The sequence below is a fragment of the Pseudomonas sp. TNT3 genome (assembly GCF_010095445.2).
Lineage (GTDB): Bacteria > Pseudomonadota > Gammaproteobacteria > Pseudomonadales > Pseudomonadaceae > Aquipseudomonas.
In genome coordinates this window covers 113874-157166 of the sequence record NZ_WFGV02000008.1, presented here as the reverse complement: position 1 = coordinate 157166, position 43293 = coordinate 113874, and the positions used below count along the sequence as shown (strand labels likewise).

Below are 43293 nucleotides of genomic sequence, written 5' to 3'. Positions count from 1 at the left end.
GGTTGCCACCTTATCCGTCACGGCGGCCCACGCCGAGCCCGTCCAGCGCTTCGGGGTGTTCGCTCCGCCGGTGATGTCGATCCACAGGTTTTGCGCCAGTTGATCGGCCACCGCCGGCGCTGCGGTCTGCACGATCACCTTGCCCTTACCGCCGGCCAAGGTGTTCGCCGCGTTCGCTGCCGTTTGTGCAGCGGTCACGTTGGTGTTGGTGGTCGTCAGGCTGTTGTTCAGCCCGGTGATCGCTGTGCCCTGGCTGGTGTTGACCCCTTCAATGCTGGTGATCTTGGTTTCGGTGGTGCTGACACGCGAGGCCAGACCGTTGGAATCCGTGAGGACTTGGCCAACGTCCAACCAGTAGGTGGTGTTGGGTGGCGACTTCGCGCCGGTTACGTCTACCGGTACCGCGATCTTTGCTTGGTACAGGCGGTCGTTCAGGCGCGTGGATGCGCCGACCGCGTAAGCCTTGTCCTTCTGATACTCGCCCGATTTGGCGATGGTGCTGACCTGATTGAGCTGCAGCTGCATCGCCGCTTGAGTCTCGGTTAGCGTCTCTTGGGCTTCGGTTAGCGTCCCCTGAGCTTCGGTAAAAGCCTCCTGAGCTTCGGCAAGTGCTTGCTGCCCCTCGGTGACACGCTCCTGCAGATGGTCGGTAACTTCGCTGATCTGTTCGTCCAGCTCTTTAATTCGCCCGCTGACCGAACCCGGCAAGGAAGGCGGGCCATCGATCAAGTCGATACGGTCCAGCAAACCTTTACCGAGTTCTGTTTCGCTAATCTCACCGGCGATTTGATCAAGGATCGGTCCAGCGTCAGAGCTGGCTTGTCCCATCACCCCGGTACCTACCGGAAAGAAAGGACCAACGTTGCCGGAACGATCAACCAGGCGAGCCCAGAAGAATAACCGCGCGCCCGCCAGCAAGCTCTGCATGCTGTAATCGCTTTGGGGATACGCCAGATCAGCCAGTTTGGTCGCGTCTTCAACACGGATGGTCGTGCCGTACCAGATTTCCGTTCGCTGGGTGTCCTCTGCACCAGCGGGAAAACCCCATTTGAGGCCAATACCGAAAAGTAGGCTTTCGGCATTCAGGAATGAGACCGCGGGCGGTAGACCTTCCTTCCCAGAGAGCACAACCTCGTTACTGGTGCCCCAGATGGAAGCAATATCCATCGCGTTGATCGAACTGACGCGCGCGACATAGCGACCGCTGTAGATGCCTTCAACTTCCGCGCCGAGGTTGCCGGTACGCGGTAGACGAATCCAGCTCCCGTTGTCCTTTCGCCATTCAACGTTGTACGCAATTGCGCCCGGTACCGACAACCAACTGATACGCATCGTGCTTATCGCGATGCCTTGCGATACTCGAGTGCGAGACTCGATGGCTATCCCGGTCGGAGCAGGCATGACGCCTGGGGGAATAATGCTCGTGGGTTGCGGATCAATGCGTGCCCCGTTGTCGATCGCTGGGTACTTTAGAGGCTCATGTTGAGTTGCGGCGATCTTGAACTGATGCAACCCTTGGGGATCGATGGTCTGCACGCGGAAACGCATTACAGCCAAATCAGCGCTCTCTACAGACCAACTGCATTCAGCTTCTGGCAATTCCGAATAGTCGGCCATGACGGTGACCAACCGACCAGAGACGGATTTTACGATCCGGCCCTCGGATTTACCGCTTGGCAGGTTGAGAATCAGTCGATCGTCCTGGTGCACCTCTGCATCGATGTCCAGTGTAATCACGCGCTTGGTGGCCGCGCTGATGCGCCCACCATTTGGGCGGCCCGAAAACAGTTCATCCGCCACGCAGATGATCTGCCCCGGTTCAACGTTCCGGCCCTCCATGCCCGTCGTAAAACTGACCGACCATTCTTCGTACTGCTCGGACTTCAGTGCCCAAATACCATGGCGGATAGCCTCGCCTTCGACGGTGCAGCCAAAACGAGAAATATCGAGCATCCGATGGCCAAGGGCACCGATCAGCTCATCATTGGTTACCGGCGCCGGCTGGGTCTTGAACTCATTGTCAGGGTTATCCCACGCCACTTTTGCCCGGGTGTGACGGTCAGGAAAGGCTGCGGCGGCGTATTCAAACTCACCAATGATGTTCGACCGAGAGAAAACGTAGCCGTCTTCGTTACCTGGAATGTCAGCCACCATAGTGACCTGCGAGCCGTTCCAGCAGCTGCTGCCACGGAACACGCTGGCCAAATCAGAGAGCAATGCGTAGCCCTCAATCGAATCCTGGATGTAGACGTTTGTGGTCATGCGCGGCTGCAAGCCGCCCTTACCGTCACTCACCATTACGTCGCAGTAGCGACCGATCTCATAAAGTGTCCAGTGGTCGACCATATCGGCAGTGATACGGCGACCCAAACCATACCGGCGATGCAGCAGCAGATCTCGCCATACCCAAACTGGGTTGTTGGTGTAGGCGAGCTTGAACGTGCCGTTCCAGTCACCGGAATATGTCCGGGTTTGCGGATCGTAATTGCTGGGAACCTGAACAATCCGGCCGCGCATCAGAAAGCTGGCTTTGGGCGTGTCCTGAAACTGCTTGGCGTCAAACTGCAGACCACCCAAGGCCAGGTTCGGATACCTCAATTTTTTGTCGATGACTTCGGTCAGTCCCTTGATCCGCATCAAGTCGGCAAAGTTTGAGTCATTCCGATTTGGAGTGAGCCGGCGAACGCGCACCAGCGCACTGGTGAAGCCTTCCGGTAGGTCAATTCGGTGAGTTCGCTCGTACTCAGTGGTTCCTTTGTCGTCCAGCGTTGCTGAAAGGACGGTTTGATAGCTGCCACCGTCGACCGAGAGATCGATTGCGTAATCAATGCGATACCCGATCTGGTCGCCATTGGTTTTAACCTGCCAGATCTGCGGCCAAGATAAGCGGATGCGGACTGCCGACAGTTGCTGGTCAGTGATGGCATGCGTCCAGGCATTGTCGGACTTCAGCTCAATCGGCAAACCCTGTGAGGCTTCGTTCTCAATTGCTGGAAAACCTGCGATGTGCTCCTGATCGACGGTGCCCGGGCGAAAGTCCCAAACCGTGCCCGGGAAGTTCTCGCTACCGTCCGGAGAGATCAACGGAGTGCCATTGAGCTTTACCGACTGTTTGTCGTTTACCGGCCCAACAATCGGTCCCTCGCTCAGCGCGAAAAGCAATTTGACCGTGGCGATCGAAAGCGCACTATCAGGAGCCTTGTACGGAGTGTAGGGCTTTGTCTCACCACCCTTGGCACCTGAAACGCGGGCAGCAGCAGTCCGGCACCGGCGCTTTTCAGCGGGCGCGGTCATGGTCTTGGACATATCTTTTTCCTTACTGCTGATCTTCCGAGAAGACGCCGGCCGAGATTAGAGCGCCGCCGATGTCGCGTTCGCCGTAGAGCAGAGGCTTGCAACGGCCCTGAGCCATAGTGGTGACAGCTCCGCCGAAGGCGTACGACGGCTTATTGCCGTCACCCTCCTTGTCCAGCACGCCAACTGGTGAGGGCGACATGCTCATGGCGATACCACCAATCATCAAACCGGCGCCTGCTGCCACCAGGTAGTACTGCTGCGTGATTGCGCCGACGACGACCAGCGCTAGACCTGCAATAGTGGCGAACAGGCCACCGCCCTTGCTTCCAATCACTATTGGCGCGATTCGGATAGGCTCGACGGTGTCCTGCCGCATCTCTATTTCATTTTCACTGAGGTTTTTCTTCCCGCGGAACACCGCGTAGGTCAGCCCACGCTCTTCCGAAAATCTCAGGAAGCGCTTGAAGCCAGGGACCTTTACACAGAGGGCGTGGACCGCTTCGGCACACGATGCAACCGCCAGATGATGAACTCGGCCAAACCTTGCGCCCAGCACGCCGTAAAGCATCACCAGCACCACCAAGGGTTGCGGGCGAATCTCTGTTCTCATTGCCATCAGTCGACCTCAGGAACTCGTTGGTGCCGGAGAATCAGCACGGTGTAATCAGCCCACATGCCGCCGTACACATCGCGCGTGGACTTTTTGTTGTAGCGGTGATGGAGGAATGTTCCGGGAGCCTCGTGAAGATCCGGAACACTGGTTAGCAAGCCATCGTCCAGATAGATGCCCGCGTGGTTCGGAGCATCAGCGTTGATCTGCATGATGATCATGTCGCCCTTGCGTGGCACCGAAACCGGATAGAAGCCAGCTTCTTCGTAGTACTTTTCGTAGAGGCTTTCACCATCGTTCCACCAGCCATCGCGGCGTGGATAGTTCGGTAGTTCGATCCCATGTTCGCGCTCGAAGTAATCGCGACACAGCGCATAGCAGTCGAGCAGGCCGTGGCCGAACTCGCGGCCAATCAGCGGTGCCTGGTAGCCCTCGGGCTTAAATTCGAAGTACTCCCCAGATGGCCAGCTGATAATCCCCCAAGGCTTTTCATGCAGCTCGCAGCTCACCCGATCGGTCATGCTCGGCACCGGCGGCACATCTGGGTGACTGTGAATAATCATGGTCACCTCGCCACGGTCCTCCGCATGACACTTGTCGACGGGATTAATCATGAAGTGCTCACTCGGCGTTTTTGCGTCGTTGCCGCATGGCACATACTTCAGGCGGCCGGACTCGCGAATTACCAGGCCGCAGCTTTCCTTGGGGTATTCACTGGCAGCATGGGCCTGAATCTGTTTCAACATCGTTTTGTTCATGGCTTACCTATCCAATGAGCGCAGCGCCTGGTGCGCCACCGAATGGCAGCGGGTTACCCTTGCCATGCCGTATCTCACAATCACTTGGCCGGCCGCCGCAGCGGTCCAACGCTGGGTCGTCCACAGGGTTGCCGTCGAGATCGAACATCTTGATGCCTGTGTAGTTGCAGTCAGGCCCGCGATACTCGCCCCACAAACACCACTCGCACCTGTTCATGATCAGGCCGGCTGGAAGCATCTGCCCCTTCACCGCCGTCGGCGGCGCTAGAGAGAACACGACTTCCTCGCGCCCCAGGCTGGTGACCTGATTGATGTAGGAAATATCCATCTTTTCCATGGTGCTGGCTCCCGGGTTACCCCCGGGAAAATTCACCGCATCCAGGTACTTGGCATAGGTCTGACGGACAGTGAGTTTCACACCGCTCAAACCCTGAAACTGCCGACACAGCGCCGTAATCAACCCGTCGATATTGCTGATCTTCAGCATTGGAGTTGAGTTGTTGCCTTCAACACTGCGACCGAAACCACCAGTCTCGTAGGGTCTGGGCACATATGAATCACCCTTCCAGATGATCGGCGTCGACTGCTGGTGCGCGTGGTACCGCAACGTGCCCATGCCCCGGGCCTCGCCGTCCAACTCAATCAGCTGGATCAGCGCGCCAGGTTCAAGCTTCTGGTTGTCCAAGGTGATCATGGGTTGAATACCTGCTGAAAGGTGGTGCTCAGGGTGTACTTCTTTTTGCCGTGGGTTTGCAGCTGCCAGCCACCAGTGGTGATGTACTTGCCCTGATCCTCAAGCGGCGGAGTCCACAGGAAGTGATTCGCCCCCTTATGCCGGATAAAAAACTGCTTGATCGGCTTGATGTACGCCTCACCGCCGGTGAAAGAAACGGCGTAAGCCCCAGCTATATTGTTGATTCCGACCGACAGACGCTGGCTGTACCCGTTGCCAAACTTCGATTCGAGGGTGTCGGCCTGGTCATCTCCAGACGCACCAACCCGTGGCGACCAGGTGAATTCCTCAGTCATCAGCTGTTCCTCCGATTGTTGGGGTCAAGGAGGCCGTTCTGACCTTTCTCCTGCTGTATTACCTGCCGGGCGATCTTCGGCATCTCCGAACGGGCGGTAGCCAACAGCGCCAGTCCCATCTGCTCGTAACCTTCCGGTGCGTTGACGGCGCCGCCGGAACCATCGCCATTGATATGCAGATGGATCTCCGGCGCGCCGCCATAACCAACGCCAGCGGTAACACTCGGCGCGCTGAATGCTGGTGAAACCCCAGTACCGACAAAACCTCCGGCGGAATACCCAGGTTTTCCGGTGCGATTCAAGCCAATCAAGTAATCCTTCATGCCTGGCTGGTCGACCACTTCCTTGCGGATCACAACCTCACCACCGTGCACGACACCTTTGGGCTCGAACTTGCCGCCCGGGCCGGTATATCCGCCGTCGGAGAAGCCAGCCAACGCCATGCCGGCCACCATGCCAGCGTTCGCGTAACCAGCAGCAAGAAGCGCGGCGCCGACTGGGATGCCGCCGAGAATGGTCAGTTCAGCCGGTGCTTTCGCCGCAGCGATCTGGGCGTTCATGATGATCGAAGCCACAGCGAATGCTTTCTGTGCCACGAAAAGCGCCTTGTACGCGCCGGACTGCTCACCCGCGATTTTCCCGACCATGTCAGCAGCCTGGCCGGACAGCTCGCTGAAGGTGCCCATCACCGCGACCTTATATGCCCCTTGGATATCGGATAGGCGCGACTGATTGGTCTGGTTGATTTCAACTACTCTATCCAGGTACTGCTGCTCGGCTGCCAACTTCTGCTCATTCGTGCTTTGCTGATCAGCCAGAATCTGATCACGCAACTCGCTTTGCATAGACAGCTGCTTGTCGTGCCACTTTTTCAGCGCTGACTCGGCCTCGGCAATTTTGACCAGCTCGCCAGATGGACCACCAACAGACGAATCGATACCGCCAAACTCCGGCGCCTCAGTGACTGTGGCCTTCGAGATCGCATCCGCGCCAATGCGGTAATCGTCGGAACTCAGCTTCCCAGATCGGTTGGCAGTTTCCAGTACCTGCATGCGCTCTTTAGTGGTTGCGAGTAGCGCCTGCTCTTTCGTCTGCAGGCCGGACATCAGACCGTCGTAAGCCTTCCTGGCATTGAGCGCATCCAACTCAATTGCCTTGCCTTCAAGCAATACCTTGTTCTTGTCGGTCAGCTTGGATAACTCACCAACAGTAAGTTCGTACCGAAGACGCCCCAGCTCAGTGGTTTCACCATAAAGCGCAACCTGCTGAGTGAGGTTGGCCAGTGTTTGAATGTAAGCATTGTTGAGTTGTTCAGCCTGGCGCTGGATATCTTCAGAAGCTTTTTTCGCCTTCTGCTGCGCTTCTTCTGATGCCTTTGCTGCTACCTCTGATCCCTTGATTGCGCCTGCGAGGATGCGCCAGCCTTCTGCAGTAGAGGGGTCAACGCCTTCCCTTTCGATTCGCCGATTGACCTCGCCAACCAGATCACCGCCATCTCGAACAGAGTTAAGTCGTTCGACAAGGGTCTTGGAATAACTTGTCCAGCCATCGATGGTTTTCTGGTCCGGCCCTTCAATTGTTTTGAGACCTGCGCCGGCCTGGCCCGCTGCTTCCGCAACGTCATTCAGGCGCGCGGTAAGCATGTTGGCGACGTCACCGTAGTCACCAGATGCCTTTATTGCCTCCCCGTAAGCAGCCGACGACGCATTGATGGCCTTTGTCATTTCCTCATTGGGACCAATTGCTGCAACGAGTTCCTGGCTTGCTGAATCGATATCCTGGCCGCCGGCAATTCGCCGATTGAAGTCTGTTACTGCTCGATCACGTTTGAAAGGATTCGCGGTGTAGGTATCACCCCACTTATCGTTACCCTGGGCAGCCGCGCGAATTTCGCGAAGCGCTTTTTGCGCAGCAACTTGGGCATCGGCTTGCTGCTGGATCACACCGTCGAGCTTGTACCGAGCCTGCTCCCGGCCCAATTCGGCAAACTCTTTTCGCAGTTCTTCGACCGGGCGCTTGAGGTCAACAGTCGCTTGCCGAACCTTATCGCTATTATCTCGAAAAAGAAGGTAGCTAGCGGCTACGGCGCCGGCAGTCACTGCAAGTCCTACAGGCCCACCCATCACTCCTAGCAGTGCGGAGCCAGCACGTCCCGCCAATGACGTCGCGGCCGTTTGAGCAGCCTGTGCTGTAGTTTGCGCGGCGGTTGCCTGGGCATCGGCAAGCCTGGCCAAACGCAATCGGCTAATTGCAGCCGTGTGCGCGTCAGTAAATCTGGTCGCAGTTACTTGAGATTCGGCTGCGATTACCTCAGCGGCGGCACGACGCGCAGCCGCAGTCGCAGCATCAAGCTGTGCGGTGGTCCTGCCGATTTCTGCGGAGCGAGCCTCGCGTAAGGCGCTGACCTGGTCCCGCAGCCCCTTGATCAATTCGCCGGATTTCAAGCCCACATACGCTGCCCCCGCAGTCAACGCTGATGCAGCAAGGACATCCATATTCTTCGCGACGAGATCAATCGCGCCCGAAAGAACCGCAGTACTGCCGGTTGCTGTGTCAGCCCCCCCGATCCACGCTTGAAATGCATTTGTAAGAGAGGTAGTCGACCTGCTGACAGATGGTGGCATCTTGTTGAACTCATCGTTCAACACACCCAGCTGGCTGATCAAAGCAGGGACGAGCTTGTCGATCGTAATCAGCCCGTCATCAGCCATGGCTTTGAGATCTTTACGAGCGACGCCCATGCCTGCAGCGAGCGCCCGTAAAACCCTATCTCCACTGTCAGCGATGGAGTTGAACTCCTCCCCTCGCAGCACCCCTTGCGCGAGGGCTTGGGAAAACTGAGTGATGGCTGCAGAGGCTCCCTCGGAACTCGCGCCAGAGACCTGCAAACCCACGGAAAGCGCCTCGGTTACCCCTAGCACTTCGGAGGTTGAGTAACCAAATTCCCGCATCGAGGAGGCTGATCTGCTGAACAGTCCCGCGTTATCCGAATAAGACGTTCCGGTCCGCTGGCTCAGTTCAAATAATGACTTTTGGCTGACGGCGAAATCTTCGGTGCTGGTGGTGGCCTGCTTTAGGCGGGCGTTGACCTGGTTCCAAGCATCAGCCTGATGGATGACATTACCGACTGCCAGCGCGCCAGCCATCGCAGCTGCGTAACCACCAACCGTTGAGGTCAGAGACTGCATCGCCGTGCCCTGAGCACGCACTGCTGCCTCCTGTGACCTCCATGAACTTGCTGCGTCGCGATTACCAGAAGTAATAGTACGTAAATAACTTTGTCCCATTCGGCCGGCACGGGCCATTTCCCTCTGATAGGCACTTGTCTCGGCTGAGACACTGACGATCAGAGAGCGTAGAGTCTGCCCTGCCATACTTATCTCCAGGCAATAAAAAACCCGCTCGAGGCGGGTCAGTTGGTCGTCTTGAAACTAACGAAAAAGGAACAACAGTAGCAGCACACCAATCACTCCAAAAATGAGATAACAGACGATCTTCGACCCATTTTCAGCCTCGCGCACGTCCTGGTCTTGCCGGCCTTGTAAAGCGATCTGAGCTTCTCGGCTCTCGTGACGCGCAATGATCAAAGCTTCCCTGGCCTTTTGTTCATCGACTCGCATTTCAGAATCAAGAAATTCATCAAAGGAACGTCTTTCTGACTCACTCATTATTTCGCGAAGTCGGTCAATTTCCTGATTGTTTCTCGCGATAGCTGCGTGTGGATTACCTAAGAGCCTCTCGTCCCGTTTAACTGCAGCTGCGTGTTCATCCAAAAGATCTCTGACCTTTTGACGATCGAACTCCGTGTATTTGAGCACTTGCTCACCTATCCGACGTAAAAACTCCAGACTCTACCATCGCTACCGCACCACTTTGAACCCAGAGTTTTCGCGCCCTTACTAATTAGTTTCCACGCTGGCCATCAAGAAGGCCTTGAGCAGCTCCGCCCCCTCCTCAGCCTGAGCGACCTCATCAACAATTTGTTCAGGCTCAATTTTCCACTTCGGAAGCAGGTCCACGGCAGATACCTTCGCGCCCTGCGCCTGAAAAATCGAAGCGGCGATAATCGAAGCCTGAATGTCGCCTCGCGTGTCGCTCAGTGGTGACTCCTGGTTGTAGGCCATCCAAAGGAACAGCTCCTCCGCGCTCATCCGATCGCGTAAGTCTTGGAGCGTCATGCCGAGCCGGAGGGCAAGAGTCAGCATGAATGCCAACTCCGGCTCCTCCGTCAGTCGTTTCCCGCTGCGTCCACCGGATCTTCCGCGCCAGCACCGGCCGCAACACCACTCAACTCGAAAACTTTTCCGACGAGTCGGTCATGGACAGGACTGAAGGCTTCAGCCACCGCAGGCACATCCCCATCGGCAAACACCCTTGCGTTGTTCTCGTCGAGCAACGCCCGAACCAGAACAAACGCATAGAGCGGGGAAGAATGGATTTCTACCCGTGATTCCGACAAAGCTGCATCACCCTCTTCCCCCGCTGGCTGGTCGACTGGCGGAGCAACCTCCCGCCGGGCCTCCGACACCGCAAGTGCGGCGCGGCGGCGGTACTCGACCCAATCACCAGCACTCAATGCCCTGACCACAACCTGAGCGCCATCCCACTCCTCGATGGTCAGGCGCTCATGCTTAAAATTGCGCATTGGGTCCAATGCCATGGCCCGCAGATCCGGAGCAACACTATTCTTCGTGCGAGCCATTACGGCGCTACCGGCAAGTCGAAGGACACGGCGCCGGTGATGCGCACGTTAAACGTTCCGTTTACCGTGCCGTTCGGTGCGGCATCCCAAGTGAACTGGGTGACCAGCCCCAGGAAGCTCGAGCTCGAGCCGTCCTTGAATGCCGACTTGAAGGCGCGAGGTTCGCCATCGGCGCGAGCGGTACGCAACACAGTCTGCGCTTCGTCGTCCGCCTTCCAGTTTCCGGACATGCTGAATGTTCCGTTGTCGGCCAGTCCAACGGTGAACTCTTTGGCCTCACTGGCCAGTACGGTGACGTCGATCTCATCAGACTGGCCGCCCTGAAACTGTGGCTGTTTGATCGTGACGGACAGATCCGCCCAGGTCAGATCGGGATCTTTCGGGTTGACGGTGGTGAGCCTGGAAACGCTGAGAGCGGTGCCCTGCGTTTTGACGAACTTGGCTTTCGTTGGGTTTTGAACGGCCATGTGGCCTCCTATGGTTGCAGGGTGTATTCCCAGCTCACGCTGTGAAGTTTGGTGTCGCTTTCAAATGCATCCGGAAGACGGTCAGCGCTACCGGTGGTGAAGTCTTCGCCGAGCGCGGTCATGGCGGAGAAAGCCTGACCGGCCAGCGTTATCGCTTGGAGGTAACTTTCGCCCCAGGCATCGAGCTGGATCGTCAGATCGCTGGAGCCGTCCCAGCCTGCAAGTGTGAACCCTGCGGCGCCGCTGACCGTTTGAATGATGAGCCGGGGCTGGGCGGCGTCCTCCGGGGCAACACCGAAGTACACTCGCCCGTCGACCAGAGGCGAAAGCCTGTCGATGAGGGATTTCTCGATCATTGGGGTTTACCCGGTGATTGCGTTGTCGATGCCTTCGGCGAGCTTGTCAGCGACCGCCTTTTCGATTTGAGGCAGGCTACCGTCCCAAGCTGGCCGAATGAACGGATGGGCTTGCATCTTGGAGGTGCCCAACTCCAGAAACTTCCAGTAGAAAGGGGCATCGTAATCGGCCTGTGTGACCTGGCCTTTCTTACCTGCAGGACTGCGCGATTTGACGGATTTGCCGGTGGGTTTTCTCACCCGGATACCGGCAGTAGCACCACCGGGTGTATCCGACTGCTTCAGGCGAACGGCAACGATGTTCTTCTTCAGTTTGCCGGTACGCACCGGCACCTTGCTCTGAGCTTCATCTCTGGCCACTCGTGCACCAGCAATCACGGCATCCCGCACTATTTTGTTCCCGACAGACTTGGCCAGCCTTTCAAAATCAGCCTGAAGCTCGCCGAACCCTTGCACAGTTAACGATCCGTTGCTCATTTGGGCTTCACCGTTTTGCACATGAGCTTGAGCATGTCTCGCTGGTTGGTGGCCAGCGGGGCAATGATTTCGTAAGAGATGCCGTCGTGCACCAGGTGCTGACCCGCTACCACGTCCTTGCGGTAGCGGATGTTTATTTCTGCAGTGACCGTGACCTGCATCTGTGACGCGGCCTCGTACATTCGGCCGGAAGGGATGTTGATCTCCGCCCAAATTTTTCCGAGATCGCTCCACACTTTGGAGGGCTGGCCTAGATCATCTTTGCCTTCGATGTAGCCGCGGCGCATGCACGGGTGACGCAGGGGACCTGCTCTCATTACACCCCCCAGCCAATGCGATATGGCGTTAGCAAAGTTCGCGACCCCATTGGGAGATCGGACGAAATCGTACCCACGACGACATCTTCTCTATTCGCGTATAGGTTGCCGGTGATCAGCAGGCATGCCGCTCGAATGGATGAATTTATGAGAATTGGTTTACTTCCGGCAGAGCCATCCGATACGGCCGCAGCAAGTGAAAGTTCATCCGCATAAAAGCGCCGGTTCAGAAACTGCGCAGCGCTGTCTTCAGCCGCTGCCAATAGGAGTTCGACATGCGCACGATCATCAACTTCGGCGCGCAGGTGCTGCATCACTTCATCAGTCGAAATAGCGTTCATATCAAGCCCTGGGGTCGGTATCAGTCGCCAACCCCTTTGCAATCAACAAAAGTGCTTCGTGTTTGGGTGAGGCATATCCCACGCCGCCTGCTTGTCGAATTTCTTTTCCGTCCAAGTAGCTGCGGACTGGATAGATCACAATCTGATTACCCGAATTAACGTCAGCATCAGCATCAAATGCCGGGGGGGTTATTGGTGGCGAATCAACTACTGGCGAAACACTCGTCGAAGCCAGAGAATCCGAATCGGTAGAAGTGACATTCTGATCTTGCGAGGTAATGGCATTGTCGCCATCGGCAACATGGGTTTTCTCCGACTTTACCTGGTTCACGCGAGACATTTTCGAACCTCCAAATGAGGAAGAGCCGCCTGATGGCGACTCCCGTCAAAGTGGTGAAATTAAGGTGCCGCGATCAGCGGGCCAGTTACGAATGCTTCAGGTCGATACACCGCGAACGCCAGGCGTTCCTCGGCGCGGATGGTGACCATGTTGTTCTCGAAGTCTTTGTCGTTCTCTGTCGAGACAAGTACTTCGATGCCCATGCGATCAAAGATTTGCGCAGCCAGGCTGAATGCACCTGTAAGGAATTGGTTTTGGACAATCGCCTGTGTTTCAACCACTGGCAGATTCCACAGTCGCGGCGAAGTGCCTTCTTGGGGCTTGCCGATGATGTAACGGTTTTCGCCGTCTTTAAGCAGCTCGATTGCGGCCCAGTCAATCGGGTTGAGCACGATGCCTGTGGATGGAAATTCAGCCAGTGTTGCCTGGAGCAACGCCAGTCGAATGCGATCGATGCGTTGCTCTGCTTCGACGATGATGCCGGCCGGCGATACATATGCTTGAGCCTGCGGGATGATGCCGTGCAGGTTGTTCCCGGTACCATTACCGTAAAGAAGCTGCGCTTCCTCAGCGAGCAGCAAACCGTATCGAGCCCGGGCATCGATGTAGCTTTGCAAAGCGGCAGCATCATCGAGGATCTGGCGACTGCCTTTAAACAGGTGCGCGATCGTGCGAACGTTGGCGTTTTCCAATCCGAAGGTCAGTTCGCTGTAAGGCTTGGCCAACCCCTCACCGACAATCGCGGCGTTGTTGGTAAAACCGGTCTCGCGCACGTACTCCACCGCGTTAGAGCCAGTGGTACCCGGGGCAACCAAATCGCGAATAGTCAATCGGCGTTGGGGAGTGAGAATGACACCGAGGCGTTCAGCTGGCACCAGTGCGCCACCCGACGCAGGGGCCGAGGTCAGCGCAGCCCGAGGGACCTCGACGCGGCGAGAACCACGGAACGAGCTGCTAACTCCCTCCTCCTGCATTTTGGCTGACACCAGCTGACCAGCCGATTGCTGAATCTCAGGATCATGTTGCTTGCCTGCGTTGACCAGCTTCTGTTCGGCCTCCTGCACACGGGCCTGCAGCTCGCCTTGTTTGAGCAGAAGTTCGTCCACCTTACCGCGGGTTTCTGCCTGCATTTCACCGGAAGCTTTGATTTCCTTCTCGGTGCGCTCGGCATACGTTTTGATCTGATCGCCAACGGCTTTCAGATCATCCTGAGTTTTCTTCTGGGAAGCTTCAATTTGGGAAAGATCGACTGGCATGATTTTGTTTCCTTCAGAAATGAAAAAACCGCCACTTGGGCGGTTACTAATTGGTTTGCTGATTCAGTCGTTTAGCGAATAGGAATGAGGTTCCGTAATGCAGACGCCTGGGTTGCGGTTTCTTCAAACGCGGATACATCAAGGGCAGCGCAAGGCATACCCGGCACGACAGCGCGAAGCGTGTCGCCGCCGGCAGCGCTAGGCGTACCGGTCTTGATTTCGGAAAGTAGTTTGCGTCTTTCGGTGCGGGGCATTCCGGACTTGGCGAGGGCCGCATCCAGACGACGGGCAGAATGCGCTTGGCTCTGCTCCTGGTCGGCGGCTTCCTTCACCTCATCGGCGGAAATAAGCCCGGTGGCGAAACCTTTGTCCATGGCAGTGGCGCCGCCCATATAGGTTTCCGCATCCAGCATCGTCTCGACGGTCTTCTCATCCTGACCGCTTGTGTCTGCATAAAGACCAATCATCGCGCGGTCGAACTCTTCCATGGTGTCGGCCAGCTCACGGATGGCGTGTCGATTCCCGGCAAAATAGGTCCAGCAGTTGTGAATCATCAGGAAGGCAGTTTTTGCTACCTCACGCTTTTCGCCGGCCATTGCAATGACGGACGCAGCTGAGGCGGCCAGGCCCAATACCTTAGTGGTGACCTCTTGAGAATGTTCACGCAAACGGTTGTAGATCGCGATGCCTTCAAACATGTCCCCGCCGGGCGAGTTGATGTACACGGTGACGGGCTTGTCGCCGATGGCACGTAGTGCCGCGTCCACCCGCTTCACCGTCACGCCCTCGCCCCACCAGTCCTCACCGATGATCCCGTACATGGTGATGGTGTCCGTTCCGGTTTCCATGGCCGCACGGATATCCGGATTCCACATCTCGAGCGCACGAGGGCTCAGCTCGCAGCGGAAGCCGCTGGCTTTGATATTCAGCGCCATTGCTTACTCCTGGTTCTGGCCGAGCCAGTTTTTCAACGCGGCCTGCGCAGCCTGCCCGTCGGTTGTCTGTCCCAATTGATCAATCGGGGTGAGGTTGGTTTGTACGGTGAGTACGGCAGCGTTGCCGCCCTTACGAGGAAGGTTCTCTTTAACGCGGCAATCGTCCCGGGTGTAGATACCGTTCTGCACCATGGTGCTGTACAGCGAAGCCCGGGCCGCACTGTCCGCTTTGAGAAACGCTTCCAGAGAGTACTCCGCGTAAAAAGTGCGGCGCTCAACTGCAGTCAAAAGACGTTTGTTCACACACTGCTGTATCTGATTGGTGATCGAGCTGATGCTGAAGGTGAGGAAAGCGATCATTTGCTGTTCGAGGCCAGTCCCCCAATTGCTACCGGCATCGGTCTTGCCGACCATCCAAGGAGGAACCCCGAACCAACGACAGACCTCCTCAATGCTATAACCCCTGGACTCCAACAATTGAGCGTCAACAGGGTTTATCCCGATCGACTCTGGGGTAATGCCCTGCTCCAGCACAGGCGAGCGACCAGCGTTCAGCGCACCCGACACTTGTTTCACGTAGTCCCGGAATTCTTCCCGCTGCTCGGGCTTGAGTACACGGTCGACTTTGAAAGCCACCGCAGGCAGAAGCCCGTTTTTGAAGGTGCCGTTAGCAGCGTCATCCGCTGACATCGCAGCGCCGAATACATCCGCGCCATAGCGGATGGCTGACAGCCCTACTCGACCATCCAGGCTGAAGGCCGGGATGTGCAGCATATCTTCGCGCTCGATTTTACGTCTGGCGCCTTTTCTCGGTCGAAACCAATACGCAACACGGCCATCGGCATCAAGCTCGAGGTCGACCCTTGATGGCAAAAGGAAATCCAATGCAACGATCCGTCCTCCAATCCGCATGATCTCGGCGAAAGCGTTGCCCCGCAGTAACATGGCAGAGACCATCGCCTGCCAGAACTGAAAGGCGGTCATGTCTTCGTTGGGACTGGTGTGGATGACGTCGTAGATCGGGAAATCGCGGGCATCGCTCCTGCCGCCATCCAACTCTCGGCGGTAAACGCCGAGGGGCAATCCTGCCACCGAGGTAGAGATGATCCGTACACAGGACCAGACCGCCGATAGTTTCATGGCGTTATCGACGTTCACCGTTTTTCCGGAACTGGACTGCCCACCCAAGAACTGCCCCCAGAATCCACCGTCGCTCAGTTTTATCGATTTTCCAAACCACTCTCCCATGGAAGCGCTGGGCTTTCGAGCTGCACGATCAATGACGGCCGATAAGGATTTATTCACCTGTCAGCCCCTTGCGCACAAAGCCCGCGATGAGAAATAAGGCGCCGGCGCCGGCCAGCAAAGACCAACCAAGGCCCGCCAGGATGAAGACGCCTGCGACTCCCAGGGCGAGACCGCACAAGGCGGTAAGGATGAAGACGTGTAATGGGTTCATACGATGATCGGATTCCGAATGGCGGCCATGAAGTCATCATTGCCCCGGCCCTCAGGGTTAAGAGAAATCAAGGTCACTGCGTTGAATAAGGCCATCAAGGGATCGATCTTGGCTGAGCCGCTGGCTTGCTTTGTAATCAGGATGGAGTTCGCGCGCGGCTCGACCTTGGCGTTGCTGACGCACCAGGCCATCATGGGTTGCCCGCCGTGCTTCATACCGCCTTCTGCCAACTTGCGTTCAGCAGTCTTGATCGCCCCACCCAATTTCCAGCCTTGGCTGATGGCAACGATTTTTTCTGGTGGGATTTCGCGCTCAATCATCGCGTCATAAATTGCGCCGATACCGACCGGGTCGACACCTACTTTGTCCAGCAAGCCCGACGCCTCAACCTGTTCAACTAAGTCAGCGACCTCAAGGACGTCATCGCCAATTCGCTTCGACAAGGTCAGATCGCCGTCTTTCTCGAAATCATGGAAGCGCGGAGCTTCTGCCTTTCTTCGCTCAAGCACGGAGGGATGTGCCCAGGCATGGGTCCACACCAACCAATTGCGGGTCCGCTTGTCGCGGCCTACGGCGGCAAACCCCAGCAAATCGTCCAGACCACCGCCGTCGATTCCAACGTCGATAACATCGCATCGGGTAATCAGATCATCGAGGGTGAGCCGCTTTTCTGCTGCAGCAATCCAGTAATCGGCGCCGGCCCAACGATCCGAGCGCAACGCGAGTCCGATCTCGACATTGAGGTGTTTTGACATAAAGCCGAGCACCTCAGCCTCACCGGCCTCCTCCGCTTTTTTCATCTCTCGAATCAGGAATTTCTCGCTGACTGAGTACCCCATGTTCGGGTTGGTGATGTAGAAATTCTCGGGCTTGCGGTGATCATCGGCGTTGAGGATTTTTTGGGGGAACTCGTAGATCACCGGCAAGAAATTCGGATCGATGATCGTGCCGTCGCGAACACCCCGGGCGTACTGCAGCTTTTCGCGAAACACACCCGCAGGGGGCTGGTCAGATTGCGTCGTGAGGTAGATGACGAAACCTTCTGGACGAGACGCAAGACCACCGGTTGCTTCGCGCAGCATGTTGGCCGCATGCGGGTTCTTGCCAAACAGGTGAAGCTCGTCGACCAGGACAACTGCAGCTTTTTTCCCCCCTACGGTGTTCTGATCAGCGGCGACTACTTTTAACGTCGCGCCGGACTCGCGGTGCGTGATCGTGCGGACGTGGTCTTGTACATGCAGCAGCGCCGAAAGCTCTTCATCGTGTTTGACCATGTCGCGCGCTGGTGCATAGGCGTTGTTCGCGACCTCGATCGTCGGAGCCAAAATGATGAACTCAGCGGACTGGCGCCAATTGCGGATCAGTACGGTGAGCATGATCGCCGCGGCAATGGTGCTCTTTGCGTTCTTCTTGCTGATGAGGAGAAAGAACTCCTGGATCAGTCGCTCACCGGTGTTGGAGTTGTACGCCCCGAAAATAGCGCCGGCCAAATCACTGATCCAAGGTGCGCAGGATTCCCCAATCAATGGGCTACCAGGTGCGTCGACAATTCGTAGGTCGTTCAGGACTTGCATGCACGCCGCTGCTTCATCCGGAAACAAAGGCGGGAAAGGCACCAACGACTGCCGATTTATGATTCGCGATTCCCAGTCTGGGCACGCAGTGTCCCAGGTGGGTTCGTTCACTTATTTCACCGATCTCAAATGTGTAGGGGGTGGAGGCGCGGCGCCGAATTTGCCTTTGCCGGCTTTCTTCGCGGCGTCTTCCTTTTCTTCCTTCTTTCCACCCTCGCCTTTACGCGGATGAATGAACGGCATCAGTGCTTTGGCAGCATCGACCCTAAGTTTTGCGTCAGCGTCGTAGTCATTCATCGTCGCGATCAAAAATGCTTTGGGGTCGGTGAATGTCATCGCCTTGGAAAAGTCGAAAGCCGTTGCGTCACCACTTTCTCCAGGGTCTTGAGGTGGGAGACTCGGGCTCGCGGTTCGGGCCGTCCCGTTAACATTTTTGTTAATGGACGAAGATGCCAGTGCGGCGATTACATTCGGGTGTTTCGCCAACCGTGAACCGGCTACCGAAGCACTGGACGCCGCGTATCCTGCGGCGATGGCTGCCTCTTTATTGGACGCACCTCCCCTCACAGCGTCGACAAAAGCACGCTGCTTGGTTGTTAACGCCATTAACAAAAAACCTGTATGGGGGAAAAAATCTGTCCGTGCGGGTGGGGGCGGTGTCCTATGCAAAACCTTCCACGGTTTCGACCCGCCCCGGGGTACTGGCGTGCCACAGGCGCCAGTCGATACCAATTCTCATTTGACCGACGAGATCGCTGAACATCACGCTCGCCCCGCGCCTTCGGCTGACTCGGCGGCGGTCTTGTCCTTGTGGCAGGGGACGCAAAGAGCCTGGAGGTTGTCCTCATCATCCGAACCACCTCGGGCACGGTTGACGATGTGATCCGCCTCAAGCTGCAGCGTGATGACGCCACAGGCTTGGCATGTGTACTCATCGCGCAAGAGGATTGCGGCGCGTTTACGGCGCCAAGGTCGACCGCCACGACCCGAGCCCCAACCATCAGCTCCCTCCGCTGCGACTGGCGCAGCGAATGGCCTACCTTCAGGTTGTTGCATACGGGCCGGAAGGGTTCTCAGTCGAGACATACGCAACTCCGATCACGGTTGGTGGGCTTACTTGCTCTGACTCCGCTTGATCTGCGCGTCGACTTGGTCGGCACAGGTATCCAGCAGCTTGATCGCCTTGTCCTTCAACTCCCACACGTCGCCATTGAGACGCAGGTCGGCATCGTCCTGATCCACTCGCTCGCAAGGGATTAGCTCAGGGGCCTCGATCCTTACCGCTTGGGTCTTTGTTACCACTGGCGGCTTTGCTGCGCAGGCCGTCAGGCAAAGGCTGAGCAGCCCAATCACGAACAGGCTTGCTGTTGCGTTTGAGTTGTTCAAAATCCTTCCTCGCCTTGTCGGCCTTCTGTTCGCTGGCCTTGATGCGCAGCGCTAGGTCAGCGCTGTAGGCAGCATTGCGCTGAGCTTCAGCCAGTAATGTAGTGATAGTGGCTTGGCTCTCGGTGTTGGCCTTAAGGGCTTCGTCCTTGGCTTGCGTCTCGACACGCTTCTCTTCGCGTAAATCCTCAACCCGGAGCTGCTGAATACCGACGAGCAATAAGCCAACAAGAGCGATGATGATTGCTGCTGCGATCGCCTTCATGCTGAGTCCGCCTTCCGACCGAGAAACTTGATTATCAGGTCCCTGATGGCGGTCACGCCGATGAACCCGATCGCGCCTCCTGCGGCAACCGACAAGCTCGGCGGCCAAGCCATCCATTCGATAACGCTGCTGGCTGACAGGCTTAACGCACCGCAGATCAGCGCTTCGAAGATGATCCGCCACTTGTTGGGCTCTTTGGCTTCGTACAGCACACGGAGCAGTGTGATCGTAAAAGCCATGATGGCGCCCTGCCAGAGCGGGGTGCTGAGGATCAGCCAGACCTGCGCCCAGAAGTCGGGATTTTTCTCAGGCATCTTGGACATCCGGCAGTCCTCCCTTTAGGGGAGCGTGAATAAAAAAGCCCGCTCAGTGGCGGGCATATGGCTACGTGCTATCGTCTCGCTTCCACACTAAACGGACGCACGGAGCTCATGGAAAACGAAAAAACAGCGAGTGTTCAGGTCACATTTACTACGGGTCATCGGAACCTGCCATATGCGACGGACCTTGAGACAGGTCATCATCCAATGATCTGGCTGTCGAAAGAGCCAAACCGGATTGATGAAATACCGGAGCTTGAAGGCGAGCCGGAACTGAAAGAACTAATTCGAGCCATTAACGGCCCTAGCCAAGACTTCGAAACCTTCCGCTGCGCACACACAACAAACAAAACAGAAAGCGGCATCACTAGATCCATGTATGTAGCGGTTATTTTTAGGAATCGTCAGTGGGCGGAAACACCTGATCCGTATCTGGTGCTGTCCCGCAGTATCGTGATAGCTCTCGCTCACAGTGAGGAGTTTCCAGATAACGCCCTTCCGTTTGAAGTGCGGCTGCGTAGGCACTGGCTGAAGGAAGAAAGTGTATGGGCGTATACGGCTGACATTCATCTTTACATTCAGGCTCCGGATGAAGCACAAATGCGTGAGGAGCTGGCCCGCCAAACCGCTTTCCTGCAAAAAATCCTGACCCGCTCATAAATATATCCTTATCGCCCGGTTTTGATGAGCCAATCCTGGCCGGGCTTAATGCTGCCTCTAGCAGAACCTGCCCTTTGAACAAATCCACATGCGCCAGGCTTATCAGCTTAGGGTCGGTGAAAGAGTGACCCTGCAGCAGCTGATCCAACTCGGAGCAATGGGTGCGGTGCAGCCGAAAACAAAAAAGCCCCAGAAAACGCTGAGGCCCTAAACAGCCCTCAGAAAAATACAACATATGTGTTGTATTAATACATAAATGTTGTAGAATGGACTTATCCAAACAACGAGGCGAGGTGATGAAGTTCAGCGAGTTCAGACGATGGTTGAAGGCCCAAGGGGTGACCTTCGAAGCAGGCAAAGGAAGCCACTTCAAAGTCACCGCCCCAAACGGCAACAAGACCACCTTCGCGGATCACGGCAGCAAGGAAATGCCAGAACCGACCCGCAAGGCGATCATTAAACAACTGGGGCTCTGAGAGCCCCCTTCACAACATCTGAAAGCTGAACGATCACCTCCAAGGAGTGACCATGTACGACTACGCAATCCGCTTTGAGGAAGACGATTCTCAAGGCTTGGCCGTGTTCTGCCGAGATCTGCCGGAGCTGAACAGTTTCGGTGAAGACAAGTCTCACGCGATCAGCGAAGCCCTGGACGCAATTGAAACCACCCTCTCCATCTATGTTGATCAGCGCCGCGCGATTCCGGCGGCGTCTGAGCCGCAGGACGGAGAGCACGTCGTTCACTTACCAGCAGTAGTCGTGGCCAAGATCGCGCTATGGAACGAGATGATGAGCAGAGGCATGCGCAAGGCTGATTTGTGTCGATCTCTGGGCGTTAGCCAAACTCAAGGCGATCGCCTGGTCGACTTCCTGCATACCTCGAAGATGGAACAACTCGAGAGCGCATTGGCTGTGCTCGGTAAACGCCTTTCGGTGTCTGTCGAAGCAGCATGAACAGGAGGGGTCTTTCCGATCTTTCACCAGCGAATTGAATCAGCTCCAACGGCACTCCCAGCTCGGAGCAATGGGTGTGGAGGAGCCGAAAACGAAAAAGCCCCGCACGATGGCGGGGCTCAATATTGAGTACATGGAGTCAGCTGAGACGATCTAGCAAATCATGGCCAGACCAAGTCAACTGAATCGAGTTGTGCTCAGGCAGCAAATAGCCGTCGTTGACCAAAAGCTTAAAGTTGTAGAAGTAATCGTCAGGATTAACACCAAGCTGTTGAGTCGCGAAGCTTTCTAAAAAAATTCGGTCAACACCCTCTGTGCATGCCTGGCCCTGGACAGCCAGGAGAATTTGCCGTGCTGCCTCAAAATTGCGTTTCATGTGCCTTCCCTAGATTGATCAGTGTAGGAGCTGGAGCATATCCCTACGGAAGGTCACACAAAAGCATTCGGCCGGCCACAAAAAAAAAACCCAGCGCGCGGCTGGGCTTTGTACGTCGTCTCTCATAACGCGCAAGATCGACATGATGGAGATAATTTCGCTTATCCGCTCACTGATGTCAACAATCATTCATGCTGCTTGTTCGATTAGCAAACCTTCCTGCTCGAGGATGTCCGCAGCATGTGCCAGAGCCTCGTTAACCAGATCGTCAGCCGCTTGGTGAATCGATTGCCGCCAGCGTCTACGGGTGGATTCCGGAGTGCCCTCGCTCTCCCATGTGTTCATGTCGTAGAAGCTGTCCTTCAGTACGATCATGTCGGCAGATCTGGAGTTGTCTTTCTTTGCCTTGGCGTGACCTGCTGCAACAGCCGCTTTCACCATGGCCTCGCGGCGCCATGCAGGAGCATCAAGCGGGATCTCGACAGATACCGAACTGACAACTTTTGGACGGGCACCCTTCAGTTGTGGGATTGCCCAGGCAGTGATCGCCTTATAAAGGAACAACTTCGGCGCCGGGGTATTGATGTTGGCTTGCAGCGCTGCCAATGACTGCACCTTTCGGCCTTTGTGCGTGCTGAACTTGGCGACCAGTGCATCCCAATGCTTCGCCTCAAGCCTATGATGCAGTCGAGCTGACACCCAGCAATCAACCTGAGTGCGATCGATGCTGCTGGCACCGCGAGATCGAACCAATGTTGCCAGATCGCCACCCTCTTCCTCGTCGGCGGAGTTGTACAGCTTCTGCCATGCCTGCTTGCTGGTGTTGTCGATGGCTTCAGCTGCAAGGGCCGAAACAACTGCATTCAAAATGCCTGGATAGATCATGACTCAATCCCCTGTGTAGTTCGATCCGCCGGCACCGCGGCGGTTGTTCAGTTCGTATGCAGCCTCAGGCCCAGATGCAGGCTTGAAGCAGTGAATCTTTGCGATCCGCTCTTCGGCGGCCTGGAGGCGGATGCTCAACTGCGTCACCAACACCTCCAGCGGCAAGGCCTCGCCGGTCTCAGCAGCGACCCAGCCCGACGCGTTGCACTGGATGCAGGCAAGGTCGTGAAAAACGCCCTTCACAACAGCCTTGCCACGACAGATCGGGCACTTGGCAAGAACCAGTTGGGCAGCTCGGAATTCGGGACCGTGACTCTTCTTCATCGCCGTCACTCGATCCATTCGCCGCTCCCCCAAGTCAATGGGTTCAACCACTTCCAAGCTGGCACCCAGACAACCACTGTGTCCCGCCAGCCCTGTCTCGATCCGCATCGGCCACAGAGCTTTTCGGATTCGAACGAGTTGTAAAAACCAGCGTCATGGCAGTCGACATCGCCGATCGAATTGCAGGCTTTGCAGGCAATAGCGTGATGAAATGCCATTTTTAAACCTCGCCTATGGTTGATTCTTGAATGGCCTCGCAGGCCTTGTGGCCCGTGGCTTCCAGCGCATTACCAGAATCTCCCGATCTAAAGCCGGTCAATGTCTGAATGCGGTCAAGGCCCTTTGAATCTAGATGCGCGTGCCACTTCTCAAGGGCATCACGCTTGCGGCTCATCACGTCCGACTGGATGTACACCTTCACGTTGTGACCCATGGCATGGTTGATCAGCAGCTCACCGATCAAGTGGTCGATGCCGATATCTGCCCAGCCGGTACGGGCTACCTTGCGCAGGTCGTGACTGGTCCACTCGCCCTGCCCCAGCCGCACGAATACGGCACTGGCCTGGCCCTCACTGAGTGCATTGCCACTGCGAGACGGGAACAGGAATTGCCCGTCATACCCGCCAGCCCGCTGAATGTCGCGATAGCTGATCAGCAACTGACGCACTTGCTCGGTCAACGGCAGGTGGTGCTCGACGCCAGTCTTGGTGTGCTCGGCTGGAATGAACCACTCCCGCTCTGCCAGGCTGATATGGGCCCAGCGGGCTTGCCGGGTTTCGCCGATGCGAGTGCCATGGCAGAGCATCATCAGTGCCAGCAGGCCGTCTGCCGGGTCACTGTCGATTGCGTCAAGCAGGCGGGCAATCAGATCCTGCAGCTGGGTACCGCGCAGCCGTGACGGCTTGATCCCGACCTTAGCCTTGGAGAAGTCGCTGAACTTGACGTCCTTCATCGGGTTGGTCGCGATCAGCCGAAGCTTGAACGCCTGACGGAATGCCAGGGCCAGCAGCTGGAAGGCTGATCGCACGTAGTCAATACCGATGGCTTCTTGTGCGGGCCACATGAATTGATCGTCCAGGGTGGCCTTGTCAATTGAGGCCAGTGGCACGGCCCCCAGAAGCGGCTTGAGGTGGCACTTGATCAGCGAAGCGCCGGTCTTCTTGCGCTTGGTCGACAGGCTACGATCGCGGGCCATCCGGTCGGCATACCAGTCCAGCAACTCGCCAGTGGTGACCCACTTCGAAAGATTGGAACCGGTACCGGCATCGAGGCGCAGACGAATGCCTGGCAAGGCCGCGACGACCTGCTTTGCACTCAGGTCAGGGAAACTGCCAACAAGGTTCCATTTGCCCTTGCGCACCAGGTACCACGACGCCCGGGCGCGATCGCGGGTGAATCGCAGATACAGGCCACGGTTTTCGATGTCGCGCAGGTCGCGTACGGCGCCGGCGGCCTGCCGCTTGATTTCGGCATCGGTGATCTTCACGGCGGCGCTTGTCATGCTGGTACCGCCTTGGATTTTTGCCCTGTAGGAGCGAAGTCACCGCGCAGGGGCATTAGCTGTGAAGGCATGAAGAAGCCGTAACCCCTGGCCTCTTGTTTGCGCCCAACAACCCATCCGTCATGCGGCGCAGTCCAGAGCTCGCCGTGAGGCTGCTCGGCCTTCTGATCCTTGAGCAGGAAAATGATGAGCTCCACCTGCGCCATTGAGGGAAACCCGTACTTCGAAGTGAGAGTCAGCGCCAGATCGCCCGGCTTAAATTTATCGCTCATGCGGCCACCACTGTAGGAGCGAGTCGAAGGTAAGCGCGAATCTGCTCCATCGCATCGAAGTGCCCACGGCACACCACAGCCAGATATCCCTGCTCGTTCAGTCGACGAATACAGGCCGCCTGGCTCGCCGATACCGCTGCGGGATCAACCGTGGCCTTGAATTCGATGTACAACCCGAAGAACCCGCCGCGAGCCATCGGCAGCACCAGGTCAGGAATACCGGCCTTCACACCCTGCTGCTTCAACTTCATCGCCACCAGCTTGTGACGGTGACCACCGTTCGGCACGTGGTAGATCAGTTCAAAAACCTGCGGATAGCGCAGCTCGATCTCGGACAGTAGTGCGGCCTGCTCCTGGCCCTCACGGTCCACAGATTTGGCGCGCGGGGCCTTCGATTTGAAAAGCTTCATGGTGACCGCCTTCATTCGTGATTACCTCGTGCGATGCGGGCCCGGCGCTCAAGACGGCGGATTCCCCATAGAACGCCGCCGGCGGCAACCAACATGAAACCGATGAACAGGTGAATCAGGATGCCGTTCAGGAAGGCGCTCATACCTTTTCCCCGGTGATTAGATCAATGACTTCGAAAGTGTCCGGCCACATCAGGACGCCGAATCTCTTTGCCACGGCGCTATGTTCGAAAAGGGCCACAGCGCGATCGGGTTTATCAGTGAGGTCCCACTTGTAACCGCAGCTGTGCACGGCGAAGCGGTACTCGGCAGGATTGGTTGGCGCAATACGGGAATCAGCCATATGGACGGGCCTCGAGCGCGGTTTTGCGTTTCCCGAAACGCCCCATTAGCTGCTGCCGAGCCTCCTGACCATTTGCAGGAATCGACTGACGAGCCAGCGTCGCTAGGAAACGCGCATCGCCATATTCCTGCGCAAGCTGCGACTCAGGTTTCTGTGAGTCGTGACCGATGCCGACGGCGATATCCTCCAAGGGCTGACCGGTCATCAACATGCGGATTGTGATGTCGTATGCCCTGTCGAAAACCTTGCTGGCTTTCTCCGAGATCAGGTCAGTGAGGTTATGCATCTCGCACTGGAGTGCTGCGTGACGCACGGCGGGATGCGACCACTCCCGCGAGGTGATTCGTGCCGGATGCAGGTTCAGCAAGGCCTCACGAAAAGCTTTGTCGTGCGAAGGAATACCGAGCATTTCCGGTGTTGGCTGGCACAGCGAGACGAACTTGCCCACGCTCGGCATGAAATCCGTTCCCAGAGCCCGGCATCGCTCAATGCCGAAACGGATCTGCTCGATCTGATTGATACCTGCGACGATGAACGCCTTGGTCCAGCTACGCTTTGCCGCTCGCAACGCGTCATCGTTCGGCCAAGCCTGTTTCCAAGCCGGAAAGATGGCCTGCAGCTCTTTGAACAGTGCGTTGACGACATCGACAGTGCCGGGCGGTAGGGTCTTCGGGATGGACGGAAGCGCAGGCGGTTGATATGAACCCATCGCGTTTCGGATATCGGTTTTTGCGCCCGCAGCGTCCAGCAATTTCGCAGCGCTCATCGGTGCCTTCGGCTGGCTCATAGGGCACCGCCCATATCATCACCCCAACCACGATCATCGAAGTCCGGTCCCGCTGCCGGGCGCTGGGGAAACTGCTTCACATTCGAGGCTGCGGCCCTGGCTTTGTCGTTGTTCACCCACTTGACCAACATACCCACCCATTCCGCCTGAGTGTTGACCTGGTGCTGGGGTTCGTAGTGAGCAGTGAATGCGACGCGAACGCCCTCGGTGAACAGATCGAGCGATAGCCCGCGGTGCAAGGCATAAGTTTTCAGCAGCGTGGCATCCGGAACCCAATCGAGGGTCATTTCGCTGGGCATGCGAGGATCAACGGGCTGCTGCGCAGAGGGAGGTTCTTTATTCTTCTCTACATCTTCTTTAGGTAACGCGCCGCTAACGTTCGCAGCGTTACTCTTACCGATACTTGCCTTGTGATTTGCAACGCGCTTTGCCGTTAGAAGCCTGTTTTTAGCGGTCTTGCCATTGTGACGGTCGAAATGCGGAAGACTGATCACACCGTCGAGTTCGACCATCCACGAGACCGACTTCATGTGCTCGCAGAAACCGATAACGCCGACCAGACGATCCAGTAACTTTTTACTAACGCTCGGAGCGTTACCGTTTTCGGTTTGCTGGTCGAACCAGCCCCACACACGCATGAGCTTTCCGACGACAGCGTCAGGGTCGATGTCCGCCAGGTCCGCGATCTGACATACCTCGGGCTTATCCAGGGTGGTAAGTTCGAATTTGATCCAGTCACCGGCCATTAAGTCGCCTCCTGCAGAAGCTCGGCCAGTCGGGTGAGCCCTTTGGGGGTCACGAGGGGTTGAAACGCAGCACGGTCCGCACCGGTTTGCTCGTCCGGCGTCAGTGCCGTGACCTTGTGCACCAGGTAGCCGCGGTTGATCTGCGGTTGATAGGCGGTCCAACGCTTCGAGCCACCACGCTGAAATATCCACCGGCGCGCACTCATGAGTTTGAACAGCTTGGATGGCGGCACCTGTAGCTGTTTGGCTGCATCACTGATACAGATCGCACCGCCAGCCGAGGCCAGTCGCTTGATGGCAGCCACCTTCGGCTCTTGGTCCAGGATTACCAAGCGAAGCGACTGGTTTTCCTTCGCCTGATCAGCAGCTGCTTGTAGCGCCTCTGCATAGGTTGCGGGAATCTGGAATAGGTCCCCCCTCACCTCAAGCTCCTGCCACCGGTCGATGATTCGGGCGCGCAGCTCGACGCTGTAGCCCGAGACCACCACCAGGGTGTCACGTTGTGAAAGCAGAAATTCGCGATAGACCTGACCGTTCTGCGGGTGGATGTAGGGGGTGTCGTTTGAAGAAACGACACCCTTAGAAACCAACGCCCGGACGGTTTTCAGAACGTTGTCGTGCGTGCTGCCAGTCAGTTCGGCAATTTCGCGGGATGACATAGAGTGTCGCGACACGTTTTCAGGTTGACCGAAAAATGTCGCGACATTGCGGGTATTGCCTGGAGCAGTGTTGATGTTCATAATGGCCCCACAGTGTTTTACAAGTTGTTGAAAGAGCCGGGTTGCAGCCCGGCTTTTTTGTGCCTGCGATTCAGGCTGCCTTCACCGAGCTTTCCAGCTCCGCCAGGCTTTCGCGGACGTGCGTGATCTCCGTGAGGATCTCGAATTTCTCAGAGCTCGATACGTGGCTGTCGTCCAGTGCTTCATGGATAGCGATAGTCAGATCCGCGACTTCTTTGCCCACGTGAATGAGCGAGGTCGTCAAAGCCTTCGGTGCCGGTGCCACTTTCGCGATCAACTCAAAACCGAATTGGTCAGCGAGAGCAATCAGTGGTCGCATGTCCTTGGTGTGGAGCAGAACGCCGAACAGATGCTCGATGGTCAGATGGTGCCCGGCGTTATCCGGGTTCGAGCGCTGAAGCAGGCTTACATGCGCCATGCACATTTTCCCCGCTAGCTCCTCTGCCCCGCTTTCCTTGATGGTGGTGTGGCATGCCCTCAAGAAATCTTCCATTCGTAAAACCTCAAATTTGTTTCCGTGGTGCCCCAGGGGTGCTTGGGCGATTATTTGTTCAGCGGTTCAGGCCGCAGAGTTGCCGAGCACCTGTGCCGGATCGTCATCCCGCCGAGCGACCAATGCACCGCGCGACTCTTTTTCCAAAACGCATTGCATCGGGTAGGAAAACCCGCCCGCGGTCCGGCACTGCGATACCCGGCTACCAGTCACGCGAAGCGCGTCACCGATAGCGCGGCCAGTGCCAAAATGTTTCAGGGCTTCGTCGTAGGTCATGGGGCTCGTCTCCATCGTCTACGCTGAGTTTAGAGTTCTTAACAATACAAGGCAAGTTATCTAAACAGCGAAATGTTTAGAATCCTAAATATGGAATTCAAAGATCGCGTCACTGCGCGCATGAGGGAGCTGAACCTCAGCGCTACAGACATCAGCAAACTGACAGGCGTATCGAAGGCGACAGTCAGCTTTTGGGTGTCCGGTACCAATGGAGCAAAAGGGAAAAACCTTCTTGCACTGGCGAAAGCGTTGGAGTGCTCGCCTGATTGGCTTTCAGAAGGAACGGGCTCACCAGGAGATGCAGCATCTTTGGACGGCCCGAAGGCTGGCTCTACGAGCGCTGAATTGGTGGCTCACATGCTCGCGACAAAGGCTGGCAAGAACCTTTCAGACAAGGCTCGGGAAATGGTACTTGCGGCAGCGGCCGAGGCCGACAGCCCTATTGCTAACGGCCAGCAACATTTACCAGGAAATTACGCCGCGCTCCGGCCGACCAATGATGAGATTCTCATTCCGCAATACGACATTCGCGCGGCCATGGGCCACGGCCAAGTTCCGCCGGAGTACAACGAGGCCGTCCGCAACCTGGTAGTGCGCGAGGAAATATTGCGGGAGAAAGGCGTCACCTACACCGCTGCAAGCGCGCTCGCCATGATCACGGGCTGGGGCCAGTCGATGGAAGGCACAATAAATGACAAAGATTTAGTGATTGTTGATCGTGGAGTGAAGGACTTCGTTGGCGAGGGCATTTATGTGATGACCTGGCACCAAGAGCTGTACATCAAACGTGTTATGCGGCTCGACGAAGAAAATTACCGCCTGATCTCGGACAACAAGCACTACGAAAATCAAACAGCCAGAATTGACGACGTAACAATTCACGCCAAAGTCCTGTTTATTTGGAATGGTCGCAAAGCGTAAAGCCTTACTGGCTGCGTGAAAGCCCGGACATCGCGCCGGGCTTTTTTATGCCCGTCAGAATGGTGCCAGCTCCTCAACGGCCATGAACTCATCGTGCACTTCAACCTGATGGTCGTTCTCTGACGACGCTTCCCATTTCAACGTTACCGATTCGTCGTCGTTAAAGGTCATTTCTATGCCGTCTGTTTCGGACAGCAGACCCATCACCTCTTCCCACTCCCTGTCCCCATCTGTGTCGAGTCGATGAATCGTCACGCAGCGCACGTCCTGCGCGAACGGGTGATTAATCATTGATGAAACGCGCAGGCCTAACCGCTCAATGCCACTCATCTCTTGCCGTACCACCGGTTTTGCCTGTTTCTTTGCCATGTCCCGCCCTCCTTTAGATGCTGTATATCCATACAGGTTTGACTCAGCATAACGTGTAGTTTCCTAAACCGTAAGTCTTGACGGGGAGTTCACAGCGCGTTATCGGACCGCTTTTTTTGTTAAGTTATCTAAAATATCTGTTGACGATCTTGGTTTAGTTTTCTAAATTACATCCATCGCAGCGAGCTACATGCACTGCGCAGCACCACCGCTCTTTCACAGCCTGAAGACGAACCCTGATTGCGATCAGGGAACAACAACGCAACACGGCGCGCTTCCGTGTCCGGTAACTCGGCACGCAAGGTTCGCCGCGAAGGACAGCATCACTTCTGCACCTTGGCGACAGGGTGCAGCGGGATGCAACCCAACCCAGAGGATTCACAATGTTCGGCAAACTGTTTGGCAAGAAATCAGGCGAAGCCCGTCAGGCCCTGGCCGTGATGACCAACCGCGACCTGATGCAGGCTTCGGTCTACGGCGTGTTCTACGTCGCTTCCGCTGATGGTGACATCGAGAAGGAAGAGCTCGAGAAGATCGAGAAGCTGATCAACAACTCGGCAGCGTTGAAAGGCTTCGGCGCCGAGCTGAGCAACACCATCGACCGGGCCAAGGCTGACTTCAACGATGGCGGCCCCCGCATCATCCGGCAGAACGCCGAGAAGGAACTGAAGGACCTGGCCCACAGCGTTGACGACGCAGCCACCGTCCTGAACTTCATGCTCACCGTGGCCGAGGCAGACGGCGAGATCGAGCCAGCCGAAATGGCGGTGCTGGAGAAGGCTGCCAAGATCATGAACCTCAACCTCAAAGACTACCTGTAGTCATGTTCAACAAAGCACGCTCGCTGGCCGCGTATGGGCTCGCTGGCGGTGTTGTCTTTGTCGACTCGGCAAGCCGCATCCTCTCAATGGTCGGCGACCTGGTATTGGTCGCGCTGCTGCTGATAGTGCTGATGGCCGTGAAAGCGAAAGACAAACCGTAGGCATCACTTCTGCCCATTCACTGAGTGGGCAGCGGGATGCACCGGAAAAACTTTGCACCTAACTGGAAATTTCTTTCCGGCCCTACGTCAGCCTGACGATAACTGCCCGAGCTCCTGGTACTCCCCAGCACCAGGCCGCATCGGAGTGGACGTTGTGACAATGCCAGCGCCGTGATTGCAAAGCGGAGTGCTTCAGCGTCCACCCCGATGCGGACGAATCCCCGGCTTATACCGGCCACCTGCGTCAGCTGAGATAAAGCTCAACGTGGTGAGGATTACGCACCGTAACGCTCACCTAAATCAGTATTAACGCGGAGGATTTGCAGCCATGTGAACTTCAGATACCTACCCGGCCCTCATGGCTCAGTAGGCTTTTCACGTAAGAGGGAAAAGGCCCGGTTTCGATCGGGCTTTTTTACGCCTGCCTTTATCCGTCAGCACTCTCCCCTGCGCCCAACGGCAACCAGCAGGAAGGCCGAGTGCTGACGAATACACGCAACCCACACCGAGGATCAAACATGCATCCATCATTTCAAGAGCGCATCGACGAACTCGGTGTGCTGCTTCGCAAAACCCACGCGGCGCGCATCGCGTTCTTTGATCGGCTTGACCGGGTAATGCCGCCGAAGAAGGTGCGCTTCCAAGTATCCGGTGAAAGCGGCGGGATGTTTCGGGTGATCGACCTGAGCAGCGGTAAGACTCGCGCCTTCCGTGAAACCTTTAAGGCAGCGTATGACCTCGCCCTGCAGTTCGAAGACAAAGCCAACCGGACTGTAGGAGCGCAGTCATGATCGGCGTTCCAATGCCTCACCCGCGAGACTCATTCATCGATGACCTGAACCATAAGCTGGACCAGTTCTTCGGCGCCGGCCGCTCGGTTCAGGAAGTCGCCTCAGGCGTCAGCGGCGAAAAGCTTGGCGGCTTCGGCACCACTCACAGCAATAAGCTTCGTGCCGAGCGGGACAAGGTCGCACCCAGGCTGAAGGAATTGGCTGAGGCTGGAACGCCGGTCGCCAAAGCAGCCAGAGACTGCGGCATGGAAGCGAAGCGAGCCCGGCTAATCGCCCGTGAGAACGGCTTCAAGTTCACTTCATGAAGCGCCTCAGCAACCAGGTGCGCCAGCGCAGACGACAGACATGGCTGGATATACCGGCCCACGCAATTGAAGAGGCAGGCAATGGCCAAGAGCAACGCGGAGATTCAGAAGGCCAAGCGCGCCAAGGAGAAGGAACTGCTCGACCGGATCGGCGCCGAGAAGCGCACGCTGATTGTTTCGAAAGCGTTAGATGACGCGCTCAATATTCTGGGCGAGCGTCATGAATTCGAAGAATGGCAAGAGACGGTTTCGACGTTGCTGATCAACCTGGCCAAGGCAACGTGTTACGAATCGACCAAGTTCGCGAGCATGTCGCGACCTGAAATAGGCATAACCGATAAGCAGTCGCGACAGCTTGAGCGGTTCGCTATGACGGGGGTCGAGACATAATTACGTCGCTTATGGGAATTTATAAATTATCGGATTGATGATTTTAAGCTCATTCACCATCTTCATTCTAAGCTGCTCAATAGAATCGAAACTACTGAGTGACACATCAACAGAAAGTCGAATGAGCTTCCCAACCTCTTGTTCAGTTTGTTGAATACCATCATCCAAGTCTTTTAGCTCATTGCCTTTTGTATTGCCTGTTTCCCGTCGAATATTAAACACTCGTTCGGCTTCAATATTGTATCTATCAATCATCCGTTCATACATCAATATCTGCTGATCAAGTAGCTGCAACTGGCTCGCTTTATATTCTGCAAGTCTGGCCTTTGCCCCATCAGCCACAAAATGCGCGCTTTGATCAAGCTGAAGATCAATTGTGCGGAGCAGCGCCAAGAGGGTCACTATCGAAATAGCTGGCCCAAGCAGACCACCAACGAACGATCCGAAATCAGACCAATTGTCTGACTTAGGCGATAACCCGTTGTTGAAAACACTGAAATAGAAACCCGCTGCGATTAGTGCAAACGCAGCCAAACCAAAAAGCCCAAAATTTACCGGCTTACCCCAGCGTCGCAACAAACTTTGATCCGCATCCATTGCAATCCCCTAATTTCGTTGTCATGCATTCCCACATTTCGAGTAGCGGGCGCACGCCCGAAGGATAACTCATGTCCGCGCAACAGAAGAAACACCCCTTCGATTTCAAAACTCAATACGGACTTGGCTTCAGTTCTCAGGACGATGAGATCGTTGTCGATTTCTTCTGCGGCGGTGGCGGCGCCGGTACCGGTCTGGAAATGGGACTGGGCCGCGCGGTGAATGTCGCGAAGAACCACAGCCCCCAGGCAATCAGTATGCACACCGTCAACCACCCAGGCGCCGTGCATTACACCACTGACGTGTTCGACGGTGATCCGGACACCGAATGCGGGGGCAAGGCCGTTGGTTGGTTCCATATGTCGCCGGATTGCACGCATCACAGCCAGGCCGCCGGCGGCCAGCCTCGCAAGCGTGAAATTCGAAACCTGTCGTGGATCGGCCTGAAGTGGGCCGGCAAGAAGAAGCCCCGCGTCATCAGCCTTGAGAACGTGAAGCAGATCCTCCAGTGGGGGCCGCTGATCGCCAAGCGCTGCAAGGTGACTGGCCGAGTCATGAAGCTTGGCGGCGCCATCGCCGAGCCAGGCGAAGTCGTCCCGGTTCACCAGCAGTTCCTGGTGCCAGACCCGAAACGCCGCGGGCAGACCTGGGCAACCTTTGTCGCCGAGCTGCAGCATCTGGGCTACGTCGTAGATTGGCGCGTGATCAAAGCCTGCGACTTCGGCGCGCCGACCAGCCGCGAGCGCCTGTTCATGATCGCCCGGTGCGACGGCGAGCCGATAGTCTGGCCAGCACCAACCCATGCCAAGCACCCAGGGAAGGGCCAGCAGAAGTGGCGCACCGCCGCCGAGTGCATCGACTGGACCATCCCAAGCAAAAGTATCTTCGCCCGGCCAAAGCCTCTGGCGCCGGCCACGCTGCGGCGGATCGCCAAGGGCATGAAGAAGTTCGTCATCGATGCCGCGGACCCGTTCATCGTACCGATCGCGAACTGGTCCGGCGAAAGCGTGCAGTCAGCACACGACCCGCTGCGCACCGTCACCTCTTGGCCGCGCGGCGGATCGTTCGCCATGGCCAGCCCCATCATCGCGCCAGCCACACACCAGGGCAGCGACCGCATCAACGATCCGCACGCCCCGCTGCCGACGGTGACTTGCGCCAACCGTGGCGAACTGACTTTGATCAGCCCAACCCTAATTCAAACCGGATATGGCGAACGTGCCGGGCAAGAGCCGCGAGTGCCTGGGCTCGATCAACCGTTGGGCACGGTGGTCGCTGGTGGCGTAAAGCACGCACTTGCCGCTGCGCACCTGGTGAAGTTCCGGTTTGCTGATGAAGGCAAGGCGCTCGATGAGCCGCTGCCAACCATCACCAGCGGTGGCAACTACCAGCGCCCGGCCGGTGCTGCCCACGCAATGGGTATCTCGACGGTGTTCATGGCTCAGATGAATGGGGGTTTCAATACCACCGACGCCAAGAGCATTGAAGACCCGATGACCACGGTGACAAACACCGGCAGCCAGCAGCAGCTGGTGACGGCGAACCTGGTGCACCTTCGCGGCAATTGCGATGCGCGGGACGTAGCAGATCCGCTGCACACCATCAGCGCCGGTGGCACTCACCACGGGCTGGTCACTGCCTTCATGGAGCGTCAGTTCGGCGCCAGCGTCGGCCAGCCGGTTGATGAGCCAGCACCAACCATTACTGCTGGTGGCGGCGGCAAGAGCTCGCTTGTTGAGTTCCAGCTTTCGCCAGAGGTTGAAGCAGGCGCGCTGCGTGTGGCTGCGTTCCTAATCAGCTATTACGGCACCGAGAACGTGAGCGCCGCCGGCGAACCAGCACCGACTATCACCACCAAGGATCGACTGGGCCTGGTCACCGTCACGATTAAAGGCACGCCCTACGTGATCGTCGACATCTGCCTGCGGATGCTGCAACCGGTCGAGCTGTACAAGGCCCAAGGCTTCCCAGCCGACTACATCATCAGCCACGGCGCCGACGGCAAACCGTTCACCAAGACTCAACAGGTCCACATGTGCGGGAACAGTGTCAGCCCGCCGCCAATGGCTGCACTGGCACGGGCCAATGATCCATGGAGAGTTGCTGAGCGGCACGCGGTAGCGGCATGACTCAGGCAAGCCACAACTGCCAAGGCATCGCGTTGAGCCATTCGATCAAGTGGTAAATCTGCTTTAACACCTGGTCGATCAACATCTGGAACAACAGGTCTTCCAAAAATCGTTTCATGGATACGTCCTGAGCTTGTTCAAAGCCCAGATCCTGGCGTCACGACATTTTCAAACCCTGCAAAATCGGCTTTTTTCTTACTTTTTAAACTTATTCACCGCCCGGGCATGCCCAGGCATAGGACGCCCCATGCCCACAGAAAACTGCTTTGATCTGAATACGCCAGATGGCGGCCGAGGTTACATCGCCAACCTGTTCAAGACCGTGCTCAAGCGTCACGACTACCGCCAGTACATCGCTGAGCGGCTGGCCGGCGACTTCGCATGCACGCTGGCTCAGCACTTTGAGCGCATCACCGCCGAGCGTGACGCCCTGCAACTGCGCCTGAACGAAGCGGATCAGCGGATTGATGACTTCGCAGGCGGAGATTGTGAGTGGAGCCAAGACGAAGACAGCGGAATCTGGAACAGCAACTGCGGCTCGACCTGGTCATTTCACGATGACGGCCCGGCTGAGAACGGCATGAACTTCTGTCACTGCTGCGGTAAGAATTTGGTGATTGAGGTTGCTGAACCGGAACAGGATGACGACTGGCATATGAACCCGTGTAACCAAGGTCATCGCGATGTTGGTGCGGCGGGCGGCGTAGCTCATTGCTACACCTGCGACGAGAAAATCACGGCAACCACTACTCAGGAAGCCTTTGAGCTCTGGAACGCAACTCACCCGCAAGCCGAAACGTGTCAGCCTGATTCCGACAGGAGTACATCTGTACTCCACCCGAGAAAATCGTAACCCAGCCGCGAAAACACTAATTTCCAACGCCCTCCCTCAAATTTCGTTAACAAACTCAAAGTCAGCTGCTATAGCGGCAAGGAGCCCCCATGCTTGATGCAAACATCCATCACTCACTGAATACGCTCACTGCAAGCCAGATGGCCAAGCTGCTGGTGATGCATCACGGAATCGATGCTTTCGGCTACAAGTACGACAGCGTGGGCGACGCACCAAAAGGCCTCGTTACGCTTGACGATTTGGCTTCCATGTCCGGCGAGGATCTGGATCAGCTTTACGATGAGAGCTCGCACGATGATGCGGTGAACGAGGTGCGTTACAGCGCAGTGGCCGCCCCTGGAGTTCCGTCTTGGTGCCACTACAGCTGGGAGCGAAACTACGATGTCGATGTGAAGGCCTTCATTCTGCCCGATGGCCGCGCGCTCGCCTTTTGTGAGATGAGCGGCGGTGGAAAGCATGGCGAGCCAGACGCGTACCCCTGGGTCGAAGAGGCAAAATTCATCAAGGTCTCCGGCGTCGAAGAGCGCGTCATCAAGACTTACAAGTTCGAGGATATTCCAGAGGCCTCAGAGGTGACGCCATGAAGCTGACCGCAAAACAGCAGAGCGTCCTCGACGAGCTGGGCAAGATCGGCCGGAAAAATGCCTACCTCTATCGCGAAACGCAGCCATACCTGCACCAGAAGGATTGCGAGAAGCTGGCACTTGGTGATCAGGCGTGCGTGTTCGGCATGGGTGGCCTTACCTTTCAGGTTGCGCACCGCCTCGGAGTATCAGCACCATCCGTGCTTAGCGTCTTCAAGGCTCTTCGGCGCAAAGAGTTGGTGATTCGCGAAGAGAGCCATCCCGAATATCAGCGTGCGCGGTACTGGTGGCCTGTTGGTCTGGCTGCTGAGTTGGCTGGCGAACTTTTGCCCACTGGCGAGGTGACGCCATGATCGCCCTCGCCTACATGGCCTTGCTCATCTACTCGGGGCCACGGTGATGACAGACCACCGCATTCTGGTTGGTGATTGCATCGACATGATGCGGAGCCTGCCAGACCAATCAGTTCAAACGTGCATTACCAGCCCGCCGTACTTCGGCCTTCGGGATTACGGCGTTGACGGGCAGATCGGCCTCGAGCAAACACCGTCCGAGTTCATCGCTCGTCTGGTCGATGTTTTCCGCGAAGTGCGTCGAGTACTCCGCGACGACGGCACGGCCTGGGTGAACATGGGCGACAGCTACGCATCTGGAGGACGCGGAGGTGGTGGCTCATATATGGCAGAGCGCGGTGACGGCGCGTGGCAAGGGAAAGGTCAGGCAACTGGCTGGAGATCAGCTCCTGCCGGATTTAAACACAAGGACTTGATGGGCATGCCGTGGCGACTGGCCTTCGCACTTCAGGATGACGGCTGGTACCTGCGTCAGGACATCATCTGGCACAAGCCGAACCCGATGCCGGAATCAACAAGGGATCGATGCACTAAGGCCCACGAATACATCTTCCTGCTCAGCAAGTCGCGCCGATATCACTGCGACATGGAAGCGATTCGAGAGCCGGCAATCTACGGCGCCACGCCAACAGGTGTCGGATTCGGGCACGGCTTCGACGCGGTGACAAAGCCGCGAGCGACGGTACCAACAGACTGGGACACCTCAACCGGTGAAGGTGGCCACGGCGCTTTTCACAAGGAAGGTGCCGAGCGAACCAGGCGAGACAGCTTCAAGCGAGAGGATTCGAAGCGAGAGCAGGCGATCCCCGGGCAAAACAAAGGCACGCATCGCCCTGACCGAAAGGAAAGCATCTGGGACACCGCAACGAGGAACAAGCGAAGCGTGTGGACGGTAGCTACCCACAGCTTCAAGGATGCCCACTTTGCCACCTTCCCGCCCGACCTGATCCGGCCATGCGTTTTGGCCGGGGCCCCGCGTGGCGGAATGGTGCTGGATCCGTTCGGCGGCGCCGGTACCACGGCGGTGGTCGCCATGCAGGAAGGACGCAAGTCGATCCTCTGCGAACTCAACCCGGACTATGCCGCCATGGCTAAACGTCGCATCGCGGCCGCATGGCTCGACGGCGCGGCGCAGATGGACGTGTTTCACGACGCAGCGCCAGCCGCATAACCCCCACTTCCACCTTCTGCCGCCACGCGTGGCATGGAGCACCCAATGAAACGAGAGCTGATCAAAATCAGTGAGTTCCAGCGCCGGCGCTGGGGCGAGAACGGAACACCGCAATGTCCGCAGGCGATCCGCAACCACATCCGTAACGGCGTGGTGCCCGGCGAGCAGATTGGGAAACTCTGGTACGTTGACTGGACCGCATTCAATCGCTCGGACGGAAACGACCTGGTCGCAATGGTATTGAAAGGAGCTGCATAATGGCGCCACGGCCGCGCAACACTGCGAACAAAAGCCTTCCGCAGAACCTTTACTTCGATGCGCGGCGCTCTACTTACCGTTACCGCCGGCCAACCGACGGCAAATGGTTTCAGTTTGGGAGCGACCGCATCAAAGCGATCGACGCCGCCAAACAACTGAACCTGGAGTTTATGCGCGGCGCCGACCTTGTTGGCGCCGTTATGAATAAGTCTTCGGATTCCTTTGCTGGGTTCCTTGATGCCTATGAGCGCGATGTCTTACCGCCCCGCGAGCTGGCCAAAGGCACGCTCAGCTTGTACGCGGTGCACTTCAGGCGCTTTCGCAAGCAGTTCGAAGGCAAGGCCGTCGACCAGATATCGATTCGCATGGTCGCGGAGATGCTGGATGCACTAACCCCGCGGACGGCCAACCAGTGTCGTGCCCTTCTAACCGACATTTTCAACCACGCGGCAGCCAAGGGCCTGTGCCCGGATAACCCGGCAGCTAGCACGATCAACCGAATCGAGAAGAAGCTTCGCAAACGTCACACGGTCGAGGGTCTGAAGGCCATCCGTGAGAAAGCGCCAGCCTGGTTGCAAAACGCGATCGATTTGGCGCTGATCACCGCGCAACGCCGGACAGACATCCTCGACATGAGGTTCGACGGCGTTCGCGAGGGCCACTTGTACGTGGTGCAGAAGAAGACAGCCAAGGCCAGCGACGCCGCGTGGATTCGTTTTCGGGTCACCGCAGAACTGCAGGCAGTGATCAGCCGATGCCGCGACGATGTCGTGTCGCCGTACCTGGTGCACCGCAAGCCTGAGCGCCTGAAACAGAAGCAGGCGCAGACCAAAGATCATTGGACGAAGGTTGAGGAAAGGTATTTGACTCGAGCGTTCAAGGACGCCCGTGAGGCGGCCGAATGCTACAAGGGATGGAAGGAAGAGGAGATGCCTGGCTTCCACGAAGTACGAGCGCTATCGCTGCACCTGTACAAGAAAGCCGGAAAGGATGGGCAGAAAATTGCGGGACATGCGAGCGAGGGCATGACCAAAAACTACCAGCGCGACCACGAAGAAGTCATCTGGTCCGAGGCAATTCCGGACCTGAATATCAGCGAAATCACCGGGTAGTTTTGCGCCAGTTTTGCGCCGGTTTTGCGCAGGCACAAAAAAGCCGATCTATCTGATCGGCTCAAGCGTCTGATTTTACTCAGGAATAATGGTCGGGACGGAGTGATTCGAACACTCGACCCCTAGCACCCCATAAAGGTAAATGATCTTCCAATAGCGTCTCAAAAAAGCCACAGGATCTAATAAAATAGGCCTATCAAGACTGAAATACCCCTTCCATTCGTCTAATACAGTTCAGTAATATCCTCCAAAATCCAGTACCAATTGGCAACCAATTGGCAACTGCACGGTAACCAAAAATTGGTTATCCATTGGCGGAGCATGACAGTGGCAAACATCACCGACCGACAAATGTCTGCGAAACCAGGATCATCCGATCGCTGGCTGAGTGAAACGATCATATGGGGCCATGGCAGCCTTGTCGCAAGGATCACTCCTTCTGGTGAGCGTCTTTTCTACTTTCGGTACGTAGACAGCCAGGGGAAAAGAGCCACATACCCTATAGGTAGCTATAGCCGGGATGGAGACAGCATGATGACTCTAGCGGATGCTAGAAAACGGACCGCGGAACTTGCAACGTTGCACAAAAACGGCACAAGAGACATCCGCGAATATCTAGAAGCCGAGCAGTCAGCCGCCATAGCCGCTAGAAATGCCGAATTGGCCAGATTGGAAAATGAAAGGGCTCAAGCTGAAGCTGCCTCTGCAGCCCTCGCCGCTCGCCAGACTGTCACCGCAGTTTTTGAACGCTGGATGAAGATTGATATCGCCAATCGTAAAGATGGGGGAGCCGAGGTACGCCGGATGTTTGAGAAAGATGTGCTTCCTTTCATAGGAAATCGATTTGTTGCCGACGTCAAAAAGGGACATATCACCGAGGTAACTGACACGATGTTATCTAGGGGAGTTAATCGCGCAGCGAAGATAGCCTTTTCACTTATGCGCCAAATGTTCAGATTTGCGGTTGACCGAGACCTGATCGAGCACGATCCGACCGCTAGCATTCGAAAGGCCAAGATCGGGCAAAGGGATACTGAGCGAGATCGAGTACTGAGCGCTGACGAAATTAAGCTGCTAGCTAAAAATATCCAAGATGCCGGACTGCTAATTACTACAGAGGCCGCAATATGGATTGCTCTTTCTACATGTTGTCGCATTGGTGAGCTCCTAAGTGCTCGTTGGGAAGATATCAACCTGGAAGCTAAGACTTGGATGATCCCTTCCCAGAACAGCAAAAATAATAAGCCACATTTGATTTTTCTTTCTGCCTTCGCCGTTAGACAGTTCGAACGAGTGAATACCATCAGCAACAAATCCATTTGGTGCTACCCCAACACCGACAATAGTGGCCCTGTATCCAGCAAGACAGTGACCAAACAGCTTGGTGATCGACAGCGGCAGCCAGATCAGGGCGTCATGAGCCGTCGCAGCGCCAAACCTCATGCACTCCTCCTTACAGGCGGCAAGTGGACTCCTCATGATCTGCGCCGCACTGGAGCCACAATTATGACCGCCCTGGGAGTGCTACCGGAGGTGGCCGAGCGCTGCCTAAATCACACTGAAGAAAAAAAAGTTAAGCGTATATACCAACGACACAACTATGCCAAGGAAATGACTGAGGCTTGGTCACTTCTCGGTCAGCACCTTGAGGTAATTACGAACTTAGCTTCAGATATATCGACTCCATAACAGAGCAGCAGTCATACGAAACCGAATGCAAAAACAGCTATCCTATAGGACGTAGAAATGCGTGGCTTTAAAAACGACCCGAGCATAAACCTATTTACAAATTTCGATCCTTTCTTGTCGTTTTCTGACGAACAATTCGGAGTAAAGAATAGATCCTTCATAAATGGGGCGGGCGAATACAATGCTGAGCACCCAAACCTTTGGAGGCTAGGGCGCGAGGCATACATTTTCATGACAGAATGTTTTGGAGTTCCACCCACAGAAAATGAGTTTTATTGGCTAGCCGATAAAATAATTGAGTTTGAACAAAATGAAGTCTGGCTCAAGTTTGCTAACGATGTAATAAATCAAGACAACAATAGCCTTCAGTTCGATAGAGACTCCCCCCCGATCAAAGACATCAGGTCCGTAGTTAACTCATCAAACTGTGACGAGGGATGGTTTACAAACGCAATAATGCAAATCTTAAAACCTTTAATTGTAAATCGCCTCATTGCCCCCGATGCCATTCCGGATATTGAGGGTTTGCTATGGGGTATAAGCTTGCTTTGGATCGACGATGCACTTAGAGATTTCCAGCACGGAATTGTCGACAGCACAGCGCTAGATTGCGTTCAACAGTCGGCAGCCTCAGCGAAAATTTTCAGGGAGGCCATAGATTCAAGCCGTTCCGCAGTAAGTGCCACTAATAGGCGGGGAGCCACGGCAAAAAATGCGCCCACAAATACTTTAAAGGAGCATTTTTTGAGCGAATGGCGTTTAACCGGCCAGGAATATAAAGGAATATCAGATTTCGCACGAATTATCAGCGCTAGAGATGGAATCCAGCTCGACCAACGCACCCTAAGAAAATGGATTTCAGAGGACAACAAGCAACGACTATCTCGCTAGAACTGTACACTTTGCGCGCAGAGTGTACACGTTGCACGCAGACTGATCTGTTAGCGAACTGAATTCATACATATTTTACTTAGCTTCGAATCCACTGAGCGCTAACAGGCGCTACGGAGCTTAGCTATGTCTAACACCAAAAACTTTCGGCGCATTATGCGTTTACCCGAAGTAATTGAAACAACGGGTTATCGCCGCGCATCGATATACAATCTAATGAAGTCCGGAAAGTTCCCGCGCGCTCGAAGCATTGGTGCGAGGGCAGTAGGCTGGGACAGCCAAGAAATCTACGACTGGGTGACTGAACGTCTCGACGCTGCTCAATGAGCAGCGTCCTGTGCAAGCGCTATCTGCAGCAGAACTATTTCAGAAACGTCTTACCAGACGCCCATATTGCAGTAACGATCTCAGTATTGAGGGGCTATATCGCCTTCCTCTCTCATATGCATTGTCACGCAAGCTAATTCAACCTAATGGAACCAATCTGATTTCAAATCTTGTATTCGACATCGACAGACTCGGAGGGGCTTTGGACTGGAGCGACCGAAATGCCCCTCCACCAAATATGACAGTGATGAATCCGGTCAATGGTCACGCTCACCTAATCTACCTGCTGGCTGCCCCAGTACCGGTGTCGGACGCTGCTAGAGTCAAACCCGCAAGGTATTTGGCTGCAATCCAAGAGGGTCTACGCCGCGCCCTAGATGCGGACAAAGGTTATAGCGGCTTGATTGTAAAGAATCCGGCGCATCAGCACTGGGCTACCCGCCAATGGGCTGACGCTCCCTACCAGCTTGACGATCTGACCGATTACATTGACCTACCCTCGCCCGCAGCGATGAGGCGTCGCAGTAAGCAGGTGAACTACGCCGGGCTTGGCCGCAACTGCACCGTTTTCGAAATCGTACGCAAGCAAGCTTACAGTGCTGTTCGCGACTATTGGCGACCAGGAGGGGCTACCGCTTTTGCCGCCTCCATACTAAATTTAGTGCTTGTTGCAAATCACACTGATATAGGCAATCCGATGCAGGAACGCGAGTGCCGGGCGATTGCGAGGAGCATCAGTACGTGGACCTGGCGTCGGTTTACACCTAGCGAGTTCCGAACGGTACAGTCTGCAAGAGGTAAGCAGAAAGGCGCCGCCACCCGCGCTCAATTGCTTCCCAAGGCGAAAGCAATGGCGGCCGAAGGTAGAAGTTTACGCGAAATTGGACGCACGCTAGGGGTCCACCACCAAACAATCAA

The 43293-nt window shown here is 56.2% G+C and carries 60 protein-coding genes (1 of these 60 cut by a window edge); 20 read left to right on the top strand and 40 right to left on the bottom strand.

Features of this window, described 5'->3' with window-relative positions; all coding sequences use genetic code 11:
- The 25 genes from GBC55_RS08020 to GBC55_RS07900 all read right to left on the bottom strand — a co-directional run.
- Window positions 1-3306: phage tail protein (locus GBC55_RS08020; protein WP_247266879.1), on the bottom strand; the 3306-nt coding region annotated here is incomplete at its 3' end.
- Between the two features lie 10 nt (window positions 3307-3316).
- Complete coding sequence (locus GBC55_RS08015) at window positions 3317-3913, bottom strand: tail assembly protein (RefSeq protein ID WP_247266878.1); 597 nt, start codon at window positions 3911-3913, stop codon at window positions 3317-3319.
- Complete coding sequence (locus tag GBC55_RS08010) at window positions 3913-4665, bottom strand: C40 family peptidase (protein ID WP_162437656.1); 753 nt, start codon at window positions 4663-4665, stop codon at window positions 3913-3915. Before GBC55_RS08010 ends, GBC55_RS08015 begins: the two co-directional genes overlap by 1 nt.
- Window positions 4666-4672: 7 nt before the next feature.
- Window positions 4673-5359, bottom strand: coding sequence for a phage minor tail protein L (locus tag GBC55_RS08005; protein WP_162437657.1), 687 nt, complete (start codon window positions 5357-5359; stop codon window positions 4673-4675).
- On the bottom strand, window positions 5356-5694 hold the full coding sequence (locus GBC55_RS08000) for a phage tail protein (protein WP_162437658.1): 339 nt from the start codon (window positions 5692-5694) through the stop codon (window positions 5356-5358). The genes GBC55_RS08005 and GBC55_RS08000 overlap by 4 nt, the downstream gene beginning before the upstream one ends.
- Entirely contained in the window at window positions 5694-8903 is a 3210-nt protein-coding gene (locus GBC55_RS07995; RefSeq protein ID WP_162437659.1) for a tape measure protein, read from the bottom strand. Before GBC55_RS07995 ends, GBC55_RS08000 begins: the two co-directional genes overlap by 1 nt.
- Before the next feature lie 222 nt (window positions 8904-9125).
- Window positions 9126-9512: a hypothetical protein gene (locus GBC55_RS07990; RefSeq protein ID WP_162437660.1), complete on the bottom strand. Its 387-nt coding sequence runs from the start codon at window positions 9510-9512 to the stop codon at window positions 9126-9128.
- An 81-nt stretch (window positions 9513-9593) separates the two neighbouring features.
- Entirely contained in the window at window positions 9594-9899 is a 306-nt protein-coding gene (locus GBC55_RS07985; protein ID WP_162437661.1) for a DUF4035 domain-containing protein, read from the bottom strand.
- 23 nt (window positions 9900-9922) lie between these two features.
- Window positions 9923-10354, bottom strand: coding sequence for a phage tail assembly chaperone (locus GBC55_RS07980; RefSeq protein ID WP_281508183.1), 432 nt, complete (start codon window positions 10352-10354; stop codon window positions 9923-9925).
- 41 nt (window positions 10355-10395) lie between these two features.
- On the bottom strand, window positions 10396-10863 hold the full coding sequence (locus GBC55_RS07975; protein WP_162437663.1) for a phage tail tube protein: 468 nt from the start codon (window positions 10861-10863) through the stop codon (window positions 10396-10398).
- A gap of 8 nt (window positions 10864-10871) precedes the next feature.
- Window positions 10872-11219 (bottom strand): DUF3168 domain-containing protein, encoded by a 348-nt coding sequence (locus GBC55_RS07970; protein ID WP_162437664.1) that lies wholly within the window; start codon window positions 11217-11219, stop codon window positions 10872-10874.
- Window positions 11220-11225: 6 nt separating this feature from the next.
- A complete protein-coding gene (locus GBC55_RS07965; RefSeq protein WP_162437665.1) occupies window positions 11226-11696 on the bottom strand; it encodes an HK97-gp10 family putative phage morphogenesis protein in 471 nt (156 codons plus the stop codon).
- Window positions 11693-11983: a phage head closure protein gene (locus GBC55_RS07960; protein WP_162437666.1), complete on the bottom strand. Its 291-nt coding sequence runs from the start codon at window positions 11981-11983 to the stop codon at window positions 11693-11695. The genes GBC55_RS07965 and GBC55_RS07960 overlap by 4 nt, the downstream gene beginning before the upstream one ends.
- Before the next feature lie 29 nt (window positions 11984-12012).
- Entirely contained in the window at window positions 12013-12354 is a 342-nt protein-coding gene (locus GBC55_RS07955) for a head-tail connector protein (RefSeq protein ID WP_162437667.1), read from the bottom strand.
- A gap of 1 nt (window position 12355) precedes the next feature.
- Entirely contained in the window at window positions 12356-12694 is a 339-nt protein-coding gene (locus GBC55_RS07950) for a hypothetical protein (RefSeq protein WP_162437668.1), read from the bottom strand.
- A 59-nt stretch (window positions 12695-12753) separates the two neighbouring features.
- Window positions 12754-13950, bottom strand: a complete 1197-nt coding sequence (locus tag GBC55_RS07945) for a phage major capsid protein (protein WP_162437669.1) — start codon at window positions 13948-13950, stop codon at window positions 12754-12756.
- A gap of 71 nt (window positions 13951-14021) precedes the next feature.
- Window positions 14022-14885, bottom strand: coding sequence for a head maturation protease, ClpP-related (locus GBC55_RS07940; RefSeq protein ID WP_162437670.1), 864 nt, complete (start codon window positions 14883-14885; stop codon window positions 14022-14024).
- 3 nt (window positions 14886-14888) lie between these two features.
- Window positions 14889-16190 (bottom strand): phage portal protein, encoded by a 1302-nt coding sequence (locus tag GBC55_RS07935; RefSeq protein ID WP_162437671.1) that lies wholly within the window; start codon window positions 16188-16190, stop codon window positions 14889-14891.
- The gene (locus tag GBC55_RS07930; protein ID WP_178114298.1) at window positions 16183-16344 is read right to left on the bottom strand and encodes a hypothetical protein; all 162 of its coding nucleotides are present in this window, start codon (window positions 16342-16344) and stop codon (window positions 16183-16185) included. Before GBC55_RS07930 ends, GBC55_RS07935 begins: the two co-directional genes overlap by 8 nt.
- A complete protein-coding gene (locus GBC55_RS07925; protein ID WP_247266877.1) occupies window positions 16341-17918 on the bottom strand; it encodes a terminase large subunit in 1578 nt (525 codons plus the stop codon). Before GBC55_RS07925 ends, GBC55_RS07930 begins: the two co-directional genes overlap by 4 nt.
- Before the next feature lie 111 nt (window positions 17919-18029).
- Window positions 18030-18524, bottom strand: coding sequence for a terminase small subunit (locus GBC55_RS07920; protein WP_162437673.1), 495 nt, complete (start codon window positions 18522-18524; stop codon window positions 18030-18032).
- 156 nt (window positions 18525-18680) lie between these two features.
- Window positions 18681-18974, bottom strand: coding sequence for an HNH endonuclease (locus tag GBC55_RS07915; RefSeq protein WP_240890103.1), 294 nt, complete (start codon window positions 18972-18974; stop codon window positions 18681-18683).
- Window positions 18975-19031: 57 nt separating this feature from the next.
- Window positions 19032-19220: a hypothetical protein gene (locus GBC55_RS07910; RefSeq protein ID WP_162437675.1), complete on the bottom strand. Its 189-nt coding sequence runs from the start codon at window positions 19218-19220 to the stop codon at window positions 19032-19034.
- Window positions 19180-19566 (bottom strand): hypothetical protein, encoded by a 387-nt coding sequence (locus tag GBC55_RS07905; RefSeq protein WP_162437676.1) that lies wholly within the window; start codon window positions 19564-19566, stop codon window positions 19180-19182. Before GBC55_RS07905 ends, GBC55_RS07910 begins: the two co-directional genes overlap by 41 nt.
- The gene (locus GBC55_RS07900) at window positions 19563-19889 is read right to left on the bottom strand and encodes a phage holin, lambda family (protein ID WP_162437677.1); all 327 of its coding nucleotides are present in this window, start codon (window positions 19887-19889) and stop codon (window positions 19563-19565) included. Before GBC55_RS07900 ends, GBC55_RS07905 begins: the two co-directional genes overlap by 4 nt.
- Before the next feature lie 108 nt (window positions 19890-19997).
- On the opposite strand from GBC55_RS07900, the gene GBC55_RS07895 reads away from it, so the two are divergent.
- From GBC55_RS07895 to GBC55_RS07885, 3 genes are all read left to right on the top strand, one after another.
- A complete protein-coding gene (locus GBC55_RS07895) occupies window positions 19998-20546 on the top strand; it encodes a hypothetical protein (protein WP_162437678.1) in 549 nt (182 codons plus the stop codon).
- A gap of 296 nt (window positions 20547-20842) precedes the next feature.
- Window positions 20843-21022: a type II toxin-antitoxin system HicA family toxin gene (locus GBC55_RS07890; RefSeq protein WP_072458260.1), complete on the top strand. Its 180-nt coding sequence runs from the start codon at window positions 20843-20845 to the stop codon at window positions 21020-21022.
- 52 nt (window positions 21023-21074) lie between these two features.
- Window positions 21075-21500, top strand: a complete 426-nt coding sequence (locus GBC55_RS07885; RefSeq protein ID WP_162437679.1) for a type II toxin-antitoxin system HicB family antitoxin — start codon at window positions 21075-21077, stop codon at window positions 21498-21500.
- A 139-nt stretch (window positions 21501-21639) separates the two neighbouring features.
- On the opposite strand, the gene GBC55_RS07880 is transcribed toward GBC55_RS07885, so the two are convergent.
- The 13 genes from GBC55_RS07880 to GBC55_RS07825 form a co-directional block, all read right to left on the bottom strand.
- Entirely contained in the window at window positions 21640-21876 is a 237-nt protein-coding gene (locus GBC55_RS07880; protein WP_162437680.1) for a hypothetical protein, read from the bottom strand.
- Window positions 21877-22065: 189 nt separating this feature from the next.
- A complete protein-coding gene (locus tag GBC55_RS07875; protein WP_162437681.1) occupies window positions 22066-22761 on the bottom strand; it encodes a hypothetical protein in 696 nt (231 codons plus the stop codon).
- A gap of 3 nt (window positions 22762-22764) precedes the next feature.
- Complete coding sequence (locus GBC55_RS07870; RefSeq protein WP_162437756.1) at window positions 22765-23085, bottom strand: hypothetical protein; 321 nt, start codon at window positions 23083-23085, stop codon at window positions 22765-22767.
- Between the two features lie 220 nt (window positions 23086-23305).
- Window positions 23306-24586: a site-specific integrase gene (locus GBC55_RS07865; RefSeq protein WP_162437682.1), complete on the bottom strand. Its 1281-nt coding sequence runs from the start codon at window positions 24584-24586 to the stop codon at window positions 23306-23308.
- A complete protein-coding gene (locus GBC55_RS07860) occupies window positions 24583-24858 on the bottom strand; it encodes a hypothetical protein (protein ID WP_162437683.1) in 276 nt (91 codons plus the stop codon). The genes GBC55_RS07865 and GBC55_RS07860 overlap by 4 nt, the downstream gene beginning before the upstream one ends.
- Window positions 24855-25283 (bottom strand): VRR-NUC domain-containing protein, encoded by a 429-nt coding sequence (locus GBC55_RS07855; RefSeq protein WP_162437684.1) that lies wholly within the window; start codon window positions 25281-25283, stop codon window positions 24855-24857. The genes GBC55_RS07860 and GBC55_RS07855 overlap by 4 nt, the downstream gene beginning before the upstream one ends.
- Window positions 25280-25411, bottom strand: coding sequence for a hypothetical protein (locus tag GBC55_RS29800; RefSeq protein ID WP_281508182.1), 132 nt, complete (start codon window positions 25409-25411; stop codon window positions 25280-25282). The genes GBC55_RS07855 and GBC55_RS29800 overlap by 4 nt, the downstream gene beginning before the upstream one ends.
- Window positions 25408-25611: a hypothetical protein gene (locus tag GBC55_RS07850; protein WP_162437685.1), complete on the bottom strand. Its 204-nt coding sequence runs from the start codon at window positions 25609-25611 to the stop codon at window positions 25408-25410. The genes GBC55_RS29800 and GBC55_RS07850 overlap by 4 nt, the downstream gene beginning before the upstream one ends.
- On the bottom strand, window positions 25604-26398 hold the full coding sequence (locus tag GBC55_RS07845) for a replication protein P (protein ID WP_162437686.1): 795 nt from the start codon (window positions 26396-26398) through the stop codon (window positions 25604-25606). Before GBC55_RS07845 ends, GBC55_RS07850 begins: the two co-directional genes overlap by 8 nt.
- Window positions 26395-27144: a DnaT-like ssDNA-binding domain-containing protein gene (locus GBC55_RS07840; RefSeq protein WP_162437687.1), complete on the bottom strand. Its 750-nt coding sequence runs from the start codon at window positions 27142-27144 to the stop codon at window positions 26395-26397. Before GBC55_RS07840 ends, GBC55_RS07845 begins: the two co-directional genes overlap by 4 nt.
- The gene (locus GBC55_RS07835; RefSeq protein WP_162437688.1) at window positions 27144-27884 is read right to left on the bottom strand and encodes a phage regulatory protein/antirepressor Ant; all 741 of its coding nucleotides are present in this window, start codon (window positions 27882-27884) and stop codon (window positions 27144-27146) included. The genes GBC55_RS07840 and GBC55_RS07835 overlap by 1 nt, the downstream gene beginning before the upstream one ends.
- A gap of 70 nt (window positions 27885-27954) precedes the next feature.
- Window positions 27955-28377 carry a phage regulatory CII family protein gene (locus tag GBC55_RS07830; RefSeq protein ID WP_162437689.1) on the bottom strand — a complete coding sequence of 141 codons (423 nt, stop codon included), beginning with the start codon at window positions 28375-28377 and terminating at the stop codon, window positions 27955-27957.
- Window positions 28378-28443: 66 nt separating this feature from the next.
- A complete protein-coding gene (locus GBC55_RS07825) occupies window positions 28444-28653 on the bottom strand; it encodes a hypothetical protein (RefSeq protein WP_162437690.1) in 210 nt (69 codons plus the stop codon).
- A gap of 90 nt (window positions 28654-28743) precedes the next feature.
- Between GBC55_RS07825 and GBC55_RS07820 the strand changes: the two genes are divergently transcribed.
- Complete coding sequence (locus GBC55_RS07820; protein ID WP_162437691.1) at window positions 28744-29574, top strand: S24 family peptidase; 831 nt, start codon at window positions 28744-28746, stop codon at window positions 29572-29574.
- Between the two features lie 54 nt (window positions 29575-29628).
- Here the strand turns inward: GBC55_RS07820 and GBC55_RS07815 are convergent, their stop codons facing one another.
- Window positions 29629-29943, bottom strand: coding sequence for a DUF1654 domain-containing protein (locus tag GBC55_RS07815; RefSeq protein ID WP_162437692.1), 315 nt, complete (start codon window positions 29941-29943; stop codon window positions 29629-29631).
- A 383-nt stretch (window positions 29944-30326) separates the two neighbouring features.
- Between GBC55_RS07815 and GBC55_RS07810 the strand changes: the two genes are divergently transcribed.
- The 5 genes from GBC55_RS07810 (at window position 30327) to GBC55_RS07790 (ending at window position 32411) form a co-directional block, all read left to right on the top strand.
- On the top strand, window positions 30327-30764 hold the full coding sequence (locus GBC55_RS07810) for a TerB family tellurite resistance protein (protein ID WP_045060631.1): 438 nt from the start codon (window positions 30327-30329) through the stop codon (window positions 30762-30764).
- Window positions 30765-30766: 2 nt separating this feature from the next.
- Complete coding sequence (locus GBC55_RS07805) at window positions 30767-30925, top strand: hypothetical protein (protein ID WP_178114299.1); 159 nt, start codon at window positions 30767-30769, stop codon at window positions 30923-30925.
- A gap of 518 nt (window positions 30926-31443) precedes the next feature.
- The gene (locus tag GBC55_RS07800) at window positions 31444-31716 is read left to right on the top strand and encodes a hypothetical protein (protein WP_162437693.1); all 273 of its coding nucleotides are present in this window, start codon (window positions 31444-31446) and stop codon (window positions 31714-31716) included.
- Window positions 31713-32021 carry a hypothetical protein gene (locus GBC55_RS07795; protein ID WP_162437694.1) on the top strand — a complete coding sequence of 103 codons (309 nt, stop codon included), beginning with the start codon at window positions 31713-31715 and terminating at the stop codon, window positions 32019-32021. The genes GBC55_RS07800 and GBC55_RS07795 overlap by 4 nt, the downstream gene beginning before the upstream one ends.
- Window positions 32022-32102: 81 nt before the next feature.
- Entirely contained in the window at window positions 32103-32411 is a 309-nt protein-coding gene (locus GBC55_RS07790; protein ID WP_162437695.1) for a hypothetical protein, read from the top strand.
- A 9-nt stretch (window positions 32412-32420) separates the two neighbouring features.
- Here GBC55_RS07790 and GBC55_RS07785 read toward each other — a convergent pair whose 3' ends face one another.
- A complete protein-coding gene (locus tag GBC55_RS07785) occupies window positions 32421-33008 on the bottom strand; it encodes a hypothetical protein (RefSeq protein ID WP_162437696.1) in 588 nt (195 codons plus the stop codon).
- Window positions 33009-33079: 71 nt separating this feature from the next.
- Between GBC55_RS07785 and GBC55_RS07780 the strand changes: the two genes are divergently transcribed.
- From GBC55_RS07780 to GBC55_RS07730, 11 genes are all read left to right on the top strand, one after another.
- Window positions 33080-35137: a DNA cytosine methyltransferase gene (locus tag GBC55_RS07780; RefSeq protein ID WP_162437697.1), complete on the top strand. Its 2058-nt coding sequence runs from the start codon at window positions 33080-33082 to the stop codon at window positions 35135-35137.
- A gap of 133 nt (window positions 35138-35270) precedes the next feature.
- Window positions 35271-35990, top strand: coding sequence for a hypothetical protein (locus tag GBC55_RS07775; protein ID WP_162437655.1), 720 nt, complete (start codon window positions 35271-35273; stop codon window positions 35988-35990).
- A gap of 89 nt (window positions 35991-36079) precedes the next feature.
- Window positions 36080-36574: a hypothetical protein gene (locus GBC55_RS07770; RefSeq protein ID WP_162437698.1), complete on the top strand. Its 495-nt coding sequence runs from the start codon at window positions 36080-36082 to the stop codon at window positions 36572-36574.
- The gene (locus tag GBC55_RS07765; protein WP_162437699.1) at window positions 36571-36927 is read left to right on the top strand and encodes a hypothetical protein; all 357 of its coding nucleotides are present in this window, start codon (window positions 36571-36573) and stop codon (window positions 36925-36927) included. The genes GBC55_RS07770 and GBC55_RS07765 overlap by 4 nt, the downstream gene beginning before the upstream one ends.
- Window positions 36928-36970: 43 nt before the next feature.
- Entirely contained in the window at window positions 36971-38098 is a 1128-nt protein-coding gene (locus GBC55_RS07760) for a site-specific DNA-methyltransferase (protein ID WP_218576854.1), read from the top strand.
- A 45-nt stretch (window positions 38099-38143) separates the two neighbouring features.
- Window positions 38144-38356, top strand: coding sequence for a hypothetical protein (locus GBC55_RS07755; protein ID WP_045060620.1), 213 nt, complete (start codon window positions 38144-38146; stop codon window positions 38354-38356).
- Window positions 38356-39468, top strand: a complete 1113-nt coding sequence (locus tag GBC55_RS07750; protein WP_162437701.1) for a phage integrase Arm DNA-binding domain-containing protein — start codon at window positions 38356-38358, stop codon at window positions 39466-39468. The genes GBC55_RS07755 and GBC55_RS07750 overlap by 1 nt, the downstream gene beginning before the upstream one ends.
- Window positions 39469-39795: 327 nt before the next feature.
- Window positions 39796-41157 carry a site-specific integrase gene (locus tag GBC55_RS07745; protein WP_162437702.1) on the top strand — a complete coding sequence of 454 codons (1362 nt, stop codon included), beginning with the start codon at window positions 39796-39798 and terminating at the stop codon, window positions 41155-41157.
- Window positions 41158-41214: 57 nt separating this feature from the next.
- Entirely contained in the window at window positions 41215-42048 is an 834-nt protein-coding gene (locus GBC55_RS07740; RefSeq protein WP_162437703.1) for a hypothetical protein, read from the top strand.
- A 126-nt stretch (window positions 42049-42174) separates the two neighbouring features.
- Window positions 42175-42375 (top strand): AlpA family phage regulatory protein, encoded by a 201-nt coding sequence (locus GBC55_RS07735; RefSeq protein ID WP_162437704.1) that lies wholly within the window; start codon window positions 42175-42177, stop codon window positions 42373-42375.
- A gap of 10 nt (window positions 42376-42385) precedes the next feature.
- Window positions 42386-43293, top strand: the 5' portion of a protein-coding gene (locus GBC55_RS07730; RefSeq protein ID WP_162437705.1) for a replication initiation protein. Its footprint extends 25 nt past the window's final position; the window shows 908 of its 933 coding nt (coding positions 1-908); the start codon lies at window positions 42386-42388; its stop codon lies beyond the right edge, outside the window.

Bases quoted from the DNA above. Each gene is read 5' to 3' on its own strand.
- GBC55_RS07835 (WP_162437688.1), bottom strand. From the start codon at position 27,884: ATGAACATCAACACTGCTCCAGGCAATACCCGCAATGTCGCGACATTT.
- GBC55_RS07885 (WP_162437679.1), top strand. From the start codon at position 21,075: ATGTACGACTACGCAATCCGCTTTGAGGAAGACGATTCTCAAGGCTTG.
- GBC55_RS07915 (WP_240890103.1), bottom strand. From the start codon at position 18,974: ATGCAACAACCTGAAGGTAGGCCATTCGCTGCGCCAGTCGCAGCGGAG.
- GBC55_RS07945 (WP_162437669.1), bottom strand. From the start codon at position 13,950: ATGCCAGTCGATCTTTCCCAAATTGAAGCTTCCCAGAAGAAAACTCAG.
- GBC55_RS07895 (WP_162437678.1), top strand. From the start codon at position 19,998: ATGGAAAACGAAAAAACAGCGAGTGTTCAGGTCACATTTACTACGGGT.
- GBC55_RS07900 (WP_162437677.1), bottom strand. From the start codon at position 19,889: ATGTCCAAGATGCCTGAGAAAAATCCCGACTTCTGGGCGCAGGTCTGG.
- GBC55_RS07805 (WP_178114299.1), top strand. From the start codon at position 30,767: ATGTTCAACAAAGCACGCTCGCTGGCCGCGTATGGGCTCGCTGGCGGT.
- GBC55_RS07785 (WP_162437696.1), bottom strand. From the start codon at position 33,008: ATGGATGCGGATCAAAGTTTGTTGCGACGCTGGGGTAAGCCGGTAAAT.
- GBC55_RS07830 (WP_162437689.1), bottom strand. From the start codon at position 28,377: ATGGAAGATTTCTTGAGGGCATGCCACACCACCATCAAGGAAAGCGGG.
- GBC55_RS07740 (WP_162437703.1), top strand. From the start codon at position 41,215: ATGCGTGGCTTTAAAAACGACCCGAGCATAAACCTATTTACAAATTTC.
- GBC55_RS07770 (WP_162437698.1), top strand. From the start codon at position 36,080: ATGCTTGATGCAAACATCCATCACTCACTGAATACGCTCACTGCAAGC.
- GBC55_RS07750 (WP_162437701.1), top strand. From the start codon at position 38,356: ATGGCGCCACGGCCGCGCAACACTGCGAACAAAAGCCTTCCGCAGAAC.
- GBC55_RS07795 (WP_162437694.1), top strand. From the start codon at position 31,713: ATGATCGGCGTTCCAATGCCTCACCCGCGAGACTCATTCATCGATGAC.
- GBC55_RS07940 (WP_162437670.1), bottom strand. From the start codon at position 14,885: ATGGCGCTGAATATCAAAGCCAGCGGCTTCCGCTGCGAGCTGAGCCCT.
- GBC55_RS07960 (WP_162437666.1), bottom strand. From the start codon at position 11,983: ATGCGCCGCGGCTACATCGAAGGCAAAGATGATCTAGGCCAGCCCTCC.
- GBC55_RS08000 (WP_162437658.1), bottom strand. From the start codon at position 5,694: ATGACTGAGGAATTCACCTGGTCGCCACGGGTTGGTGCGTCTGGAGAT.
- GBC55_RS07800 (WP_162437693.1), top strand. From the start codon at position 31,444: ATGCATCCATCATTTCAAGAGCGCATCGACGAACTCGGTGTGCTGCTT.
- GBC55_RS07860 (WP_162437683.1), bottom strand. From the start codon at position 24,858: ATGAGCGATAAATTTAAGCCGGGCGATCTGGCGCTGACTCTCACTTCG.
- GBC55_RS07920 (WP_162437673.1), bottom strand. From the start codon at position 18,524: ATGGCGTTAACAACCAAGCAGCGTGCTTTTGTCGACGCTGTGAGGGGA.
- GBC55_RS07735 (WP_162437704.1), top strand. From the start codon at position 42,175: ATGTCTAACACCAAAAACTTTCGGCGCATTATGCGTTTACCCGAAGTA.
- GBC55_RS07955 (WP_162437667.1), bottom strand. From the start codon at position 12,354: ATGAACGCTATTTCGACTGATGAAGTGATGCAGCACCTGCGCGCCGAA.
- GBC55_RS07810 (WP_045060631.1), top strand. From the start codon at position 30,327: ATGTTCGGCAAACTGTTTGGCAAGAAATCAGGCGAAGCCCGTCAGGCC.
- GBC55_RS07825 (WP_162437690.1), bottom strand. From the start codon at position 28,653: ATGACCTACGACGAAGCCCTGAAACATTTTGGCACTGGCCGCGCTATC.
- GBC55_RS07925 (WP_247266877.1), bottom strand. From the start codon at position 17,918: ATGCAAGTCCTGAACGACCTACGAATTGTCGACGCACCTGGTAGCCCA.
- GBC55_RS07865 (WP_162437682.1), bottom strand. From the start codon at position 24,586: ATGACAAGCGCCGCCGTGAAGATCACCGATGCCGAAATCAAGCGGCAG.
- GBC55_RS07975 (WP_162437663.1), bottom strand. From the start codon at position 10,863: ATGGCCGTTCAAAACCCAACGAAAGCCAAGTTCGTCAAAACGCAGGGC.
- GBC55_RS07880 (WP_162437680.1), bottom strand. From the start codon at position 21,876: ATGAAACGCAATTTTGAGGCAGCACGGCAAATTCTCCTGGCTGTCCAG.
- GBC55_RS07980 (WP_281508183.1), bottom strand. From the start codon at position 10,354: ATGGCATTGGACCCAATGCGCAATTTTAAGCATGAGCGCCTGACCATC.
- GBC55_RS07950 (WP_162437668.1), bottom strand. From the start codon at position 12,694: ATGTCTCGCGTGAACCAGGTAAAGTCGGAGAAAACCCATGTTGCCGAT.
- GBC55_RS07840 (WP_162437687.1), bottom strand. From the start codon at position 27,144: ATGGCCGGTGACTGGATCAAATTCGAACTTACCACCCTGGATAAGCCC.
- GBC55_RS07875 (WP_162437681.1), bottom strand. From the start codon at position 22,761: ATGATCTATCCAGGCATTTTGAATGCAGTTGTTTCGGCCCTTGCAGCT.
- GBC55_RS07790 (WP_162437695.1), top strand. From the start codon at position 32,103: ATGGCCAAGAGCAACGCGGAGATTCAGAAGGCCAAGCGCGCCAAGGAG.
- GBC55_RS07970 (WP_162437664.1), bottom strand. From the start codon at position 11,219: ATGATCGAGAAATCCCTCATCGACAGGCTTTCGCCTCTGGTCGACGGG.
- GBC55_RS07765 (WP_162437699.1), top strand. From the start codon at position 36,571: ATGAAGCTGACCGCAAAACAGCAGAGCGTCCTCGACGAGCTGGGCAAG.
- GBC55_RS08005 (WP_162437657.1), bottom strand. From the start codon at position 5,359: ATGATCACCTTGGACAACCAGAAGCTTGAACCTGGCGCGCTGATCCAG.
- GBC55_RS07890 (WP_072458260.1), top strand. From the start codon at position 20,843: ATGAAGTTCAGCGAGTTCAGACGATGGTTGAAGGCCCAAGGGGTGACC.
- GBC55_RS07930 (WP_178114298.1), bottom strand. From the start codon at position 16,344: ATGAACCCATTACACGTCTTCATCCTTACCGCCTTGTGCGGTCTCGCC.
- GBC55_RS07845 (WP_162437686.1), bottom strand. From the start codon at position 26,398: ATGAGCCAGCCGAAGGCACCGATGAGCGCTGCGAAATTGCTGGACGCT.
- GBC55_RS08015 (WP_247266878.1), bottom strand. From the start codon at position 3,913: ATGGCAATGAGAACAGAGATTCGCCCGCAACCCTTGGTGGTGCTGGTG.
- GBC55_RS07855 (WP_162437684.1), bottom strand. From the start codon at position 25,283: ATGAAGGCGGTCACCATGAAGCTTTTCAAATCGAAGGCCCCGCGCGCC.
- GBC55_RS07780 (WP_162437697.1), top strand. From the start codon at position 33,080: ATGTCCGCGCAACAGAAGAAACACCCCTTCGATTTCAAAACTCAATAC.
- GBC55_RS07815 (WP_162437692.1), bottom strand. From the start codon at position 29,943: ATGGCAAAGAAACAGGCAAAACCGGTGGTACGGCAAGAGATGAGTGGC.
- GBC55_RS07985 (WP_162437661.1), bottom strand. From the start codon at position 9,899: ATGCTGACTCTTGCCCTCCGGCTCGGCATGACGCTCCAAGACTTACGC.
- GBC55_RS07820 (WP_162437691.1), top strand. From the start codon at position 28,744: ATGGAATTCAAAGATCGCGTCACTGCGCGCATGAGGGAGCTGAACCTC.
- GBC55_RS07965 (WP_162437665.1), bottom strand. From the start codon at position 11,696: ATGAGCAACGGATCGTTAACTGTGCAAGGGTTCGGCGAGCTTCAGGCT.
- GBC55_RS29800 (WP_281508182.1), bottom strand. From the start codon at position 25,411: ATGAGCGCCTTCCTGAACGGCATCCTGATTCACCTGTTCATCGGTTTC.
- GBC55_RS07755 (WP_045060620.1), top strand. From the start codon at position 38,144: ATGAAACGAGAGCTGATCAAAATCAGTGAGTTCCAGCGCCGGCGCTGG.
- GBC55_RS08010 (WP_162437656.1), bottom strand. From the start codon at position 4,665: ATGAACAAAACGATGTTGAAACAGATTCAGGCCCATGCTGCCAGTGAA.
- GBC55_RS07905 (WP_162437676.1), bottom strand. From the start codon at position 19,566: ATGAAGGCGATCGCAGCAGCAATCATCATCGCTCTTGTTGGCTTATTG.
- GBC55_RS07870 (WP_162437756.1), bottom strand. From the start codon at position 23,085: ATGAAGAAGAGTCACGGTCCCGAATTCCGAGCTGCCCAACTGGTTCTT.
- GBC55_RS07850 (WP_162437685.1), bottom strand. From the start codon at position 25,611: ATGGCTGATTCCCGTATTGCGCCAACCAATCCTGCCGAGTACCGCTTC.